We start from the raw sequence: 57,671 nt of genomic DNA, 5'->3' as shown, positions 1-57,671 counted from the left end.
GACATAATTATCTTCCGGCGGGATAGGGGAGTCGGCATATTCAGCAGCCATATCAGGCGGCAATGATGTTCCGTCGGCGGTTGCAAGGGCGGCATCTCCTTCGGTGTAGGGAACTTGTGCGGCTGTTGCTTCCATATTGTTCCTTGCCGCGGCTCTGCGCTCGCGTTCCGTTTGTTCGGCACGCTTCTCGGCCTGCATTTCACGTCGTTTGGCAACTTCCGAAACCAGCAGCTTGTCCTCTACGCGCAGCAGTTGGGCGCACTCTTTGATATAGACATCGCGCACAATCGCTTCGGGAATGACCGAGATGCTTTGTACAAGATTACCGATTAATTCGGCACGTTTGATAGGGTCTTTACCCGCGTCCTCCAGCAACAAATTGGTCTTGAACCGGATAAAGTCCGTTTCGTGCTCTTGTATGAATTGCCGGAACTCGGTCGAATTGTGTTTGCGGGCAAAAGAGTCCGGGTCGTCTCCGTCGGGCAGGAGGCACACCTTAATATTCATGCCTTCTTCCAGCAGCATGTCGATACCTCGTATAGAAGCCTTGATGCCGGCTGCATCACCATCGTAAAGCACCGTCATGTTATTGGTGAAGCGGTGAATCAGGCGGATTTGCCCCGGTGTCAGGGCGGTGCCCGAAGAAGCCACTACGTTCTCTATGCCGGATTGGTGCATGGAGATAACATCCGTATAGCCTTCCACTAAAAAACACCGGTCTTGCTTTACAATCGCCTGTTTGGCAAAGTAGATGCCATACAACTCATTACTCTTATGGTAAATTTCCGATTCGGGTGAGTTGACGTACTTTACTTTCACCCCTTTAGTGGCGCTGGCAAGCACACGGCCACCAAATGCCACCACCTTACCCGACAGCGTATGCACGGGGAAGATGACACGTCCCCAAAAACGGTCGCGCAGTCTGTGGTCGTCCGTTTCATAACAAAGTCCGGTCTTGATGAGGAATTCTTTCTTATATCCTTTCTTTATAGCCTCCTGTGCCATGGCATCGTGGCTCTCGGTACAATAGCCCAACTGGAATTTCTCGATAATGTCATCACGGAATCCGCGGTTGCGAAAATAAGCCATACCGATGCTGCGTCCGTCCACATGGTTGCGCAGGATATTCTGGAAATAGTCGCGGGCAAACTGGTTGACGATGAAAAGGCTTTCGCGTTCGCTCTGAGCGAGCTTTTCTTCGTTGGACAGTTCCCGCTCCTTGATTTCGATGCCGTATTTCTTGGCGAGGTATTTCAGCGCTTCGGGATAAGACATCTGTTCATGTTCCATGATGAAATGTACGGCATTGCCCCCTTTGCCGCAGGCGAAACATTTGCACAGTCCTTTGGCGGGAGACACGTAGAATGACGGCGTCTTATCATCGTGAAACGGGCATAGTCCCACATAGTTCACTCCGCGTTTCCGCAGCGTGACGAAGTCCGATACGACATCGTATATTTGTGCCGCGTCCAGAATTCTGTCTATGGTGGGTTGGTCTATCATAATTCGAGTACAAAGTTACATATAAAATCAGCCCCTGCAAAAAAAAGTTTTGCAGGGGCGGGAAAAGGGGAATTAAATCATCATTTAATCTTCTCTCTGATTTTAGTCAGGTATTTCTTCATCCCTTCCGCATCCTTATTGTTGATGATTTCCAACAGCTGCTTCAGTTCCAGGCGTATATTCTCTACTTGTCCGGGCGTACGGGGATTGAACAGAATTTCCTGGAGCAGATAATCGTCCTCGCTCAACAGGCCTTTGGCAATGGCCATATGCTTTTTGAACGTAGTACCCGGGGCTTCCTGATGCTTCATGACCGCTGCAAACACAAAAGTTGAAACGAAAGGAATGGACAAGGAATAGGCTACCGTTTCATCATGCTCGTCGAAAGTGTACTCAAAGATATTGAGCTTCATGGTCTGGTACAGGTCTTTGAAGAAGATTTTTCCCAAGTGGTCGCCTTCGCTGATGATGATGGCATTTTCCGTATTCAGGTTACTCAGGCTGGCAAAAGTCGGTCCGAACATGGGATGCGTCGACACGTAACGGAAACCGCTTTCTTCATAGAATTTTTTCAGTCCCGTCTTTACCGAAGCGATATCGCTGATGATACAGTCTTTGGGCAGTACGGGCAACACCTGGCGGAAAGCCTCCAGAGTATATTTTACCGTGGCGGCGTTGATTACCAGCTCCGGTTCAAACTCCTTGATTTCTTCCAGCGTAGTGAAACGGTAGGTGTTATAGACAAAGCGCAATTGATGCGGGTTGACGTCAAACACGGCCGTCTCGTGTTGAAAACTTAAAATATCCGTAAAGAAAGAGCCCATTTTCCCGGCTCCGAGTATTAATATTCGCATATACTTGATGTTATAGTGACAATGTTATATAGTTATCTTGTCACTTATTAATAATTTCCATTTGCTGGCGCACGCTTTCCTCGTGTATCGCCTCAAACACTTTCTTGATAAATTCCGAATCCATGCCGCACAGTGCGCCTTGCGAGCCGCGTTTTTCAAGAATCTCGTTATAACGTCCCGTTTGCAGGATGGTCATATCATGTTCTTTCTTGTATGTGCCGATTTCACGGGCTACGCGCATCCTTTTGGCTAATTCCTGAATGAGGTTGTTGTCGCACTCGTCAATCTGCTTGCGCAATTCGCTGAGGTTTTCGGTGCTTTGCGTGTCCTTGCGGATAACAAGCAGGTTAAGGATATAATCCAATACATCCGGCGTAACCTGCTGGGCGGCGTCGCTCCACGCGCAATCCGGGTTGCAGTGGCTTTCGATAATCAAACCGTTGAAGCCTAAGTCCATTGCCTGCTGGCAAAGCGGAGCAACCAGTTCGCGCTTTCCGCCGATATGGCTCGGGTCGCAAATGATAGGCAGGTTTGGAATGCGGCGGCGCAGTTCGATAGGGATATGCCATTGCGGCAGGTTGCGGTAGAGCTTTTTGTCGTAGCTGCTGAAACCGCGGTGGATGGCTCCAAGACGTTTCAGACCGGCATTGTTGATACGCTCCAAGGCGCCAATCCATAATTCCAAGTCCGGATTAACGGGGTTCTTTACCAATACCGGAATATCCACGCCTTTCAGGGCATCTGCTATCTCCTGTACGGCAAAAGGATTGGCGGTAGTGCGGGCGCCTACCCAAAGTATGTCTATTCCGGCTTTCAGGCACTCATATACATGTTTGGCTGTGGCTACTTCAGTGGAAACATACATGCCCGTTTCCTTTTTCACCTCTTTAAGCCAGGACAAACCTTCTACGCCGACACCCTCGAAACCGCCCGGTTTGGTACGGGGTTTCCAGATGCCCGCGCGGAATATCTTCATTCCTTTCGCAGACAATTGCCTGGCGGTATCCATAACTTGTTCTTCTGTCTCTGCGCTGCATGGACCGGCGATAACCAGAGGACGTTTTTCTTCGATACCCGGCAACAAGATTGATTCTAATTCAAGTTCCATATTCTTTATTTGTTTAATTATATTCAGTTGTATAAATATTTCCAAGCCGTTATCCCGCTTCCGTATCAAATTATCTCATTGCTTTGATACGTTTCAACGCTTCCGCCAGTTTGTCGTCCTTGCCGCAAAGCGAGATACGGATGTATCTTTTTCCATTGCTGCCGAAGATAAATCCCGGAGTGATGAATACACGCGCTTCATGCAATACCCGCTCGGTCAGTTCCTCTACATCGGCGCAACTGTCGGGTATCTTTCCCCAAAGGAACATGCCTACCTGACTTTCATCGTAAGTACATCCCAGTTCACGCATTATTTCCCCTGCCAGCCGGCGGCGTCCGCGATAGTTCTTATTGTTGCCCTCGTACCATTCTTCACCGGCTTCCAGGGCAGTGGCGGCTGCCAGCTGCATGGCGCGGAACATACCGCTGTCTATGTTGCTCTTCACTTTCAGTATCCATTGTACGAAGTCGGCATTGGAGGCGAGCATACCGATGCGCCAGCCCGGCATATTGTGGCTCTTGCTCATGGAGTTGAACTCGATGCAGCATTCCTTCGCTCCCGGAACGCCGAGAATGCTGATAGGACGTTCGTTCAGGATAAAGCTGTACGGATTGTCGTTGACGATGACGATGTCCTTACGGCGTGCGAAGTCCACCAGCTTTTGGTAAAGCTCCGGCGTGGCGTTCGCTCCTGTCGGCATATTGGGATAGTTGGTCCACATCAGTTTGACACGGCTCATATCCATTTTCTCCAGCTCATCGAAGTCGGGTATCCAGCCGTTTTCTTCTTTCAGGTTGTAGTTCACGACCTCGGCGCCCAATATCTTGCTCAATGAAGTATAGGTGGGATAGCCGGGGTTGGGAACCAATACCTGCTCACCGGGATTGACGAAAGCCAGCGTGACGTGCAGAATACCTTCTTTGGAACCGATGAGCGGCTGTATTTCCGTGTTCGGGTTCAGCTCCACGCCGTACCATTTCTTATACCATCCGGCAAAACCGCGGCGCAATTCGGGAATACCTACGTAGGGTTGATAGCCATGTCCGTCAGGATTGCGCGCCGCATCGCAAAGCGTTTGTATGGTGTCTTCCGAGGGGGGCATATCGGGACTGCCGATACCCAGGCTGATTACATCCTTGCCTTCGGCATTCATTTGCGCCACCTCTTTCAGTTTTTTAGAGAAGTAGTATTCGCTTACGCTTGCCAGTCGGTCGGCGGGCTTTATTTTAGATATTTGATTTTCCATCTTCGTATTCTCCTAATATTTTAAGTTCTTTGGTCAGCGGGGTGATAGCCACGATAGATTGTTTATACTTCAGTACATTGTCGAAAACCACGTCTACATAGAATTGATATTCCCATTCGCGCCCGATGATGGGCAGTGATTGTATTTTTGTCAGGTTGATGCGGTAGAAAGACAGGATGGACAATACCTGTGAGAGGCTTCCCTCGGTATGCGGCAACGTGAATACCATGCTTGCCTTGTTGACCTCCTTATTGCGGTGACGGCTCAGTTCATCCACCTGCCACGGGTCTGCCACAACCAGAAAGCGGGTGAAGTTGTGCTTGTTTGTCTCGATGCCTTCCTGCAACACTTTCATGCCGTAACGTTCGGCGGCGGCTTTGGAGCATATGGCGGCGTGTCCTTTCAGGTTCTCTCTCTTGATAATCTCCGCACTGAGGGCGGTATCTTCGCCTTCCACGACTTTGATGCCGGGGTGCTGTCCGAGGAACTCGCGGCACTGCATCAGAGCGATGGGGTGGGAATTTACTTCCGTGATGTCGTCCCAATCCTCTTCGGGCAAGCAAACGAAGCTGTGCGAGATGCGCAGCTTATATTCGCCCACAATCTGTGCGCCGCTTTGGCGGAGCAGCTCATTGTTGTGCAGCAAGCTGCCTGCAATCGTATTTTCTATTGCCAGCATACCTATGGTCTGACTGTCTTTCTTGACAGCTGCAAATACATCCTCAAAGGTAGCGCAGCAGATAAGCTGTATTTCTTCTCCTTCGAAGTACTTGTGTGCGGCAATGTCATGATACGAACCTAATGTTCCTTGAATGGCTATTTTTTTCATTCCTGACTGTTTTTTTCTTAGTTTATGCTACAAAAAATCCCGCTTCCATACAATGGAGCGGGATTCTATATATTACTTAGTTCTCTATTCAGTTCTTAAGCATCACTGTCACTTGATACATACAAACTCCCGCTCTACTTTCCGGCTAAAGTAAAAGTAAAAAAAGAAGTAATATGCATAAGTAAATGATTTCATCATTGCTGTTCTCTTGTTTTGAATTACGCGACAAAAGTAATACTTTTCTTTTATACGCAAATAAAAAACAATGTTTTTTTTGATATTTGTATCAATTTATAGATAATCTTTTACAATCCCAATACATTTGTCGTATTGTTGCCCGGCTGATTGCCATATTGTCCGGTGAATCCTTGTATGTCTTTCGGGTTCAGTTCCAGTCCGCGCTTCATGTCTTCCACAGAGCCTTCCTTGTCACCGTTCAGCAGCTTGGCACGCCCGCGTTCGTGGTAGGCCTGGGCGAAGTTAGGGTTCAGCTCAATGGCTTCATCAAACAGGGCGATAGCTTCGGTCAGCTTCTTTTGGACGATGTACAGTTGTCCCAAGTAGAGGAACGCCTGCTCGTTGAACGGATTCAACTCGGTTATATGAAGATAGTCGGCTTCCGCTTCGGCCTCGGCGCCGGTTGCTTCTTTTATCTTTCCGCGAAGCAATATGGCGCTTTCGTCGTCCGGGTCTTGGGCGAGTACGGCATCGATGTCTTCCATGGCTTCTTTGTATTGCCGCATCTTCGTCAGAGCTTCGGCGCGCAGCAGGCGGGCTTCGGTGAAGTCGTCTTTCAATACGATGGCTTTTGTGAGATGGGCGATGCACATAATGCCGTCGTTCTGTCCGTTGTCGGCTTTGCCCAACAGATAATGCGCCATGGCACTGCCTTCTTCAATGGCGATGGCTTTTTGGGCGGCTTCCGCCATGGCGGCGTAGTCCTCTTGCATGTAGCAGACGTTGGCAAGGGTGAGGAAGGTGGAGGTATGCTCCGGTTCTATTTGGGTCATCTTCTCCAAAAGTTTGCGGGCTTCGTCCGGTTCGTTGGACTGGATATATACTTGCGCCAAATAGCCCATTGTTTCGAAATCCTCTTGCAGCGCAAGGGCTTCGGTAAAGCATTTAATGGCATAGTCGGCGCGTCCCATGCGTTGGGCACGCATACCGTCGTACTTGAATATCTCGAAGTTCTTTTGCTTATTTTTTTGTTTTTCCTCTTCCGGATTGCTCGCTTTGCCGGAGAAAAAAGATTTAAAGAATCCCATGGTTATGATATTGTTTTAGTTATGTTTTAATAGGTTGATAGGAGCAGTGCGTGTATGCACCGTGCAAAAGTAATGATTTATTTTTTGATTTGCAGTATTCCGTTGACGGCAATAATTTTTCCTTCGTCCAATAATCGGTGTAATGCCTCGGTCAAAAGCTCTTTGTCCGTCGGAAGTTGTTCGAGCAGACCGGCGGGAGTTTGCGGGGCGGAAGAGAGTATCTCTTGTATTTTTCCGGCAAGCTCTTTGGAGGTCGGCCTGTCGGTTGCAGGCTTGTTGCGCAGACTGATGCAAGTGTCGCACTGCCCGCAATTATGTTCGTTTTTCTCTCCGAAGTAATCCAGCAGCATACGGCTGCGGCATACGGTGTCGTTGGTTACGTAGTCCAGTATGGAATTGATGCGTGCTTCATAACGGGCTTTCCGTTCTTCATAAATTTCCGGAGAAAGGTGGATGCGTTGCGCCTCCACACGTTCGCGCGTGTATATTATATAAGGTGTCTTTTTGTGGGGGATGTAATTTACGATATGCAGTTTGGCAAGGTGAACCAGCAACTCGTAGATTTGCCGGCGGGTAAGTCCCGTGCGCACGGCGAGCGAATCTTCGTTGATATAGGTGTAGTCTGTAAATACCCCTGTATAGGAACGGAGTACGGCTTGAATGAGTTTGTCCATGTCTTCACCCATTTCGCGCAGCCTGTAAAGTTCGTCCCTGCGTATGGTAAAGAGGATGCGTGAGGTGTTATCCTGTTCTCCGGTATATTCCAGATAGCCTGCCTGGGTCAGGATTTTCAGTGCGCTGTCCACCGGGACGGGGAAGTGCTTGAACTTACGGCAGAAATCCTCGATGTTGAATTCCCGTACACATTCCAGTCCGTCTCCCATTGCCATCTGGTAGTAGTATTGAAGATGCTCGTACACATCTTTAATATAGTCTTTTTCCGGAAAAGTGTCGGGTATGCGCTTGTGCAGCGTGGTTTTGTCCGATTTGGCGTACAGGATGACGGCATAGGCTTTTTGCCCGTCGCGACCGGCTCTCCCGGCTTCCTGAAAATAGGCCTCTATGGAGTCGGGCAAATCCATGTGGATAACAATGCGCACATCCGGCTTGTCTATGCCCATTCCAAAGGCGTTGGTGGCTACCATGACGCGGCTTTCACCGGATTGCCAGCGGTGCTGTCGGATGTCTTTGGAGGCATCGTCCAGTCCGGCATGGTAGAAATCGGCTGTGATATCTTCATTATTCAGCAGTTCGGTGATTTCTTTGGTACGGCGGCGATTGCGTACATACACAATGGCGCTGCCGGGCATACTGCGCAATATATGCAGCAGTTCGGCCGTTTTGTTCTCCGTCTTACGGACGATATAGGCAAGGTTGTTCCGCTCGAAACTCATGCGGAATACATTTTCCCGGCGGAAATGCAAGCGGGTCTGGATGTCCTTCACAACTTCCGGAGTTGCGGTAGCTGTCAAGGCCAGAACCGGAGCGTCCGGCAGCAGTTCACGTATTTCCGCAATTTTCAGGTAGGCGGGACGGAAGTCGTACCCCCATTGCGAAATACAATGGCTTTCGTCCACCGTAATCATGCTGACCTTCATTTTCCGCAGTTTGATACGGAAGATTTCCGTATCCAGCCGTTCGGGGGAGATGTAGAGGAACTTATAGTCGCCGAAGATGCAGTTCTCGAGGGTTGTGATAATGTCCTGCCGGTTCATGCCGGAGTAGATGGCAAGCGCTTTGATGCCCCGCTTCCTTAAATTCTGCACTTGGTCTTTCATCAGGGCTATCAGGGGGGTAATAACCAGACATAATCCGTCTTTGGCAAGTGCCGGAACTTGGAAAGTAATGGACTTACCGCCACCCGTAGGCATCAGTCCCAATGTGTCTTTGTTCTCACTGATACTGTTGATAATATCTTCCTGGATTCCCCGGAAGCGGTCGTATCCCCAATACTGTTTTAAAAGTCGGGAGTTGAGAGTTGAAAATTGAGGGTTATCGGGCTGGGCGGACATGGCGTTGGGAGTTGAAAGTGAAAAGTTGAAAGTTGAGAGTCAGGAGTTGAAAACCAAACTGCGCAGCCCAACTTTCAACTCTTGACTTTCAACTAAACTAATTCGGTTTTATGTCTTCGATTTGCAATTGCACTTCTCCCCGTTTGTGGGTGTTTTCTTCAATGGTGTAGCAAATGTCAAACGAACGTTTGGTCTTGATGTAGCGAACGTGGGAACTTTGTCCGAAAGCGATGCCGTTCATTACATTGTTCGATTTGTTATCCACTAATTCCAGTTTGATATGTTCCTGGTCGCGTCCTACGACTTTACTGGTTCCGTAGTCGTACACGTTATGGGTACAGAAGACAGGTTTGGTGTTGTCGGGACCAAACGGGTTGAACTTTTTTAAATCGTTGCAGAATTTGGGCGTAATATCCCGGAAGTCGATTTCTGCGTTGATGTCGATTACGGCGCTGGTTTGTTCCGGCAGGATATGCTGTGAAACGAATTCTTCAAAACGTTCGGTGAAGGCGGGAACGTTTTCCACCTTCATGGACAGTCCGGCGGCATAGGTGTGACCGCCGAAATTCTCCAGCAAATCCCTGCAATATTCGATGGCTTTGTATACATCAAAGCCGGAAACGGAGCGTGCCGAACCGGTCGCCATATCATCCGTACGGGTCAGTACTACGGCCGGACGATAATATACTTCCGTCAGGCGGGAAGCCACAATGCCGATTACCCCTTTGTGCCAGTCTTCGTTGTACAACACGATAGAACGGCGGTCGGCCAGTCCTTCCAGTTCGGCAACGATTTGATTGGCCTCTTCGGTCATTGTCTTGTCGAGGTCCTTACGGGTTTCGTTATATTGGTTGATTTGCCCGGCCTTTTCCAAAGCGAGCGAGAAATCCTTTTCCGTCAGCAGGTCTACCGCTTCCTTACCGTTCTGAATACGTCCCGATGCGTTGATGCGCGGGCCTATCTTGAATACTATATCGCTGACGGTAATTTCTTTTTCCGACAGTCCGCACACGTCGATGATGGCTTTCAGTCCTACGCTCGGATTGCTGTTGAGCTGTTTCAGACCATGATAGGCAAGTATGCGGTTCTCTCCCATAATCGGTACGATGTCCGAAGCGATGCTGACCGCAACCAAGTCCAACAGGGGAATCAGGTGATGAAACTCGATGCCGTTGCTGATGGCAAACGCCTGCATGAATTTAAAGCCTACCCCGCAACCCGAAAGGTGTTCGTAGGGATAAGTATTGTCTTCGCGCTTGGCGTTCAATATGGCTACGGCAGGGGGCAATATCTCATCGGGCACGTGGTGGTCGCAGATGATGAAGTCGATGCCTTTTTCTTTGGCGTATGCGATTTCGTCTACGGCCTTGATGCCGCAATCCAATACGATAATCAGTCCCACACCGGTTTCGGCGGCGTAGTCCACACCTTTGGTTGAAACTCCATACCCTTCGTTGTAGCGGTCGGGTATGTAATAGTCTATGTTCGAGTAGAACTGTTGAATAAACTTGTAGACCAAAGCCACGGCGGTGGTTCCGTCCACATCATAATCTCCATAAATCAGAATGCGCTCTTTCTTTCCCATTGCCTTGTTCAGGCGCTCTACGGCCACGTCCATATCTTTCATGAGGAACGGGTCGTACAAATCCGGTAGTTGCGGGCGGAAAAACTTTTTGGCGGCAGCTGCCGTTGTTATTCCCCGCTCCACCAGCAATTCCCCAAGTACAGGGCTAATCCCTAATTCTTGGGCCAGTCGTTGGCTTGCTTCTGCCTGATCGGATGTAATGGGTAAATAATTCCATTTGTGAGTCATTTTATATATTATTTTTTCTTTTTCTATCGCAAAGTGCCGGAGAACAAAAAGGACTTTTCACCGTCCGCTTGATATATGCTATTTCTCCAACAAGCTGTAAAGGTATGAAAAACTCTTGAAACCGATGTGAATTCTATAGAAAATATTCTTAACGATGCGTATTCTCTCCTAAAATCCTCTTATTTTTGTAAGGTCTAAATAAGTAGAAGACTTTTGTTCATTAAAAACAGGCTGAAATTATGCTTACTTTCATTTCTTGCGCCAAGACTATGGCGTCGCGTTGCTCTTTAAAGGTACCCGAAGTAACCGTTCCGCATTTTGAAACGGAAGCTGTTGCGAATGCGTTGGAAATGTCGCAGATACCTGCCGCAGAGTTGGAAAAACTCTTGAGGGTGAATGCCAGGATCGCTGCGGAAAACAGGGTTCGTTTTCACGATTTCTGCTCGGAAGACAATCACCCTATGCCGGCAATCGGCGCATATACAGGGGCTGTTTTTAAACGTATTCTGCCAAAGGAATTTACGGCTGATGATTTCCGTTATGCGCAAAATCATCTCCGTATCACTTCTTTTCTCTATGGGTTGCTCCGCCCGCTGGATGGAATCAAGCCTTATCGTCTGGAGGGTGATGTACGACTGCCCGAAAAAGGCGGGCTTTCCATGTTCAATTATTGGAAACCGCTGCTGACAGATTATTTTATGGAAGAAATCAAAAGCCGGGGCGGTGTACTGATTAATCTGGCAAGCGGTGAGATGAAAGATTTGTTCGATTGGAAGCGGGTGGAAGAAGAAGTACGGGTTGTTACCCCTGATTTTCAGGTTTGGAAGGGCGGGCAGCTGAAAACGGTTGTTATTTATGCGAAGATGTGCCGGGGCGAGATGGTGCGTTACATCATTAAGAACCGTATTGAACGTCCTGAAGATTTGAGAGGCTTTTCGTGGGAAGGCTTCGCCTTCGATGAGAAACGCAGTACGGATAGTCACTTGCTGTTTACGTTGGGATAAGCCCGGACAATTACCGATACTATAAACAGATGCGATGAAATAGGTGGGTTTTGCCGTTATACAGTAAAAAATGAGAGTATATCGGTATACGGCTTAGCTATCCCTGACTGTATGCAGAGATACTCTAAGCCGTATGTATACCGGGACAGGCTCTTTATTTTTTACGTAAATCCCGTCCTTCGTATTTACAGATTGCTTCAATCCATTCTTCTGTCAGCGGTTTGGACTCATGTTTGCTGAGGTCGTACGTTACCATGACAGAGGTACAGATGCATTTCACTTCCTGCGTTTCAGTATCTATGACGCGTTGGGCGAGATGAAAACTTTTTGTTCCGATTTTTGTTACGGCGGTTTGTACGGCAATGTGGTCGGAACCATAAATCTGCGCAAGAAAATCGGCTTCTATATGGACGACGACGATGCCGTCTTTTTGCCAGTCGACATGCGGACATACGGAAGCAAAATATTCTGTCTTACCCAAATCATAAAAAGAGAAGTAGACGGTGTTGTTGACGTGACCGAATTTGTCGACGTCGTTGAAGCGCAGTTGTATAGGTAGGGTGTGGTTAAATTTAATCTCTTCCATTGTTTTCTCTTAAACTTTGTTTGTAATCGGGGCGAATTTACTACTTTTGCGTGTTAATCACAGTATTTATATATCAAGAAATGATAGAAGACATTAAAAAAGCCTGCCAGGTAATGCGGGAAGGCGGGGTAATTCTGTATCCCACCGATACCGTTTGGGGTATTGGTTGTGACGCTACCAACGAAGATGCGGTGCGCCGTGTATATGAAATAAAGCAGCGTCAGGACAGCAAGGCGATGCTGGTGTTGGTAGATTCTTCCGTAAAGGTGGATTTCTATGTTCGGGATGTCCCGGAAGTGGCATGGGACTTGATAGATTTGGCAGACAAACCGTTGACTATTATTTATTCGGGCGCACGTAATCTGGCGGCAAATTTGCTGGCGGAGGACGGCAGCGCAGGTATCAGGGTGACGAATGAAGAGTTCTCCAAACGTCTTTGCCAGCAGTTCCGCAAGGCGATTGTTTCTACCTCTGCCAATATCAGCGGGCAACCCTCACCGAAGAATTTCAGTGAAATAAGTGAGGAGGTTAAGTCGGCCGTAGATTATATTGTAGGTTATCGGCAAGAAGAGATGAGTAATCCGAAGCCGTCCAGCATTATTAAACTGGGTAAAGGCGGGGTGATTAAAATAATCCGTGAATAAGGAAGATGGCTGGAGAAGAAAGAGGTTGGTTACAACGCTTTATCATTTGGCGTGAGAAGAATGTTAAGGAGAAACGGTTTATTCTGGTTCTTAGCTTTCTGGTCGGTATCTTTACGGCATTTGCCGCATTGATATTGAAAATGCTGATACACTGGATACAGAACTTTCTTACGGAGAACTTCGATACGACAGAGGCTAATTACCAGTATTTGATATATCCGGTGGTGGGAATCTTTTTGGCAGGGCTGTTTGTACGCTATGTCGTAAAGGATGATATCAGTCATGGAGTTACGAAAATTCTATATGCCATATCCCGCAGGCAGGGACGTATCAAACGGCATAATACGTGGTCGTCCATTATCGCCAGTTCCATAACAATCGGGTTCGGTGGTTCGGTCGGAGCGGAGGCGCCGATTGTGCTTACAGGCTCGGCCATCGGCTCTAATCTGGGAAGTCTGTTCAAAATGGAGCACCGTACGCTTATGTTACTGGTGGGATGTGGCGCCGCCGGTGCTGTGGCGGGTATTTTCAAAGCTCCGATTGCGGGGCTTGTGTTTACGTTGGAGGTGCTGATGATAGACTTGACCATGTCCTCGCTGCTTCCATTGCTGATTTCGGCAGTGACGGCGGCGACCGTTTCTTATATCGTGACGGGTACGGAAGCCATGTTTAAGTTTCATCTTGACCAAGCCTTTGAACTGGAGCGTATTCCCTATGTGATTATGCTGGGTATTTTCTGCGGACTGGTTTCTCTTTATTTTACCCGTGCCATGAATTCGGTGGAGGGTATGTTCGGTAAACTGAAAGTTCCTTATAAGAAACTGCTGGTGGGCGGTTCCATGTTGAGTATTCTGATATTCCTTTTCCCGCCGCTTTACGGTGAGGGTTATGATACGATAGAATTGCTGCTTAACGGTACAAGCAAAATAGAGTGGGATACGGTAATGAATAACTCTTTCTTCTACGGTCATAGCCAGTTGCTGCTGTTGTACCTGATGCTGATAATCCTGTTTAAGGTTTTCGCTTCGAGCGCAACGAATGGCGGTGGCGGGTGCGGTGGTATTTTTGCGCCTTCTCTTTATTTGGGATGTATTGCCGGATTCGTATTCTCCCACTTCAGCAATGAGTTTGAGACCACCGCTTTTCTGCCCGAAAAGAATTTTGCCCTGATGGGGATGGCGGGAGTGATGAGCGGTGTCATGCACGCGCCGCTGACGGGCGTATTCCTGATTGCCGAGTTGACGGGAGGGTACGACTTGTTCCTGCCGCTGATGATAGTTTCGGTCAGCTCTTATTTGACGATTATCGTTTTTGAGCCGCATAGCATTTACTCCATGCGTTTGGCAAAGAAGGGAGAACTGCTGACGCATCATAAGGATAAGGCGGTGCTGACGTTGATGAAAGTGGAAAATGTGGTAGAGAAAGATTTTATCGCAGTGCATCCGGAGATGGAACTTGCCGAATTGGTGAAGGCTATCTCCGCTTCTCACCGCAATATATTTCCGGTAACGGATAATGAGGGTAAACTAATCGGTATTGTCTTGCTGGACGATATACGCAATATCATGTTCCGCCAGGAACTGTATCATCGTTTTACGGTGGGTAAATTGATGACTTCCGCTCCGGCGCGTCTTTATAATACGGACAGCATGGAGCAGGTGATGCGTACTTTCGACGATACGAAAGCATGGAATCTGCCGGTAGTGGATGAAGAGGGCAAGTACCTCGGTTTCGTTTCCAAATCGAAGATATTCAACTCGTACCGTCAGGTATTGGTACATTTTTCGGAAGATTAAAAGAGATGATTATGAAGAAAGAAGATTTACGGATTGTATATATGGGTACTCCCGAATTTGCGGTGGAACCCTTGCGCTGCCTCGTGGAAGGCGGATATAATGTAGTAGGAGTGATTACTATGCCCGATAAGCCGGCAGGGCGAGGGCATAAGGTGCAATTCTCTCCGGTGAAACAATATGCGCTGGAGCATGACTTACCGCTTCTCCAGCCTGAAAAGTTGAAAGACGAAACGTTTGTCGGGGCTTTGCGCGCTTGGAACGCCGATTTACAGATTGTAGTCGCTTTCAGGATGTTGCCGGAAGTGGTGTGGAATATGCCGCGTTTGGGAACTTTCAATCTGCATGCTTCGTTGCTACCGCAATACCGCGGCGCCGCTCCTATCAACTGGGCGGTTATCAACGGTGACACGGAAACGGGTATCACTACTTTCTTCTTGAAACATGAAATAGATACGGGAGAGGTTATCCAACAAGTCCGTGTCCCGATTGCTGACACGGATAATGTCGGTATTGTTCATGACAAGCTGATGATGCTTGGCGGCCGTTTGGTAACGGAAACGGTGGACGCTATTCTTGCCGATGCGGTAAGATCCGTTCCACAGGAAGAAATGGTTGTAGCGGGCGAACTGCGTCCGGCTCCCAAGATATTCAAAGATACTTGCCGTATCGATTGGAGCCAGCCGGTCAAGCGCATTTATGATTTTATCCGCGGTCTGTCTCCCTATCCCGCCGCATGGACGGAACTGGTACAGCCGGACGGAACGGTAGTGGTTCTGAAAATATTTGAAACGGAGAAAGTGGAACGCCCGCACTCATTCGCCCCCGGAACTTTGCAGACCGACGGTAAGACGTATATTCGTATAGCGGGCGCAGACGGCTGGATTAGTGTGAACGCGTTGCAGCTTCCGGGTAAGAAACGGCTGAAAACGGATGAACTGTTACGGGGATTTAAATTGACAGAAGAATACAAGGTGCGCTGACTGTTAATCTGAAATCTTTTCTGTATATTTGTTTGTTGTAATTCATGTAACCTAATAGAATGTAACTGATATGAAACCTATAATATCCCCTTCCATACTGTCTGCCGATTTTGCGTATTTGGCAAATGATATTGAAATGATTAACGGCAGTGAAGCCGACTGGGTGCACATCGATATAATGGACGGCGTGTTTGTTCCCAACATCTCTTTCGGCTTTCCTGTGCTGAAATATGTGGCGAAGCTTACGGAAAAGCCTTTGGACGTGCATTTGATGATAGTGCAACCGGAAAAGTTTATTCCTGAAGTAAAGGCTTTGGGGGCGCGTATAATGAACGTGCACTATGAGGCGTGTCCGCATCTGCATCGGGTAGTGCAGCAAATCCGTGAAGCGGGAATGCTGCCTGCGGTTACTATCAACCCGGCTACTCCTGTGGCTATGTTGAGGGACATCATAGATGATGTTTATATGGTATTGATAATGGGGGTAAATCCGGGATTCGGCGGTCAGAAATTTATCGAGCATACCGTTGATAAGGTGCGCGAGTTGCGTGAATTGATAACGGTGACCGGTTCGGAGGCTCTGATAGAGGTTGACGGTGGTGTGAATTTAGAGACAGGCGCCCGTTTGGTAGAGGCAGGCGCTAATGCTTTGGTAGCCGGTAACGCCGTCTTTTCGGCTCCTGATCCGGCGGAAGCCATCCGCGCTTTGAAGAATCTGTAATATTTATTGATAACAGACAACTTACAACGGCATCCTTTCCTGCGACTGTTGATGCCGTTGGTCGGTGGAATAGTATATGGGGATAAATATCCTTATATACTGCCTGCCAGTCTATGGATAGCTGTAATCCTGCTGTTGATAGGCGCATATCTTCTCAGCCGTAAGTATTATGCCCTTTGTAAGCTATATGGGGTTGTCGTATTTTTGGCTTGTTTCGTATTGGGCGGGGCTTTGGTAAGTTTACAGTTAAAGCAGGCTGACCATGCATTTCCGAATACGGAAAAATCTTCCGCTTATCAGGTTGTTCTTACGGCAAAGCCGGAAATCAAGAAAAACAGTATTCTGTTTCATGCCGTTTTGAGAGGAGAAGTGTTGAAGGACACACTCTTATATGACTTTTCAGAAAAGACCTTCCTATTTTATTTCCCTAAAGATTCTGCGGCATATTCTCTGAAAAGAGGGGACAGGCTGTTGGTTTATGCCCGTTTGTCTCCACCGGTGAATAATGGAAATCCGGATGAATTCGATTATGCCCGTTATCTTCTCAGAAAGGGAATCTGCGGAAGCGCTTATGTACATGCCGGATATTGGCGCAGAATTGGTTGTGACGGTTCCTCTACTTTTCGTCAGCAGGCTTCGGACTGCCGTGATAAGATGGTTGCAGGGTATCGGAATATGGGTTTCCACGGGGATGAGCTGGCGATACTTTCTGCGCTTACGGTAGGCTGCAAGGAAGAGCTGAGCGAGCATGTAATCGAGACATATTCAGTAGCCGGAGCCAGCCATGTACTGGCGCTTTCCGGATTGCATATCGGTTTCATTTCGGCTTTATTATTGTTTGTTTTATCGCCTTTGTGGAACAGGTGGCGGTTTTTGAAACCCTTTTTGCTGCTGTCGGTAATCTTGTCTTTATGGGGATTTGCTTTTCTTACCGGATTGTCCTCTTCTGTGGTACGCGCTGTTATCATGTGCTCGTTTTGGCTGCTTTCCGCTCTATTCCCCGCTTGCCAAAGGCTGACGCTGAATACGTTGGGAGCTACGGCTTTCTTGATGTTATTGTTCAATCCCGTATGGTTGTTTGATGTTGGTTTTCAACTGTCTTTTGCGGCTGTTACGGCGATTTTGCTCCTGCAACCCGGGTTATACGGCTTGTTGCCGGTTAAAAATACGGCGCTGCGAAAAGTTTGGGCCTTAATAACCGTTTCCATAGCCGCCCAAATAGGGACGGCGCCTCTGGTCATGCTTTATTTCTCACGTTTTTCCACGCATTTTCTCCTGACAAACTTATGGGTGATTCCGCTGGTGTCGTTGATTGTGTATGCGACTGTTGTATTGCTTGCCTTAACTCCTTTTCCCAGCTTGCAACATTTCTTTGCAGAGATGACAGAGATGTTGATTCGACTGCAAAATACGGTGCTCCGTTGGATTGAGCAACTTCCTTTGGCCTCTATCGACCATATCCGGATGGATATCCGGGAGGTCTTTCTGTTCTATTTCTCTTTGTTGTTATTGTGCCGTGCCGTAACAAGGCGTACGGCAACGAATGTTTATATCGCTTTGTCCGCTCTGCTGCTTTGCGTTTCCTATCATTCGTATTCGTTTATGGCGGATGCTTCCCGTCGCAGCCTTGTCTTCTATAATGTCCGGGGGTGTCCTGCGGTACATTGTTTGACCGATAACTCTTATTCATGGCTGGTTTGTACTGACAGCCTGTCCGATATTACCCGTTTGGAACGTGCGCTTACTCCCCATTGGAACCGTTTGCGTCTGAAATCTCCTGCCGTAATAACGGGAGATTATTCTGCGCCGGATATTTCTGTCCGGAATCAAATCGTGTTTTATGCAGGAAAACGTATTTGCCTGCTGTGCGATAACCGTTGGCGGAATAGAGTTGCCGATATTCCCATCTCTATTGACTATTTATATGTTTCTCAGGGATATAAAGGCGGTATAAAAGAGCTGGTTTCTTTATTTGAAGTGGGTACGGTAGTGATAGACTCATCCGTTTCCGATTATTATCAGGAGAGGATTATCAATGATTGTATTCGACTGGGAATTTCTTATCTTTCCCTTTCTGAAAAAGGTTCTGTGCGCATATCATTATAAATCATAAACTTTTTCGTACTTTTGCCCTTTCATTTGTTGGGGATAAACGGAATTCCCTGTTTATTCAGAACGTAAATCGTAAAAACTATATGTTGACTAAAGTAATAGAGCAATCTAAGATAGACCACTTTGCCAAGTGGATGGAACGTGCGGATAAAATTGTTATTGTTGCTCATGTGGCTCCCGATGGGGATGCAATAGGTTCTTCCTTAGGATTATGGCATTTTCTCAATACGCAAGACAAGGACGCGACTGTTATCGTTCCGAATGCTTTTCCGGATTTTTTGCGGTGGATGCCCGGCAGTAAGGACATACTTTTGTATGACCGCTATAAAGAGTTCGCCGATAAATTGATAGCGGAGGCGGATGTGATATGTTGCCTTGATTTCAACGCCATCAGCCGTATCGATGCAATGGCGGATGCCGTATCTGCTTCTCCTGCACGGAAAATACTGGTAGACCATCATCTGAACCCGGAAGATTTTTGCAGAATCATAATTTCCCACCCCGAGATATCTTCTACTTCGGAGCTTGTTTTTCGTCTGATCTGCCGCATGGGATATTTCAGTGACATCACAAAGGAGGGAGCGGAATGTATCTATACAGGTATGATGACCGATACGGGCGGCTTTACGTATAATTCCAATAATCGTGAAATATACTTTATCATCAGCGAGTTGCTCTCAAAAGGCATTGACAAGGACGATATTTACCGGAAAGTGTATAACACCTATTCCGAGAGCCGTTTGCGTCTTATGGGGCATGTGCTGTCGCAGATGAAAGTCTATCCGGAACATCATGCCGCTTTGATTACGCTGACCAAGAAAGAACAAAGCAATTTCAACTATATCCGCGGCGATAGCGAGGGTTTTGTAAACATACCGTTGAGTATCAAAAATGTAGTGTTCTCCTGTTTCCTGCGTGAGGATACGGAAAAGCCGATGATAAAGGTCTCCTTGCGTTCGGTGGGAAGTTTTCCTTGCAACCGGCTCGCTGCTGAGTTTTTTAACGGCGGCGGACACTTAAATGCTTCCGGCGGAGAATTTTACGGAACGTTGGAAGAAGCTGAAAAAGTGCTGGAGCTGGCGTTGGAAAAGTTTAAGCCGCTGCTTAATGCCAAAGGATAAAAAAAGTTTGGCTGTAAAGGTTAAAAGATACGAACTTTCCACTTGCAGCTTTTAACTTTCAAGGAAATCAGATATTTTTGTACGAAATTACTAAATAACAGAAATGAAGAAACTTACTTTATTCTTTTTGTCTTTATTGGCACTCAGTTTGGGCTTTCAAGCCTGCGATGATAGCAAGACCTATGCAGAGATGCTGGAAGAGGAAAAAGACGGTATAAATGACTTTATCAAAAAGAATGACTTTAAGATAATCTCACAATCGGAGTTTTATGCACAGGACTCTACGACAAAGTCTAAGGAAAAAGGAGACGGCGTGGATGAGTTTGTGCAGCTTGCCAGTGGAGTATATATGCAGATTGTAGATAAAGGCTCCGAGAACGAGGCTGATACGGTGAAGAATAATGATGAGATACTGGTACGTTTTATGGAGTACAGTATCCTTGATAAAGATACCGCGTTATCTAATTTGAGCGCTGTGGAAACTGTGGACGCATTCCGTTATACGGTGACCTCGTCTTCCATAGCGGGAACTTTCTTGCAGGGATACATGATGACCTACTATTCTTCGCCGGCTGTTCCGGCAGGATGGCTTGTCCCGTTGACTTATGTGCGTGATATGGCTCACGTAAGACTGATTATTCCTTCCAAGATGGGACATCAGACGGCTATGCAATACGTATATCCTTATTATTACGATATCCGGAAATATCAAATCTGGAAATAACTAACCAATATTTAAATTATTAACCTATGACTCTAATCAAATCTATCTCTGGAATCCGCGGAACGATCGGCGGTGGTGTAGGCGAGGGGTTGAATCCGCTCGACATCGTGAAGTTTACTTCGGCATACGCTACCCTTATCCGCAAAACGTGTACTGTAAAAAGTAACAAGATTGTAGTAGGCCGTGATGCGCGCATCTCGGGCGAAATGGTAAAGAATGTGGTAGTAGGTACCCTTATGGGTATGGGCTGGGACGTAGTGGACATTGATTTGGCTTCTACCCCGACCACTGAGTTGGCTGTAACCATGGAAGGCGCCAGCGGCGGTATTATCCTGACCGCCTCTCACAATCCCAAACAGTGGAATGCTTTGAAGCTTCTGAATGAAAAAGGAGAATTCCTGAATAAAGAAGAAGGAAACGAGGTACTTCGTATCGCTGAGGCCGAAGCTTTCGATTTTGCGGAGGTGGATAAGCTTGGCTCTTATCGTAAAGACCTGACTTATAATCAAAAACATATTGATAGCGTACTTGCGCTTGATTTAGTGGATGTGGAAGCCATTAAGAAAGCCGGTTTCCGTGTAGCCATTGATTGTGTAAACTCTGTGGGCGGTATCATCCTTCCGCAACTGTTGGAGCAACTTGGAGTACAGCATGTGGAAAAACTCTATTGCGAACCTACCGGTAACTTCCAGCATAACCCTGAACCTTTGGAAAAGAATCTGGGTGACATCATGAACCTGATGAAAGGCGGTAAGGCCGATGTCGCTTTTGTGGTGGACCCGGATGTAGACCGTTTGGCTATGATTTGTGAAGACGGCAAAATGTATGGTGAAGAATACACGCTGGTTACCGTAGCCGATTATGTATTGAAGCATACTCCGGGCAATACGGTTTCTAACTTGAGTTCTACCCGTGCATTGCGTGATGTAACCCGTAAATACGACCAACAATATTACGCTTCCGCCGTAGGTGAAGTGAACGTAACTACCAAGATGAAAGAGGTAGGCGCTGTTATCGGCGGCGAAGGCAATGGTGGAGTCATTTATCCCGCCAGCCACTACGGACGCGATGCCTTGGTGGGTATTGCCCTGTTCCTTAGCCATCTGGCACACGAGGGTAAGAAAGTAAGCGAACTGCGTGCCACTTATCCGGCTTATTTCATGGCTAAGAACCGTGTAGACTTAACTCCGGATACGGATGTCGATGCCATCCTTGCCAAAGTAAAGGAAATCTATAAAAACGAAGAAATCAATGATATCGACGGTGTAAAGATTGACTTCCCTGACAAATGGGTACATTTACGCAAGAGTAACACAGAACCGATTATTCGTGTTTATAGCGAAGCGGCTACGCCGGAAGCAGCCGAAGAAATCGGTCGGCAGATTATGAAAGTAATCGAGGACTTGGCGAAATAAGATAAGAAAGCTAATAAGAAAGAGGGTGTGTCGAAACCCTCATAAATAGAAAATCACCCTCGCTACGACTATCTGTGGCGAGGGTGATTTTCTATTTATGAGGGGAGTTTTGACACACCCTTTTAAATAAGTGTTGAAATTTAATTTATATCAGTAACGATGATATAGCGTAACCTAAGGCTGAAAGCCTTTTTATCTTATAGCCCGGGGTAACACCCCGGGAGTACTGTAAGGGCAAAAGATTTGCATATTCGTCTTTTGCCCTTACAGGGCGCAGAATACCGGGAACATTTATTCCCGGGGTGTTACCCCGGGCTTATAGATAAGAGCCTTTCAGGCTGAAAGCTAAAAATCCTTCAAGTTTAAAGCTAAAATCCTTTAGGCTTAAAACTAAAATCCTTTCAGGCTTAGATTATTCTTGCTATAAATTAAATTTCAACACTTACTTATTATATCAGCTTTACTCGTTCTATCTCCTGCTCGAAATTGGGCGTGAATATCCCTTTTCCTATATTCTCTTTGATTTCCTCTATATTCCAGAAACGTCCGCCATCCAACTCGTCGCTGGGATGTATCTCGTCGTCGTATACGGTTTTGTGTACAAACACGAGCTCTTTCTCGCGTGCGGATTCAAAAACATAATTGGTGATGACTTCCGGTGTGAAGTCGGTTATCCCTAACTCCTCGCGTACTTCCCGTTTCAAGGCCATTTCCACACTTTCGCCCAAATCAACGTGTCCGCCTACCGACGTATCCCACTTGCCGGGTTGTATATCTTTCCATTCGGGACGTTTCTGCAGATATAATTCTCCTTTGGAGTTGAATACATGCAGATGAATTACGGGGTGCAGAAGCTTGCTTCCGTTGTGGCATTCGCCGCGGGTGGCTGCACCTATAATGTTCCCTTGTTCATCGACAAGGGGAAACATTTCCTGATTGTTGTCGCTGTTCATTTTATTCAGAGCTTTTTATGGGTGTTATCAATAAAAATGTCGTGCCGGATATCCTTTAAAGAATATCAAGGTATCAGCAGCGACGAATCACCGTAACTCAAGAACCGGAAATCATGGGCAAGGGCATAGTCGTAAATCTTCCGCCAATCTCCATGTAGAAATGCCGAGACAAGCAGTAACAGTGTGCTTTGCGGCTGGTGGAAGTTGGTCACCATGGCTTTTACGATTCTGTACTCGTATCCCGGAGCAATGATGATTTGCGTGCTGGTATGCAACGTTTCCATGTGATGCCGGTCAAGATAGGCTATGATTGCTCGCAAGGCGTCTACGGCAGGTGTGGCAGCCGTTTCGGGAGTCATCTCATAGGGTTGCCATTGCTTTACATGCAAATCCTCTTCTGTGGCGTCGGGATTGTTCAGAAGAGTAACACCTATGTGATAGAGACTTTCCAGCGTACGTACGGAAGTTGTTCCTACCGCAATGGCTTTTCCTTCGTGCGCTACGAGCTTCTCCAGCGTACTGCGATTGACGGATATGTATTCCGTGTGCATTTCGTGCCCTTCTATCTCTTCGCTTTTGACGGGCTTGAAAGTCCCGGCTCCTACGTGCAGCGTCAGTTCTTCCGGTTCCACTCCTTTCCCGCGCAAAGCGTCCAAAACCCGTGGAGTAAAGTGCAGTCCGGCGGTTGGAGCGGCTACCGAGCCTTTTATTTTGGAATAAACGGTCTGGTAGGTTTCCTTATCACTTTCCTGTGTCTCCCTGTTCAGATAAGGCGGGATAGGCAACTCTCCAAACACCTCGAGAATATCGGCGAATGTTATTTCCGGATTGTTCCAACGAAAATCCACCCAATGACTGGTACCATGGCACGCTCCCCGTTCGGCAGTCAAGGTAAGCGGTTTTCCTTTCACAACCATTTCCCGTTTTAACGTACCTTCTTTCCACTTTTTCAGATTTCCTATCATGCAGAGCCATGCGGCGTGTTCCGTCTGCTGAAAATTAAGAGCGTAGTCGTTGGGTCGGATAGGTTCGAGACAGAACACTTCGATAAGCGCTCCCGTCTCTTTATGGAAGTGCAGACGCGCCTGGATAACCTTGGTGTTATTAAAAATCATCAGGCTGTTGGCCGGAAGGTAATCGGGCAGGGAGGTGAATACGTCTTCGGAAACCTCACCGTGGCGATACAGCAATAACTTGGATTGGTCGCGTACAGGCAATGGAAACTTGGCGATGCGCTCATCAGGCAAGGGGTAATTGAATTCGCTGATTCTAATATGTCTGGGATCTTCTTTCATATCTTTGTTTTATTAGGGACTGCAAAGGTACGGATATTTGGGAAGATTTGAATTATATGCAGGCAATTAATGATTGTCTTGCCGAAGCGCCCGGAGAGTTACTTTACTTACCACGCAATCTTGGAACGGAAGTTATGTTTATAGAAATCAAAGTTTGATTCTTATAAACTAAAGCTTTATTCTTAGAAATGAAACTTCTGTTTTAAGATTGCATCGCATGAATAAAAACTTTGCGATACAAACAAAGTATGTTTGTATATAATCATCAAATAATTCCTAACTTTGCGAGAGATAAAAGAGGATGCCGGAATCGCATGTCTGCCATGGTTTTGACGCATCTTCCGGGTAATGATAAAAAAACAGAATGGAAAGTATGAAAATAGGAGATAAAGTACGCTTCCTCAGTGAAGTAGGCGGTGGTGTCGTGACGGGATTCCGTGGAAAAGACATAGTATTGGTAGAAGATGCCGACGGTTTTGACATTCCGATGCCGGTGCGCGAATGTGTGGTGATTGAAACGGATGATTATAATATTCCCACTTCGGCTTCTAAAGCAGCCAAGAAGAGGGCGGAGGAGCAATCGGCGGCTCGTACGATTGTTGCAACCTCAAAGCCGGCATCTTCCGCTTCGGGCTCCGGACAGCGGGTGGAGCGTCCGGTCGAACCCCGGATATCCGTTTATCGTCAGCCGGAAATGAAGGGCGGTGATGTACTGAATGTATACCTTGCCTTTGTTCCGGAGGATATCAAGGCGGTAAGCACCACTCCGTTTGAGGCCTATTTGGTGAACGATAGCAATTACTGTATGTATTATACATATTTAAGCGCGGAAGGCAAGTCGTGGACTGTCCGTTCGCATGGTCTGATAGAACCGAATACAAAGCTTTTGTTAGAGGAATTTGAAAAATCGGAGCTGAATGACAGGGAGCGTGCAGCCGTTCAGTTGGTCGCTTTCAAGGACAATCGCTCTTTTGCCATGAAGCCTGCTGTCAATGTGGAAATTCGTATCGATACGGTGAAGTTCTATAAACTGCATACATTCCGGCATACCGACTTTTTTGACACTCCCGCGCTTATGTACGATGTGGTGAAGAATGACGCTCCTGCCAAACAGGTTTACGTGTCGGCCGAGGATTTGCAGGACGCCCTGATGCAGAAGAAAACGGCGGATGTCCCGTCCAAGCCTCAGACTATCGTCAAGCGGGGCGGCAAAAATGAAATCATCGAAGTGGATTTACATATCGGCGAATTGCTGGATGATACGCGTGGCATGAGTAACAGCGAGATATTGAACTACCAGTTGGATAAGTTTCGCGAGGTAATGGAGCAATACAAGAATAAGCGTGAGCAGCGTATCGTCTTCATTCATGGCAAGGGAGACGGTGTGCTTCGCAAAGCCTTATTGGATGAGATGAAACGGAAATATACGGCTTGTAAGACACAAGACGCTTCTTTCCAGGAATATGGGTTCGGAGCTACGATGGTTACAATAAAATAAAACACGGAGTATGCGGAGTGGTCTGAAAAGCTGCATCGGTTTCTTTCTTCTTCTATGGACGGGGATTGTATTGCCGGGCGCCTGTACTTGTAAAGGCGGCGGTGACATGATATCTGAAATGCGGGAATTCGATTCTTTTTTCAGTACTCATGTCGATTCTGTGGCAACGGCTCCGCGCAGGATGAGGACACAGGTCTTGCAAAGAATGAAGGCTGCGAAAGACAGTCTGGTACGGTACAACTATCTTTCCGTCGCTTTGAAAACCTGCCTGGCCACTTCCGATATCGATTCTGCGCAACTTTTGATTCGGGAGATTGAGGATTTTACCGGCAGACAGCCTTTCTCGCACCGGTTGGCCGATTTGCAGTCCGAATGTCTCAATATGAAGGGTAATATCTATTCGAGAAAAGGGTATATAGATTCCGCGGAAGTTTGTTTCAAGAAAGCTTATGAATGGAGATTGCAGGGAACGAAACCGGAGACCATTCCGGACATTCTGATAAACCTTGCCGATGCCAACAATCATTTGGGAAGGCTGGATATGGGTGTTTTCTGGTACAGGAAGGCACTGTTGATTTGTGATTCGCTGAATATGCCTTCGGACAGAAAGTTTCCCATCTACTATGGATTGGCGCAGGGATATATGACACTGCGCGACTATGAGCAATGTGACTACTATTCGGAACTTGCGGCTAAGAACTATGATGAGATGCTTCCGGATGAAAAGCATTTTTATCTGAATAATCGCGGAAACTCGTATTATTACCGGGGGGATTACGCTACGGCAATCGGTTACTTCAGGAAGGTGGTGGAGCTTGTGAAAGATTATCCTGATATGCGCTGGGGGCTTAATCTGAGTTACTTGAACCTGAGCGACTGTTTTCTTCAACGGAACGAAGCGGATTCGGCTGCCAAATATCTGGATTTGTGCGAGCCTTTCTTTAAAGAGATAGGTTCCACTACCGCGCTTTATTATATCGATACGCAGAAAATAGAGCTGGCTTTGCAGCGTAAAGACTTTGCGGAGGCACGGCGGTTGCTGACGGTGAGTAAAGCTTCGCCGGAGATAGACGCGGACATGATACATATCCGTAATAAATATTTGCAGCAATTTCACGAAGAAACCGGTAATTATCAGCGAGCATACGATTATCTGAAGAAAAATGACCGCTTGGACGACTCTATTCGCAATGAGCGTATAAGGATGCGTACGGCGGATTTGACTTTGCGTTATCAGCAGGACTCTACCTTGATGGCGCATAAGGTCTTGTTTCAGAAACAGGAAAACGAGGTGCTGGCATTGAGGCAAACTCGTCTCGTGACATTGGCGATTGCCGTTATAGCGTTCTTGATTGCCGTTTTTCTTTATCTTTATAATAGGAAGAAGCATGATTTACTGCTCGCTCAAAATCGCAGGACAGTCTCTACGCTCCGTCTTGAGAATATCCGTAACCGCTTGTCTCCTCATTTTATATTCAATGTTCTCAATCAGGAGGTTGTGAACCGTAGGGAAGAGGAGAAGCAGGAGTTGGCGTCATTAGTGAAACTGATGCGGCGAAATCTGGAACTGGCGGAACAGTTATGTGTCACTTTGTCCGAGGAGCTGGATTTTGTCGGAACTTATATCGACTTGGAACGCCGTTCGCTCGGAGCGACTTTCCGCCCGGATATTAAAATAGCGGAAGATGTGCATCCTGAACAGGTATGGCTGCCCTCTATGATGATACAGATTCCGGTGGAAAATTCCGTAAAACATGCGTTGAGAGGCAAGGAGGGAGAACGGAATTTATGGATTACCGTAGACCGGCAGGAGAGAGGCATTCGCATTAAGATAACGGATAACGGTGGCGGTTATCGTCCGGACAGCCGGCATAGAGGCACAGGTACAGGCATGAAAGTCATCATGCAAACGATTCAGATTCTGAATATGAAAAATAAGGAAGCGATTGACGTCGCCGTGCATAACGTGACTTTGCCGGATGGCGAGGTAGGATGTGAAGTAACTTTTCTGTTACCGGATAAGTACGATTATAAAATCTAAGAATAGCCGCTTAGTTATGTTTTTAGGGGTGATAGAACGGGTTATGGATGAATAGTCTGTAAATGTCCGTTTCTGGTTTTGTATGGAAACAAGAAAATTTTTATATTTGCCAAAACAAAACATGGAATATGGACAAGTACAAAGTCGTTATAGTAGATGATGATGAAGTATCTCTTGAAAATCTGAGCTTTGAATTACGGAAAGATGCTCGCTTTTCTTTGGAAGGCACTGCACGAAACGGCAGGAAAGGGAAAAAGCTGATTACGAAAGTACAACCCGATTTGCTGTTTTTGGATGTGGAGATGCCGGATATGACGGGGCTGGATTTGTTGCAGGAGATGCGCGATAACGTAGCGTGGAATATGAGGGTTGTGTTTTATACGGCGTATGACAAGTATATGATACAGGCTATTCGGGAAGCTGCGTTCGATTATCTGTTAAAGCCTTTTGAAGAACAAGACCTGAAAGATATTCTGACGCGTTTCGTCAAACAGGTTGAAGCCGGCCAGCGGGTGTCGCTACCGGTAGGGAGTCCTGTGCACACCGGGCAGACTTTCATCGTTTTTACTCCGACTAATGATATGCGTGCCCTGCGTCCGGCGGAGATAGGCTTTTTCCGTTACTGCTCCGAACGCAAGCAGTGGGAGGTAATATTGAATAACCAGCCGCCTCTGACTTTACGCCGGGGAATGACTGCCGAACAAATTACTTTGTATTCTCCGTGTTTCGTACAAATACATCAATCGTATATCATCAATATAGATTATCTGATGCTTATACGGGATAATAAGTGTGTTTTATATCCGCCTTTTGACAAAGTTACCGAATTGCTTGTTTCAAAAAAATATAAGAAAGAATTACAAGATCGTTTCTGCTTGTGAAAGTAGGCCAATAACTGGTTTAGGAAGTTGATGTCGTCATTACTCTAACGATATTGACAAGCAAAAAAAGGGTACTGAACTAATCAGTACCCTTTTTATCTATTTTAAAATACATTTTCCGTATTTATCGGAAGTGAATGTTACTTCACTTCGATACCTTTGTTTTGCAACGTAACATTCAAAACTTTGGCATAGTCGGAATATTGCTTTTCGTTCAAAGTTCTTTTCATTAATTTCAAGTTACCGTAAACCGCGTTACGCAGCAACTTTTCCTGATTCTTCTTTGAGCTTGTAGCACGCGACATCTGCTCGTCGAAGTATTCACAGATATTTGTGACTTCTTCCTGCTGATTGGCGGACAAATTCAAATACTTACTCAATTTGTTTACGTTGATGTTACCTTCCCATCTTGCAGTTGTCGGTTGATTCCCTGCTGCAAATGTGCTGGCAGCCAGACATACTGCTGCCACTAATGTTAATCCTAAACGTTTCATAATACCTACTTTTTAATTGTTATACCTAAAAACTAATCTAATAATAAATCTAATACCTACTGAAAACAATTGTAAGCGCTTAGCTTTTTCTTTTTACCTATGCAAATATAGGAATATGTTTTATAACACAAAAATGAATAGAAGGAAAAGTGCGGGTTGCACCTTCATTTCTTGATTTACATCAATTAATGACTATGAAAATGAACAAAATCGGCTTTATTTTGTAATGCGGATGTAATATGGAAGACGAATCTGTGTTAATATGATAGTAAAATAGAGATGTTGGTGTACAAAAAGATATGCTTGTCTGCTCCGGGGACGGCTTTCAATCTTCTATGAACATTAAATCACTCATAATGCTGTCTGATACAAAGATTCCCTTACGGGTAAGACAGAGGTGGCTGTCGCGTATTTCTAATTTTCCACTATCGAGGTGCGGACGCGCCATATTCATACAGTATTGCCATAGTTCCTTGCCGAATTCCCGTTCCAAATCATTCAGGGACAGTCCCCGCTTGGTGCGAATGGAGGTCATGATACATTCGTTATAGCGGGTGGTACGGTCTAAATATTCATTTTCGAACCGGCGGTGATTGTTTTCGATGGAATGTATGTAGTCTTCCAACGAGGATATGTTCCACTCACGGGTATCTGTGTTGAATGAATGTGCCGAAGGACCGCAACCCAAGTAGGGAATTCCCTTCCAGTAAGATGTATTGTGGCGGGAATACATGCCCGGACGGCAGAAATTGGATATTTCGTAGTGCTCGTAGCCGGCACTGCCAAGCGTGTCCATAAGGGTGGAGAAGAAGCGAAGGCTGCTTTCTTCGTCTACTTCGCGGATGCGGTGCGTTTGCAGAAGTTCGTAGATGCGGGTGCCTTCTTCGTATGTCAGGTGGTAAGCGGAGATATGCTCTACGTTAAGGCTGACGGCTTGTTGCAAATCACGTTTCCAGCGTTCGTCCGTTTCGCCGGGAAGGCCGTAGATAAGGTCGATGCTTATATTGTTGAAACCCGCACGGCGGCAATGATGTACGGCATTGACGGCTTGCGCCGCGTTATGGCGGCGGTTCAGCAGTTTCAGGGTAGCGTCGTCAAAAGTTTGTATTCCCATGCTGATACGGTTGAAAGGCAATCGTTGCAGCATGACGGCGTATTCTTCGGTCAGGTCGTCGGGATTGGCTTCAAGAGTAATTTCCCGGCAATGCTCCATTCCATAGTATTTCCGGATGGTTTCAAATATTTCCCGGAAATCTTCTTCCGCAAGTTGTGAAGGGGTGCCGCCACCAAAGTAAATCGTTTCGACGGGCTCTTCTCTCAGATATTCTTTCCGTATTTGCAACTCTTTACACAACGCATGGATGTAGCGGTCTTTCAGTTCGCTACGGGTGGTGGAGTAGAAATCGCAATAAATGCAACGTGTCTTGCAAAAGGGAATATGGATGTAGATACCTGCCATGTGCCTGTAAGTTGGTTGGGGCGCAAATATACAATTTTTTTCTGCTTTGAATTGAGTGATTCTTAATCTTTGCCTGTATTTAATACTAAAATGGATATTGAAATGCGGAAGGACTGTGTTTTTTCCTTATATTTGTAGCGTTGTCACGGCAACGGAATCCAATTTACATTGTATGAAAAGCATAACACTCAGATATATAGTAGCACTTTTTGTTCTGTTGGTTTCTTATGCTCCTTACGCGCAGACATCTATATTCCGTGGCCTGTCCGTCACCGAGGGACTTTCCGATTTGGTGGTCAATGCTTTATACAAAGATTCGATAGGATATGTATGGATTGGTACGGGAACTTCATTAGAGCGTTTTGACGGCGTCCACCTGAAACGTTATCCTGTCTCAGGCAATAATGAAAAGTTGAAGCGTGTCAATGCCATTGCCGAAACGGAAGGTAACCAGATATGGATGGGGAATGGCATGGGATTGTGGCGCGTGAATCATGAGAAGCGCGAGCTGGATGCCATCGCTGCGGAAACAATCAAATGCGGTGTCCGTTCTTTGTTGGCCGACGGCAAGGGGGGACTTTACATCGGCAGTGAGGCGGGGCTGTTTATTTACCGGCAAGGACGGTTGGAACATATTCTGATAGACCCCAACGTATTATCCGCTGCCAATATCATCAACGGGCTGAGTTTCGGAGAAAACGGAATCTTATGGATGGCTACATCGAGCGGACTTTACTCGCTGGAATTGGAAAACCGGAAAATAGTTCCTTATTATTTCATAGTGGAAGACAAGCATATTTGCTCGTATACCAATATCGCCCGTATCGGTCCGGTTATCTATTTGGGTACGATGGGGCAGGGAATCGCTTGTTTTGATACCCGTACGCATAAGTTCGACTCTTATCTGGATGTAGGTTGCAATGTAATATCTTCCTTGTCTTGTGACGGGAAGGATTTGTTGTATGTAGGTACGGACGGCAACGGGGTGCACTTTATTTCTACGAAACAGGGCAGGATAGTCCGTTCTTTCCAGCATGAAGTCGGAAAAGGCGGTAGTTTGCGTTCCAATTCGGTGTACTCCCTGCTGGTGGATAGGGACGGGTTGATTTGGGTGGGTTTCTATCAATTGGGATTGGATTATACGCTTTATCAGAGCGAATTGTTCCGTACGTACAGTTATCCGCCTTATTTTGATACAAAGGATATGCCTGTAAGGACCATAACTTTCCGGGGAAGTGAAAAACTGATAGGTTCTCGTGACGGTTTATATTTTATTGACGAGCAGCGGGGAAGGTATGCCGGTTTCAGCGCTCCGCAGTTGCGTTCCAGTATGATTATTTGTAGTTATGCCTTTCAGGGGAAGTATTATGTCGGAACTTATGGCGGCGGGATGTATGTGCTGGATCCTGTAACATTGACCATTAGCGATTTTGAGCCTCGCGTGGCGCAACCTTTTGTCAAGGGGCAGATATTCTGTATTAAGTCTGATGCGGAAGGATGCTTATGGATAGGGACCTCTGTCGGCTTATTCCGCTATAAGGACGGCAGGATGCTGAACCATTATACGAGTGCCAACTCTAAGCTGCCTGAGGGGAATGTATATGAGATTTACTTTGATTCTACACGTAAGGGGTGGGTTTGTACGGAGAATGGCATGTGCATCTGGGACCCTTCTTCCGAAAGTTTAAAAGTGGATATCTTTCCGGAGGGATTTATTCATAAGGAGAAAATCCGTACCGTATTTGAAGATTCCGCGCATCAGCTTTATTTCCTGCCGGACAAAGGCCCTATGTATATATCCGATTTGTCGATGAATCATTTCCGCCATTTGCAGCCTAATACCTTGCTCGAGGGTAAGGATTGCATGTCTATGATAGAAGATGATGAGGGCTGGCTATGGATCGGTACCAGCAACGGCCTGTACCGGTATGACAAGAAGGACACGTTTATCCTGTATCATTTCATAGACGGGATTCCCAGTCCTATCTTTATATTCTGCCTGCCTGTAAAAGACGGGCAGGGCCGTATCTGGATGGGAAACTCGAAAGGGTTGATTTATATGAATACCCATGCCGAAGGAGAGTTTCTGCAACATAATCGCCCTTTGAGGATTACAGATGTCTTTGTAAACGGCAAACATCCGGTAGCGCCCGCATGGAATAAGGATAAGATGCGGGTGGATTTGGAAAATTCGCAAAACAATCTGACGGTTCGCTTTTCCGCTTTGAATTTTACCGATCCCAGTTATATGTCTTATGAGTGCAAGCTGGAAGGTAAGGAAGAAGGCTGGCAGATGCTGATGGGGCGGTCGGATATCACTTACTATGATTTGTCGTCAGGCAATTATTGCTTTAAGGTGCGGCGTGTCGGTGTGGCCGATTCGGAAATCAGTATGGCGGTACATATTGCCTATCCGGTTATGGCCTGGATTGTGGGGGCGGTTATTCTGATTGTCTTGTCGCTTTTGTGCGTTTTTTATTTTTACAGGCGGAGAGGGAAGTCAAAGAAAACGGTTGAGCCTTTGCCTGTTGCCGAAGTAGAGCCCAAGACCGCTGTCACGGAAGAAAAGTACAAGACCAGTAAAATCAGTCTTGAAGAATGTGAGCGTCTCACCGGGAAATTGGAGAATATCATGCATCGTGAGAAGGCTTATACAAATCCGGATTTGAAAGTGGCGGATTTGGCGGCTATGATAGGGACGTCCGCCCATACTCTGTCCTATCTTTTTAATCAGCATCTGAACCGTAATTACTATGACTATATCAACGATTACCGTATCGCTGAATTCAAACATTTGATTGCTAAAGATGAATACTCCAAATATACTCTTGGCGCGCTTGCCGAACTTTGCGGTTTCAGTTCTCGCGCCTCTTTCTTCCGTTACTTTAAAAAGGCCACGGGCATTACTCCCAATGAATACATTCGCAGTATCGGAAAAACGAATGAATAACCGTGGAATTTATTCTTGAAATGACTGCCGGAGTCTCAAATTATTAGTTGATACTGGGAGTCTCAAATTCTTAAATCTTTGTTTTATTGTGTTTTACGCTTGTTTTAGTCTAATAGGATTAAGCGAGATTTATTAGGCATGGTAGAATGATGTTATCTGTGTATGTATCTATATCTTTGCTTTCGTAAAACAAACGTAAACCCAAAAATCTGAGATATGGAAAACAGTACGATGACAACTTCTCAATTAATAGCCGATTCTTATGTAAGCTATCATAACCAGGTTTACCTGTATATATTACATAAGGTAAACTGCCGGGAAGAGGCTGAAGATTTATCACAGGATGTATTCCTGCGGTTAATGGAATACAAGCAGATGCTCCGTCCCGATACAGTGAAATTTTTTATTTATACCATTTCCCGCAATCTGGTAAATGATTATTTGCGTCGTTTTTATAAGAAGCAGGAAATTTCCTCTTATATGTACGATCATGCCGAAACTTGTACCAACGATACCGAGAGCCGTATAATATCTGATGATTTAGCCGCTTTGGAACAACGTAAACTCAGTGTCCTTCCCACTCAACGCAGGAAAATTTATACGATGAGCCGTTTTGAGGATAAGTCGATAGCGGACATATCTTCGGAATTGAACCTCTCACACCGTACAGTGGAAAACCACCTGCGTATCGGACGGCATGAGGTCCGTGAATATATCAGACAATGTATATAATAAATATAGCGTACTAACGAGAATGTTAATTTTAAATTATAAACGTATGAAAAATGATTTCTTGAAGTTCTCATCGAGAAAACTTTTCTTTTCAGCCATGCTGGTTACCGCATTGTCGGCAGGAGCTTCATTGCCTGCCTTTGCCGGGACTGCAGGTGTGCAATCCGTTATGCAGGCGGGCACGGTGAAAGGACTGGTCGTTGATGCGACAGGCGAGTCCGTAATTGGCGCCAGTGTACTTGAAAAGGGTACAACCAATGGAGTGATAACGGATATCGACGGTAATTTCACTTTAAATGTTTCTTCTCCGAATGCTGTTGTAGTCATCTCTTATATCGGTTACAAAACAGTGGAAATTCCGGCTTCAGACACAAAAGCTTTTCAGAAGATTGTAATGCGTGAAGATTCGGAAGTGTTGGCGGAAGTGGTGGTCGTAGGTTATGGCTCTCAGAAAAAAGAAACACTGACAGGAGCCGTTACAGTGGTGGATGATAAGATGTTGAAAGACAAAGGCGCCCTTTCCAGTCCCGCACAGGCTTTGCAGGGGCAGGTACCCGGTGTGGTGATTACCCGTAACTCGGCAGCGCCGGGTGATGAAAGCTGGAATATGAAGTTGCGCGGTTCATTCTCCAAGAACAATTCCGATCCGCTGGTGATTATCGACGGGGTGGAATCGGAATCATTCAGCCAGTTGAATCCGGCGGATATCGAGTCTATCAACTTCTTGAAAGATGCTTCCGCCGCTATTTACGGTAGTAAGGCTGCCGGTGGTGTAATTCTGATTCAGACCAAAAAGGCAAAGGCCGGTAAGGCGAAAGTGGAATATGGCGGTTCGGTAACTGCAAAGTTTGTCGGACTTCAGCCGGAGCTGATGACCTTGGACCAATGGTGTAATGCCGTTACGCAAGCCCGACTGAACGACGGTTATAAACCGGAAGACGATACTTGGCTGCAATATACCGCTTTAGCTCAGGCAAACAAGGGGCATTATATTGATTTGGATAATACGGTGAATCCCTTTAATAATGCTTTTACCGATGTTGCGGACTTTGTATTCTTTGATACCGATTGGCAGAATATCCTGTGGGGTACGGCAATGTCTACCTCTCACGAGCTGAGCGTATCCGGTGGCGGTGAAAAGACGACTTATCGTTTGTCCGGCCGCTATATGTACGATGATAGTAATTTGAAATGGGGTAACAATAATAACCAGCGTTATAATCTCCGCTTGAATAATACTTTCCATGTGACGGATAAGTTTGATATAGAGTCCGTGCTTTCATTCTTCCGTCAGGATCAGGTAGCGCCTACACAGGTCGGTTCCGCGCTGACGGCTTCTACACAGCAGCCGGGTTTCCCTTCGTCTACAACAGATGGAAAGCCTTATGCCTGGGGTACATGGGGAGCGCCCAACTGGTATTGCGAACTGGGAGGCGACAATAAACTGAAAGTTACGGGTATTAATATCAGCGAGATGTTTAAGTATACTTTCAACGAACATTTTAATGCGGTAGCTACTTTGGGTTATAACACGAACAATGCTACACGGGATATACAACGGACATCTATTGATTGGTATAACTATGCCGGCACTAAAAAAGTAATGACTAATCCTCAGCAGGAAGAAAGCAACTATATCAAGAGCAACAGCCAGACAGACCTTTACACCCTTAATGCTTATGCTAACTGGAGTCGGACTTTCGCGGACAAGCACGATATTGCGGTGATGTTGGGTACGCAATATAGTTTTAAGGAGTATGACTATACCACAACCAAAGCTAAGAATATTCTGCCGTCATTGGATATAATCAATGGTATCGGAGAAGTGACTTTGGTTAATGATAACAATAAAGGACCGGAGAAATGGCAGGAAGCGTTACTTTCTTATTTTGCCCGCGTCAACTACGATTATCTTTCCAAGTACTTGCTGGAAGGTAACTTCCGTTATGACGGTTCTTCCAAGTTCCAACCCGAAAACCGCTGGGCGTTCTTCTGGGGCGTATCGGCCGGCTGGCGTTTAAGCGAGGAGGCTCTCATTAAGAATCTTAATATCTTTGATGATTTGAAACTGCGCGTATCTTATGGTACGGTTGGTAATCAAGGCGGCATTGACCGTTACGATGGTATTCAGCTTTACAACTTCAATCAGAATAAAGGCGCTTTGATAGGAGGTGAAAAGATTTCCTATATCGATACAAACGGTAAGTTGCTCAGTATGGACCGTGAGTGGGAGACCATTCAGAATTACAATGTCGGTCTTGACTTAGGCTTGTTCGGTAACCGGTTGAAAGGAACGGCGGAGCTTTTCTGGAAAGTCTGCGAAAACATGCTGATTGATGTGTCTTACCCCGCAACGTTGGGCGACAAGGCTCCTACCGCCAATGTGGGTAGTTTTAAAGCCAACGGTTTTGAAGGAAACCTCAATTGGTCGGATAAAATCGGTAAAGTGGGTTACAGTATCGGTGGAACATTTACCTATACAACCAATAAACTGACCGACAATGGCGGAAGCGCAACGATTACGGACGGTGTACGTTCCGACCGTGAGGGTTATCCGTTGAACTCCGTATTCGGCTTGAAGTATGCAGGCAAAATCCGGAATGAAGAGCAATTGGAGAAATACCTTTACCGTTATACCGGCAATAATACCATCGATATGCCTACCAACCTGCGTTTGGGTGATAATATGTATGAAGATGTGAACGGTGACGGTAAGTTGACTGAGGAGGACTACGTTTATTTGGGAACAGATGACCCGAAAATCTCTTTCTCTTTCAATGGCGGACTGAACTGGAACGGCTTTGATTTCTCTGTCGTATTCCAGGGTGTGGGAGAGCGTACTATATGGCGTACCGGTAGTTCCAATAAAAGCAATGACGCATGGCGTATTCCTGTAATGAAGCCGCATCTGAACTCTCCGAATTTCTCGGTGGGAGATGTATGGTCGCCGGAAAATCCGGGCGCTTACTATCCGACTTATACGAATGTCGATCAGATTAATACTTATAACTACCGTTGTTCGTCCTGGTCGGTGGAGAATGGTAACTATCTGCGTCTGAAGAATATTTCTTTAGGGTATACTTTCCCGGCCAAATGGCTGGAGAAAACTAAGTTCCTGACTTATGCGCGTGTTTATGTAACGGGGTCGGATTTATGGGAAACCAGTAAGATACGTGACGGTTGGGACCCGGAAGCCTCGCGTGAGGTAACAGCTTACGGTCGCTACCCGTTTACGCGCAATGTTACGTTCGGTTTAAACTTAACTTTCTAAAAACAGATTATTATGAAACTACATAAGATTAAAGCTATTTTGGCAGTGGCGGCAATGGGAATCCTGTCCCAATCCTGCCTCGACTTAGAACCGAAAGACCAGTTGGCCGAATCCAATTTATGGAGTTCTCCTTCCGAGTTCCAGTTGTTTGCCAATCAGTTCTACGGTTGGACACGTGATTTCGGCTCGTTGGACAATAACTCGACCAAGCCGTTACACTCGGATTATAATTCCGACCTTTTCACAAGTCGCGACGACCGTAATCGTTTCAGCAACGGTTCTAACTCGGTGCAAGAGTCCGATGGCAATTACGGCTCCTGTTATGCGCATATCCGGCGTACTAACTTGTTGTTACAGAATGCGGAGAAATATTCCACTCCCGCGGATATTGCGCAGTATGTAGGCGAGGCTTATTTCTTTCGTGCCTATTCCTATTTTGATTTGTTGCAGTTCTATGGTGACGCCATCATCATTACCCAACCTTTGGATGTGACTTCACCGGAATTGAGAGTAGCTCAGAACGACCGTAGCGAAGTGGCTGATTTTATCATAGAAGACCTTGAAACTGCCGCTCCTATGTTACCCCGTTTTGCTGAGCTGACTACGGATGATGCGGGACGTATCAGTCGTGAGGGGTGTTGGGCGTTTCTCTCGCGTGTGGCTCTTTATGAAGGTACTTGGCAAAAGTTCCGTGGAAATGAAGAACGGGGACGTGAGTTGTTGGATATTGCGGCAAAAGCGGCTAAGCAGGTTATTGACAGTAAGACGTTCAGTCTGTTTAAGCCGGATGCCCTGAAAGAAAAGGCGCAGAAGTATATGTTTATTCTTGAGGATGCCAAATCCAATCCGGCCGGTATACAAAAAAGCGCTAACAAAGAATATATCTTTGCGCGTCGCTACGATGAGTCTTTGGCTCCTATCGGCAAGAACATCACGAAGACTAATCTGATTAATATGGTATGGGTGAGCCGTAAGTTCGCCAATATGTACCTTTGCCAAAACGGACTTCCTATTTACATGAATGGTGTGAAGAATGCACAATTCCAGGAATATGCGACGCTGACTTCCGAATGGGAGAACCGTGACAACCGTATGCGCTATACGCTTGCCAAACCGGGAGATTATTTCTGGAACAACAGTAATCCGGGATGCCGCCTGACATGGAATGATGCCTCCGACCAAAGCAATGCGGCTATCAAAAACTTTACTCCCAGCAGCGGAACCGGTTATCATAATCAGAAGTGGGCTTCCGAACGCTTGGTGAAAGATAATTTCGAGGGCTTTGATTATCCGGTTATCCGTTACGCCGAGGTTTTGCTGAACTATGCTGAGGCTGTTTATGAACGTGACGGGAAAATAGAGGATACGGATTTGAATCTTTCCCTGAATCTTGTCCGTACCCGTGTAAATCCCAATATGCCGGGGCTGACCAACAAGCTTGTGAATGACAACGGATTGAGCATGCGTGAAGAAATCCGTCGCGAACGCACTGTCGAGTTGTTCCATGAGGGTTTCCGCTTGGATGATTTGAAGCGTTGGAAGACTGCGGAAACGGAAATGCCGCAAGATATACTCGGTGTAAAGTGGGCGGGAACAGAATTTGAAGCCAAATGGTCTGCATGTCCTTATCCTCGTAACAGCGAAGGGGTAATTGTAATGGAAACAGGCCGTCAGTGGCAGGACAAACATTATTTATTCCCTTTGCCGAAAGACCAGTTGCAATTGAATCCGAATTTGAAACAAAATCCGGGTTGGGATAAATAAGCGGTAAACTTATAAAAATAGAAAAGCGTTATGAAAAAGATATATATGAATCAGTTCCTGCTTGCCGGTACATTGACGGGATGTCTCTTTTTGGCTTCCTGCGATAAAGAGCAGGAGTTTACAACGGGTATGCCTGAACAACAGCTTATCAATTCCATTGAGTTGAAAGTGACTTCTAAATTGCCTTTGGCCGTAGGCATGGATAGTACTATTGTATATAAGGTTGCACCGGAAGATGCCGCCGATAAAGAAGTGATGTGGACTTCCTCTAATGAGAAAGTGGCCGCTGTCTCTCAAAACGGTACAATCACGGCGCTTACCGAGGGTGAAGCTGTTATTACGGTAAAACCTGTTATAGGCTTTGGAGTTACCGATGTCACAGAGAAGACGATTACGGTGAGTGTCATTCCCGAAATTATAGAAGTTACCGATATTCGGTTGACGAATAAAGATGATGAGGGCAATCCGCTTACCTCTCTTTATCCGGGTGATGAACAGAAACTGACTTATACGCTGTTGCCTGAAAATCATACCTATTCTTATCTTACATGGGGCAGTAGCGATGAAACGATTGCTACTGTCGCGGAAGACGGGACGGTAACTGCCGTTACACCGGGAAATGTGGTTATTTACGCTTATACTCATGATGGCAGTGGCTACCGGGGTGAGTTCCCGCTTGTGATTAATGAGATAGTAAACGCCGAAGATATATCCATCGAAGATTTGCCTGCTTTACATATGTATCAGACGGCTAAATTGAGTTGTACATTCGTGCCGGAGATAGCCGTTGCCAATTCGGTGGACTGGGAATCGAGTGATGAAAACGTGGTTACGGTGAAGAATGGTAAGGTTACAGCCGTAGGTTTTGGTGAGGCTACGGTTACGGGTACTTGCCGTGCTACGGGCAATAAGGCTGCTACAACGGTGAAAGTTACTACCGGTTGGTGGGTATGGGATGCCGCTTGCGGTTTCAAAGGCTGGGGCACGAATACTACAGGATCACACTTCGAGGTGACCGAAGACCGCATGGTAGTGACTACTGCTGATGATGGTAAAGGTAGCAGGCGTGCCGATTTATTATTGGCAAAAGACAATGGTAAGGTAGTGATGGATCTTATGAACTATCCGGTCATTGCACTTTGCACAAATCTGCCTGATATTGCTAAAAATGGCTATACGATTGATTTGATTTCAACCTCCGGAGAGAGTGGTAAAACAAGCTTGAAAAAGGGAGAAAGACTTTCTGATGATACGAAACTGTTAATTTATGATGTAAAATCGCTGAATAGCAGTTTCCCGGAAGGTGAAGTGACATTCAAAACTTTCCAAATCAAGGTAGCCGATATGACATCTGCCGAACTTCCCACCGGCCAGTACGAAGTATATTGGATACGTACCTTTGCATCTGCGGAAGAAGCTGTTCGGTTTGCCGAAGATCAAATTGCGGCAAATAAATAAGAATGATAAGTTATAATCATATAGAATAAAATAACAGAAGATATGAAGATGGACTTTATTTATACATTGGCGGTTACCGCTGCATTGAGTTTCTGCTCATGCACAGAGATAGAGGACGGCGCTCCCATTAACTTTGATGAATGGGAGGCACCGGAAAAGATAGAATTTACACTGAATCATCCGTGTATGTTGCACTCGGAAGCCGATTTTACGTATGTAAAAGAAAAGCTTGCCGCTTCTGCGCAACCTTGGGCGGACGCTTACGCGTCATTGGAAAGCAGTAAATTTGCAAATCCTGCTTATCAGGCCGATCCTGTGGAATGGTTGAAACGTTTGGATAAGACCAATTGGGAAAATAAACATCCTGATTACGTAAATTATACCAATCTGGCAAATGATGCCGCCGCGGCTTATCAATTGGCATTACGCTGGAAACTTTCCGATAAGAAAGAATATGGTGACGCCGCCAAATCCATTTTGAATGCTTGGGCAAAGAATTGTAAGGGCATTTATCGTGAGAACGGTAGTTTGATAGACCCGAACGAACTGTTGATAGCTATTCAGGCTTATCAGCTCGCCAATGCCGCCGAAATCCTAAGAGGATATGATAAGTGGGGTGAGACGGAAGAGTTTAAGGCTTTCGTTCAATGGATAGAAAGCACATTCTATGCTATGGCAGACGATTTTCTTGTCCGTCACAATAATACAGCCGACCATTATTGGCTCAACTGGGATCTGGCGCAAATGACCGCCATCCTTTCTATCGGTATTTTGAGCGATAATCAGGAAATGATAAATAAGGTAATCCAATATTTCAAGAATGGTATAGGTCCGGGCAATGTGAATACCGCCGTACTGCATTTGTATGATGATCCGGACGGTTCGGGCGAGAAGCTGGGACAATGTCAGGAGTCCGGTCGCGACCAGGGACACGCCATGTTATGCTGTGCATTGATGGGGTATTTCTGTAAGATGGCGTATAATATCGGTGAAGACTTATTTGCTTATGGTAACGGCCGTGTAGTGGCGATGGCTGAATATGTAGCCAAATACAATGTCTTCAAACCGGAGTTTGCAGATCAGGTACCGGGTGGCAATAACGAATGGTTCAGCTATACACGCGTAGGATTCCCGTATACGGCTTATTTTTATTGTGACGAACAAATGGACGAACCTTCGGCAGTAGAATTGCGTAGTAACGGTGCGGAAACAGGTCGTGGCGGTAAACGCCCTATATGGGATTTGTGGTACGGACATTGTAAGAAAGTGGGGATGTCTGCCAAATATTGCGGTGAATTCGCTTCTCGTCTTCGCCCCGATGCCGGACCGGAACAATACGGCGGCAGTGGCGGTGCGCTCGACCAACTTGGTTATAGTACGCTTATGTTTTATTACGAATAGAGAAGAACCTAAGAGGTATTAATATAGCAAAAAGTAAATACGGCTTTGAGCGGTATGTTCCGCTCATCCGTATCTTACTTCAAAACAATGAAACTCTGATGTTAACGAGATTATTTAAATCGAATAGTATGATAAAAGGAAAATTTTTACTGACAGCTGTTTTAGCTCTTTTCCTGGCTTCTTGCGGAGATGATGAAGCGCCGCAGGGAGCTGATGGGGCGGAAGTAAAGTTTACTGCCGGATTTGTACCGATGCAGACTGCCGGAGCTGATACTCGCTTGACAACCAATGACAATTGGGCAGGTCTTGCCGATCGTACCGTAGCGATAGAGATAGACGGTATAGTGAAGCCTTATACTGTGGATGAAATGGGCAACCTGACCTCTTCAGACCCGTTCTACTGGGGTGATAAAACAGAGCTGACCGTAAATGCTTGGTATCCTTATAATGAAGGTGTCAAGCCGGAAATTCCTGTAGTAAAAGCAGACCAAAGCGGTAGTGGATATTGGGAAAGCGATCACTTGGAAGTGGTGACACAGGATGTTCCTTTTTCTGCTTCTGATATTTCTTTCCGTCATCGTAACACCCAAATAGTATGTGATTTGAATTCCACCTTACCCGGTGTAAGTTACAACAATATTATAATCAAGTATCTAAACTTGCAAAATGTAGAAAAAGGTACTGTAGTACGCGCTACAGCCAAAGGTAAGGCTTTGATTGTTCCACAGACTATTACTGCGGGAACGGAATTTATGGAAGTAACCTTACCAGATGAACGTACCTATACGTATATACTTGAAGAAGATTTGACTCTGGGACAAGGTATCGCAAAAGGTATGGAACTTGAGGTGTCGGAAGATGGAATCAATGTGACTTTCAAAGATTTATCTTCTTGGGATATGAGTGAGGACAGTTTGGAAGGTAATACCATAGAGAATAAGCCGGAAATGGGTACTGATAATTCTTGGAATGGTGGAGCATCTGAAGAAATGGATGGCAATACTATAGAAAACAAACCTGTTACAGGTGGAAGCGGTGCTTGGGACAGCTCCAAATCAGAAGATTGGGAAGAAAAACAACCAATTGATGAAAACTAAATGAAATAATAATCAAAGAATATGAATATGAATATGAAAAACATTTTCAAACTATCAGTAATGATGTTGGCGGCAGCTTTCGTGGCAGGTTGTAGTCAAAATGATGAATTGGATGTAACATCGATAAAGAACGAGGGACAGCTTACTATCTATGCAACAGCTTCGGATTTTGTATCATCCGATGCAAATACTCGTATAATCAATGAGGATGCAGATACTAAATTTGAAGCCGGAGATGAGATTGGTATTTTCGCCATCCGTTCTACAGATGATAAGTTGTTGGTCCAGAACATGTCTTTGAAATATGCGGAAGCGGACTGGACGGGTAATGATAATAAAATATATTATTATAAGAATACGGCTTATGTGGCTTATTCTCCTTATGATGAAAAACTGAATATTACCGATGTAACCGGTATCGAAGATTTGCAGGTTAAAATCAAAAACTATTTTACCGAGAAATTGGAAGCTGCCGGAAATGATCAGTCTGTTGCCTACCCTTCTCTTGACTTGATGCTGGCGTCTGCTGAACCGTCTGACGGGGGAGATGCAAATAACAAATCTCTTTCTTTCAACTTTAAGCACCAATTTGCATTAGTGGAAATTGAAGTACCTGTGAAGGCTTATTTAGATGAAGCTAAGAATTTTACTTATGCAGAACCTTTTACGAAGGATTTTACTTTGGACAGTAAACCGCTTACAATGTATCCTCTTTCTATTAAGACAGAAGGAGAAGCTGGTACTGGGGATGCTAAAGCTTACAGCCTGTTCCGTTTCCTTGTAAAGCCAGATACGGATTATGCTTTGGCAGGGGAGTTAATATATAGCACACCGATTCAGTTGGAAGCAAAGAAAGTGAAATTGGAAGCCGGTAAATATATGAAGTATAAAATTAATGCAACGGGGGCTGTAGGTTCTTATACTCAGCGTGCTATTGCGGTAGGCGACTATTACTATGCGGATGGAAGTATCTATCCAGGGCCGACAGCAGAACAAATCGTTGTTAATGAAGGTGATATGACGGTTACATTTGCGAATACTTACCAAAAACCTTTAGTTGAAGGGTGCTTGGGTATTGTATTTGCAGTGGATGATGTTTTAGTAACAAATAGTGATAATGATAGAATTTGGAATAAAGGATATGTATTTGCTTTAGAAGCTCCAGAAAGTATTGAATGGTATCCTGTAACTTTTACAAGTGAGTATAATAATTATACAGCCACGAATGCTGAAGGATGTACTGACTTTTTTGATACATTGAATGGCTATGAATTAACTCATCGTAATGGCACCAATGGTAATTCCAAGGCGCTTGGAGCTGCTTTAGAATTTGGTTTCGTAAATGCAGACTATGCAGTGTCAGATATAGCAACAAGTGGTTGGTTTATGCCAAGTCCAGGAGAACTATTATTATTAATTAATAATTTCTGTATAGGAACAGATTATGGAATACCTTATGAGAAAATTGCTGATGAGTATAAAACAATATTTGATTTAAAGAAAGCTCAAAAAGCGCGGAAGTGTGCTGCAGAGCATTTGGTTCGTAGTATTGCTGCCGTTGATAAGAATTTATCTTTTAGTGCGGAAAAAAGCCCAACAGCCCATTTTTGGCTGACATCTGCCGAGTATAGTTCTACTGAAATATGGGCGCTTGAATGGAAATACCAATATGAAAATATGGATAAATCCTTAAATTCCAATGATCAGACTCTTAAATTTTTAAAGAGGAATAAAAGCGGTGATAATAATAAGACGTTTATTACTCGTCCGATTTTAGCTTTTTAGTACACATTCTTGTATTAATGTACATTCAAGAGTCTTAAGACAATGGCTTATATTCCATTGTCACTCATTGAACTTCAAGCGGCTACCATATAATTGGTAGCCGCTTTTTTTTGGGGTATGTTAGTAAGATACTTTGTATTTGATTGACGGATATGGTGGAATACTGTGATTTTAAATAATCACAGATGTTTTTGGCGGGGAAGAGGCTTCCTGTATTTTCCGACAGACATTGTATCAGTTTCTCAAGAAAAAACGTATTTCTCAGGTTATAGCGGCTGATGACGTCACGGAATACAATGGTGGAATATATACTTTTCATATATTCGTTCACTGTTTCTTGACGATGTTTTTTCGCATGAAAGATGTAATCTTTCCATATATTTTTCTTTTCCTATGATATTTTTGGGAAACTTCATATGCTGAAAGTTTTAATTATACTTCAAACTTTTCTATTCTATCCCAAATGTTTTAGTTATACTTTAAATTCTTATGCCGCTTTTTACCATAAACTTATGAATAACTTTAGGTATTTCCACACTTTCATTCGTATCTTTATTAAAAATACCAAGGATATATATATGAAGTATAAGACCATTATTTTCGCTTTATGCGTGTGGGTGGCGGGTACACTGTCTGCGCAATCCGTTTATCCCGGACAATTTGCGGGTAAGATGAAATTGAATACGGTGGCTCCGGTCAAGGTAGAGAGTTTTGATCTGCAGGATGTTCGTTTGCTGCCAAGTCGTTTTCGTGATAATATGTTGCGTGATTCGGTGTGGATGACTTCGATAGATGTGAATCGTTTGATACATAGCTTCCGAACGAATGCCGGTATATGGGCAGGCCGTGAGGGCGGATATGTGACTGTGAAAAAGTATGGCGGTTGGGAGTCTTTGGATTGTGAATTACGCGGACATACCACAGGACATTTGCTCTCGGCATACGGACTGATGTATGCCGCTACGGGTAGCGAAATCTTTAAACTGAAAGGCGATAGCATTGTGACGGAGCTGGGTAAAGTGCAGGATGCGTTGGGCAATGGTTATCTGAGCGCGTTTCCCGAGGAGCTGATAAACCGCAATATTAAGGGACAGTCTGTCTGGGCGCCGTGGTACACATTGCACAAACTGTTTTCCGGCCTGATAGACCAATATCTCTATGCGGATAATGCGCAGGCATTGGCTGTTGTGACGAAAATGGGTGATTGGGCATACGATAAACTAAAGCCGTTGAGCGAAGAAACGCGTCGGAGGATGATACGCAACGAGTTTGGCGGTATCAATGAATCATTCTATAATTTGTATGCCGTTACCGGTGACGAACGTTACCGTTGGTTGGCGCACTTTTTCTATCATAATGATGTGATAGACCCTTTGAAAGAGCAAAATGATGATTTGGGCACGAAACATACGAACACGTTTATACCGAAGGTACTGGCAGAAGCCCGTAATTATGAGCTGACAGGAGATAAAGACAGTAAAGCATTGAGTGACTTCTTCTGGCACACCATGATAGACCATCACACGTTTGCTCCCGGATGCAGCAGTCAGAAAGAGCATTATTTCGATACAAAACGTTTCTCGCACTTCCTGAATGGCTATACGGGTGAGACTTGTTGCACCTATAATATGTTGAAGCTGAGCCGACACTTGTTCTGCTGGCAGCCGGATGCGCGCATAGCCGATTATTACGAAAGAGCCTTGTATAACCATATTTTGGGACAGCAAGATCCGCAGACCGGCATGGTTTGTTACTTTCTGCCTTTGCTGTCGGGGGCGCATAAAGTATATAGCACAAAGGAAAACTCTTTTTGGTGCTGTGTAGGAAGCGGGTTCGAGAACCATGCCAAGTATGGGGAGGGCATTTACTACCGCAGTGCAGCGGGCATTTATATAAATCTGTTTATCCCTTCCGTTGTCCGGTGGAAAGAAAAAGGGATAACTTTGAAACAGGAAACGGCTTTCCCCGCAGGGGAAGCAACCGTACTGACAGTTGAGGCTGACCGTCCGGTGCGGACCACCGTCTATTTACGTTATCCGTCATGGAGTGAAAAGGTGACGGTGCGTGTTAACGGGAAGAAGGTACAAGTAAAGCGGAAGCCCGGTTCTTATATTGCTTTGAACCGTCTGTGGCAAAACGGTGATCGCATCGAGGCTGCTTATCCGATGCGGGTGCATTTGGAAACTACTCCGGACAATCCTCAAAAGGGCGCGTTGCTCTATGGGCCGCTGGTATTGGCAGGAGAACGCGGTACGGAAGGAATGCAGGCTCCGGCGCCTTTCTCCAATCCGGAGCTTTATAATGATTATTATACTTATGATTACCATATTCCGGCAGGTTTGAAAACAACGATGGCGATAGACCGTAAGCATCCGGCACGTGTGTTGCAACGGGTTGGAAAGGAATTGAAATTCACTACGGAACAAGGTGATGTACTTCGACCGCTGTACGATATGCATCATCAGAGATATGTGGTATATTGGGATTTAAAGGATAAGTAACAGGTTATGGTATGAAACATCTTTCTCTTTGGATTTTCCTTTCCATTCTTTTTGGGGGAAGAATGACAGGTGTAGCTGCCGAATGGCAGTGGTCGGTACAGATTCCTTCGATGATTTCGCAGGAAACCGAAGCGCATCCGCAGGCCTTTCTGTGGATACCCGACGATTGCGGGCAAGTGAAAGCCGTGGTGGTAGGGCAGCATAATATGTGTGAAGAAACCCTGTTCGAAAACCCGCTATTCCGCAAGCGGATGCAGGAAGCGGGCGTCGCCTTGGTGTGGATTACGCCTATACTTGATTTTCCTTGGGATGTGAGTACGGGATGTAATGACGCGTTGCTGGCTGCGCTGGACGATCTGGCGGAAACGAGCGGTTACGATGAATTGAAAGCCGCGCCTGTTGTTCCTTTAGGACATTCGGCAATGGCAACCTTCCCCTGGAACTTTGCGGCATGGAATCCGGAACGTACGTTAGCGATTATTTCTTACCACGGCGATGCTCCGCGTACTAACCTGACAGGCTACGGCGGTGCCAATCTGGAGTGGGGACGTACGCGCAACATCGACGGCATTCCCGGTTTAATGGTTGAAGGAGAGTATGAATGGTGGGAAGCGCGCGTTAATCCGGCTTTGGCTTTTCGTATGATGTATCCCGAAAGTTGTATATCTTTTCTTTGTGATGCCGGACGAGGACATTTTGATGTGGCCGACCGTACAGCCGATTATATCGGTCTTTTCTTGAAGAAAGCGGTAGAACATAGGATTCCCGCGGATGTGGATGGGAATAAACCGGCTGTCTTGAAGAAATTGAATCCCCGTGAAGGCTGGCTTGTCGAATGTTGGCGTACGGGTACACAAGAACCGCAGGGAGAAGTGCGTACAGCACGCCTCACGAAACAACCCCGCCGCGCAAAGCCTGCTCCTTACCGGCAATATACAGGCGATCGCCACGATGCTTTCTGGTACTTTGACCGTGAGATGGCGGAACTGACCGAAGATTTTTATCGTCAGGAACATGACTTACTTCCGCAATATGTCAGTTTTATGCAGGAAGAATGGCTTGTTCCATATAATCCGCAATCACATGTCACGCTTTCCGCTCGTTTTTTACCCGAAGCTGACGGCGTAACGTTTCATCTGAAAGCGGTATATACCGATAGTCTGCGCGCTTCTTTGGCAGACAAACATTCGATTGCCGTGCCTCGGATTGAGCGTATTTGCGGTCCGGTGAAGCGGGTCAATGATACGACTTTCGTCCTTGACTTCTACCGTATGGGGACAACCAATAAAAAGCGAACTTCGAGCATTACGCTGGTAGCAAGCGCCGGGGGAGACCGGCAATATAAGGAATGCGTACAGGAGCTCAGTTTTAATATTCCTTATCCTCTTACCGAGGGACGGAGACAATGTATTCTTTTTCCCGGCATCGAGAATGTGAAAGCCGGAACGGAATCCGTTACGCTCGATGCGACATCCGATTGCGGGCTGCCTGTATATTATTACATAAAAGAAGGGCCTGCGACAATCAAGGGAGATAAGTTGATATTTACTAAGATACCGCCCCGCAGCAAGTATCCGCTGAGGGTGACGGTAGTAGCTTGGCAATACGGTATTATTGGAAACGTACAGACGGCAGAGCCCGTAGAACGTACGTTCTTTATTGAAAAATGAGCTTTTATTGAATGTGCGTTAAGTGTCGTGTGCTTCTTGTTCGTATTGTAATTGGAAAGTAAACGGATGCTCATGATATAGCGATAATATGAAATATTAAGTAAATACGTATAAGTAGCTTATACTATCTGTCATTCAGAGACTCTTGATACAAATAAAGTTCAACACTTACTTAAAGATACACTTGCAGTAATGAATAAAATAATAGGATTTCTATTAGGTACATTCGTATATGCCGCTTTTATGTTTGCGGGTAATGCCCGGGAATTGAGACTAACCTCTCCGGGCGGTATACAGGAAATAAGTTTCTATCAAAAGCAGACTGCTCCCGCCGTCAACGGTTTGTTTTATCAGGTCTCTTTCAAGGGACAATCCGTTATAGAAGAATCGTGTGCCGGGTTGGAACTGGATAACCGCATCTGGGAAATGGCATTGGGACAGCGCAAGCTTATACAGCCCGCCTGTTGGATGGACAACCTTGAAGTAGACTCTGTAACTTATACACCGACAGCGGATAATATCTGGAAACCTCTTTACGGTGAACGTAGCGAAGTGCGCGACCATTATAACGCGGCGACACTCCATCTTTCCAAGAAAGACGGTTCTTTGTATCGTCTTGATATAGAAGTGCGCGCTTATGACGAAGGGGTTGCCTTCCGTTATTTCTTTCCCGAACACCCCCGTGCTACATTTCACAAAGTAGTGGGTGATTTGACGGAATATACCTTGCCTGCCGGTACGAAAGCATGGTCGGAACAATGGGCGCAGGCTTTCTTTGAATATCTGGATATCAATGAGCTGAAGCGTCCCGTAGAACGTGCCCTGACGTTGGAATTGCCCGGCGGCCTGTGGACCGCATTGCTGGATGCCGATGCGGACGATTGGTGCCTTACCAAATATCAGGCTTCGGCAGTGAAAAAGAATACGCTGACTTCCGTGATGTATAGCCCGGTAGATGTAGTGACTTACTACGCTACTCCGTGGAAAGTGATAATGACCGCTGAGAAACCGGGAGATTTGTTGGAACATAACGATATTATCCAAAATCTGAACCCGCCCTGTGAAATAGCGGATGCCGCCGAGTGGGTGAGACCGGGTACTATCATGCGCGAAACAACCATCAGCACCGAAGGGGCTGTCGCAACGATTGACTTCTGCGCCGAACATAACATTCCTTACATGCTTTTCGACTGGCTGTGGTATTTGCCGTGTACTTCGCACGACGGAGACGCTACCAAAGTGGTAGATAAATTGGATATGCCGCGTGTGGTGGCTTACGGAAAGGAAAAAGGGGTTGGTGTTTGGGTGTACGTCAACCAGCATGCCTTGATGAAGCAGGCGCGTGAACTCTTTCCGATACTTCGGGAATGGGGTATTGTAGGCGTGAAGTCCGGTTTTGTACAGTATGCCAGCCACCGCTGGGCTACGTGGTTGCACGACCTGGTTCGTCTGGCTGCCGAAAATCATCTGATGATGAATATACACGATGAGTACCGCCCGTCCGGCTTCAGTCGCACGTATCCCAATCTTCTTACTCAGGAAGGTATTTGCGGAAATGAGGAGTTTCCGGATGCTACACACAATGTAACGTTGCCTTTTACCCGTATGATAAACGGTGCGGCGGATTATACAATCTGTTATTTCGACAAGCGTTTGAAAACAACACACGCGCATCAGTTGGCGGCATCATTGGTGTTTTACAGTCCGTTGCAAACAATCTTCTGGTATGATAAACCCTCTTTCTATCATGGCGAACCGGAAGTAGAGTGGTTTGAAAACTTGCAAACGGTCTTTGATGATACGAAAGTATTGGACGGAACACCGGGTAAGAATATCACAATGGCCCGTCGAAAGGGGCAGGAATGGTTCTTGGCGGCTATGACGAATAACGACGGTTCAAAAGAGAATGTATCGCTCTCTTTCCTCGATAAGGGCAAGACTTACCTTGCGTATATCTATACGGATGGCGGGAAAGAAGTCAAGACCCGTACGCAGGTGAAGTGCTCGTATCTGCTGACGGATGCTTCTAAAGTGATGAAGTTCGATTTAAAACCAAGTGGCGGAGCTGCCGTCCGTTTTGTGCCCGTAAGTAAGGATGAAGCCAAGAAATACAAGAAATATAAGGGGGAAGTATTATAAAACTTCACTTTGTGTTGAGTAATCGGTATGGTTTGTTCGTATTGGTAAATGAATGTTTTAAGTAAAATAGGGTATAAATACGATAAGGTGATTGAAGTATTGTTTCCGGGATGTTTATTAATTGTAAGATGAAAAGATTAACGCTGATTATTGGCATGTTATGTACCGTCTGTTTGCAGGCGGAAGCGCAATACGTATCCGAGGTATGGGTGTCGGATCAGGGTAACGGTACTTATAGAAATCCGGTATTGCATGCCGATTACTCCGACCCTGATGTTTGTGCGGCCGGTGATGATTTTTATATGACCGCTTCCAGCTTCGGATGTACGCCGGGGCTGCCTATTCTCCATTCTAAGGATTTGGTGAATTGGCGTATTATCAATTATGCCTTGAAGGAGCTGGAGCCGAAAGAGTTTTATAATTCCACCCGCCACGGTAAGGGAGTGTGGGCTCCGTCCATACGTTACCATAAAGGGGAATTTTACATCTATTGGGGCGACCCGGATTTCGGCATCTTCATGGTAAAGACAAAAGACCCTGCCGGCGAATGGGAGAAACCCGTACTTGTGAAAGCCGGTAAAGGAATGATAGACCCTGCGCCGCTGTGGGATGAGGACGGACAGATTTATCTGGTACATGCCTGGGCCGGCAGTCGCTCGAAGATGAACAGTATTGTGGTGGTATGCGGGATGAATGCGGAAGGTACACAGGTTATCGGTAATCCGGTACTCGTTTATGACGGGAACGACGGAGTGAACCATACGGTAGAAGGACCGAAGCTCTATAAACGCAACGGTTATTATTATATTTTCGCTCCTGCAGGCGGTGTGGCTACGGGTTGGCAGTTGGTGTTGCGCTCGCGTAACATATACGGGCCGTACGAGTCGAAAATCGTGATGGCGCAGGGCAAGACGAATATTAACGGCCCCCACCAGGGAGCGTGGGTAGATACCGGTAAAGGGGAATCGTGGTTTGTTCATTTTCAAGATAAAGCGATGTACGGACGTGTGATTCACCTGAACCCGATGGCTTGGGTGAATGACTGGCCGGTAATCGGTGCGGATAAAGACGGTGACGGTTGCGGTGAACCGGTTACCGTTTACAGGAAACCGGATGTAGGCGGGACTTATCCCGTGGAAACTCCTGCGGAAAGCGACGAGTTTAATACCCGCCGACTGGGATTGCAATGGGAGTGGCACGCTAATTATCAGGATACTTTCGGCTTTACCTCGGATTTAGGCTTTGTCCGTATCTACGGGCATGTGCTTTCGGAGAATTTCGTGAATTTCTGGGAAGTGCCTAATCTGTTGTTGCAGAAGTTTCCGGCGGAAAGATTCACGGCTACCGCCAAACTGAAAGTATCCGCCAAAATGGACGGACAGCAATCGGGACTTATCGTAATGGGCTGGGATTACAGCTATATCGGTGTGGAAAAGGTAGGTGAACTGTTTGTATTGAAACAAGCCGTTTGTAAAGATGCCGAGCAGAATGCGCCGGAAACGATTGTCCGTCTGGCGGAAATTCCGGCAAGCCGAATTTATGAAGCCGGCCTGTATCCCAATTATGAAAGGGAAATCTACCTGAGGGTAAAAGTGGAGAAAGGCGGTGTCTGCCGCTTCTCTTATAGTTTGGACGGCAAGCTGTATACAGTTGCCGGGAGTCCTTTTACTGCCCGTCAGGGAAAATGGATAGGGGCTAAGGTCGGACTGTTCAGTACGGCTCCTTACGGTAAAGAACGCGGTTGGGTGGATGCCGACTGGTTCCATGTTGAGAAATAAAAGAATAAAATCGGATATGAAGACAAAAACTCTGTTGGCAGCTCTGGGCGTCTGCCTGTTATCTGCCTGTACTACTACGGAAAATAAGTTTCATGTTGGCGAGGCACTGGATTATTGTAATCGTCAGGTGGAGCGTACATTAAGTCGGTTGCATGACACGAATGGTGTGGTGGATTACACTATGATGCCCCGCAATATACTGAACGGTCAAAACGATTGGAACTGCCGTAAGGCAACGAAAGAAGAGTGGTGCGCCGGTTTTTGGCCCGGTGTGCTGTGGTATGATTACGAATATAGCGGTGACAAGCGGATAAAAGAGGAAGCGGAGAAATTTACCTCTTCATTGGAGTTCCTTTCCAGAACCCCCGCATTCGACCATGACTTGGGTTTCCTTATTTTTTGCAGTTACGGCAACGGCTATCGCCTGACGCAAAATCCGGTTTACAAGCAAGTGATTTTGGATACGGCGGATACATTGGCCACACTGTTCAAACCGCAGGTAGGCACAATGCTGTCATGGCCCCGCAATGTAGAGCTGTTTGGCGGACACAACACAATCATGGATAATATGATAAATCTGGAAATGCTGTTTTGGGCGGCAAAGAATGGCGGAAATCCTTATCTGGCGGATATTGCCATTTCTCATGCCGATAAAACGATGAAGTATCATTTCCGGCCTGATTATACTTCTTATCATGTAGCCGTTTACGATACGCTGACCGGCGATTTCATCAAGGGAGTTACCCATCAGGGATATGCCGATAACAGCATGTGGGCGCGCGGCCAGGCTTGGGCTGTCTATGGATATACGGTAGTGTATCGTGAAACCAAAGACTGCCGTTATCTGGATTTTGTGCAGAAGGTGACCGATGTGTATTTGAAGAATCTGCCCGAAGACTATGTTCCCTACTGGGATTTCAATGACCCCGCCATACCCGATGCTCCCCGTGACGCTTCTGCCGCCTGTGTAGTGGCTTCCGCATTGCTGGAACTTTCCACCTACTTGCCCGGTGATAAGGGAGAACGGTATAGAGATGCGGCGATAAAAATGCTAACGAGCCTGAGTACGGATAACTATCAGTGCGGTGAAGCAAGTCCGGCATTCTTGCTCCATTCCACAGGACACCGGCCGGCCAATTCGGAAATAGATGCTTCCATCATTTATGCGGATTACTATTATATAGAGGCATTGTTACGTTTGAAGAGATTGCAGGAAGGGAAGCCTGTCATAGGCTGACGTGTAATCCGTGCCTAAAAAATCATCAAGTGTATTTTGACACACTTTCTTTATTGCTTTTAAGAGACGAACGAAACTTGTTCTCGAGGGTATAAAATGGATAGTGAAACAGGGGTTGTTTTGATTATCTTATTTGATATATCTTTCTTTATTTGTATTTTCGTGCGCCTTAATGAATAATTATATATGGAAAGTACAGAATACACTTTGGATGGATTATTGTGTCAGTCTATCTTGCTCTTTCATCAGTCGCGGTTTTACGATACGTGCCGTGAGTCTGAAACAGAGGCGTTTCAGCTGCTGGAACAAGCGCGGCTGGTAATGCGGGACACCCAAAGCTGTGTTGATATGGCCAAATGGGGATGTACTTTCGAATGTCTCGCCCAGAAATATTATATAAATGGTGATACGGATGGGGTTTTGGAAGAGATAGATACCGCCTTGGCTTCTTTCTGGAAGAGAATAGAAGCGTCCCGTGTGGAAACGTTCGCCGTTTATTTGTGGTTGGGGTATTATTTTTTATTGCGTTTCAGGAACGGGGCTTCAAACTCTCGCGGGCGTTGTAAGCGGGTGATGTCCGATATATTATCGTATCTGACGGAGACTTTCCGTAAGGTCAGGAAGAAGCCGGCCTTAATGAATACTCTGCCTGATTTCTCGGCGGATGTATGGGGAGAAACTGTTTATTGGGTAGAGGTGGTTCATGGTTCCTGCCTTTGTGAAAAGCAGGCGGCCGCTTTATTGAAATTGCTGTACGACTTCAAGCAAATGGAACTTACCCGGGATAAAGTCGAGCAGGATATGCTGCTTCAACGGATTCTGGAGTTTTACAGTTTCTGATGCGTATATCTTAATTATGACCGCTTTACCTTTCTCCGTCCAGATATCCTTTTTTGAACATATTGACAAAGAGAAAGAATAAGGAAAGTAGTAACGGACCGAAAATGACACCCATAAATCCAAAAAGAGAGAGACCGATGACTACTCCGAAAATGGTGATAAGCGGATGGATATCCGCCATCTTCTTCTGAATGATAAAACGTATCAGGTTATCGAGCTGGGAGATAACGAGGGCGCCGAAGATTGCCAATCCGATCGCTTGGAACCAATTACCGATCAGTGCCATGTATATGGCTATGGGAACCCATATCAGTGCCGTACCTACCATGGGAACGACGCTGGCAAAACCTGTCAGAAATCCCGAGAATAAAATATTGGGGGCACCGAATATCCAATAACCGATCATGGCCACTCCACCTTGTATAATGGCGAGCAAAGGTATGCCGATGGCATTGGAACGGACAATCATATTGATTTCATGCACTACATCCTGCGTGTTGGCCTCATTGAAGGGAAGAAGCTCGTTGACATATCGCTCCATTTTCTTTCCACCCATCAACATGAAGTAGAGAACAAAAACCAATACGAACATATTGACGGCAAAGCTGCTGATACCGCCCATTAGCGTTTGCCCGATGCGTGGCAGGGATGAAATGATGAATGAAAGGCTGTCTCCGCCTAATACGTTATATCCGGTTTTGGCCTTAATAACGGCGGCGGCTTCTTCAAACGGGGCGATGATGGCTTGCGGATCGAGATTGATGTTTTGCAGGTTTATTACAGCCAGCCATACTACCAACGCCAAAGGAACGAGGAAGCATAAAATAGCTTCTGCCGTAATGATGGTGGCGGCTATGCTGCGTTTCATCTTTCGTTTTTCGGACAGATAAATCATCTGGCGTCTGACCAGTATATAAATAGTCAACGCTCCTAATAAACCTCCCAAGAAAGGCGTGATTTGTCTGAAGAGGATAATCCCCAGTCCGATGATAATGGTAATCAGCGAATATTTCCAGTATTGCTCTTTTGTACTCATAAAGTGTATTGTTTCTTTGGAAAAGAAACATCATAAGAGCCGGAAAAGTTTTGCAAAGTATACGGGAGACTGCATTTTATCCTTCATCCAGCCGGCCTTTTCCCTGGCGTACGATTTCCGCCTCGCCATTAGTGCAGTTTACTATTGTAGAACCCTCTATGCCGCCTATACCGCCGTCGATGACCAAGTCTACGATATTACCGAATTTCTCGTCAATCAGTTCGGGGTCGGTACAATATTCAATGTCTTCATTTTCATCGTAAGGGAGTGTGGTAGTCATGATGGGAGCGTCCAGCAGGCGTGCCAGTTCCTGGATAATCGGGTTGTCGGGCATGCGGATTCCTACTTCCTTGCGGTTACGAAATATCTTCGGCAGGCGGACGGTGCCGTTTAAGATAAAAGTGAAAGCGCCCGGCAGGTTGCGTTTCATTAATTTGAACGTGTTGTTATCGAATTTGGCATATTCGCTGATACTGCTCAAATCGTAGCAGATAATGGACAGATTGTTCTTCTTCGGGTCAATGTTCTTGAGCTGGCAGATACGTTCTATTGCACGTTCTTTTAATCCGTGGCAGCCGATGGCATACATGGTATCGGTAGGATAGATAATGATTCCGCCGTCGTTCAGAATATCGATTACCTGTTGCAAATCCGCCGGATTGTTGTTTCTTTTATAAAGTTTCAGAAGCATAGGGCTATGGGATTATAAGTTGGATGTAAAAGTACTCGTTAATATTCTCAAAAGCAAGAGAATCATCTTTTTAGCATCTCTTTCTCTAATTTTTTAATCTTCTTCCATGCCTCTTTGAACTTGGGGCAGAGAGCAACGGCCTTTTCATAATTCTTCATGGCGGCTTCCTTCATATCCAGTTTAAGGCATTCGTCACCCATGATGATGTATTCACGGGCATACTTCACCAGCGACTTTTCTTTCTCTACGGCAGCCTGTTTCAGCGCGCGGTTCTCTTCACGCAATTGATTGATGATATTCAATTTCTTGCGGATAAGACGCTGCACAACGGGCTTTTCAATGTCGTAGCGGGAATGGATGGCTTTAAAGAACTCGTTGAGGAAAGTCTCAAAATCCCCTTTGTCGAACGCTTTGGCAGCAGCTGCATATTGCACGTCCGCCTGCGCTTGTTTCAGGGCGCGGTCGATGGCCTGACGGTTGTTGAAACGTTCGGCAAATCCTGTAATTTCGGGGCGTACGAATACGTCGGCGCGACTGATAGGCTTCCTCAGTTGTATTCCTTCCAGAGACGTACATCGGCTGAGTGCTACGTACGCTTGTCCTCCGGCAAACACTCCTCCGGTGAAGTCGATAACTACCCGGCTGAACGTCAGCCCCTGACTTTTATGAACAGTGATGGCCCATGCCAATCGTACGGGATACTGGGTGAAAGTTCCTAATTCCTCTTCCTCAATCTGTTTCTTTTCTTCATTGTATTTATAGCGGATATTCCGCCATGATTCCCGTTTCACGTCACATTCCTTACCATCGTCCGTAATGACGTAGAGCGTCTCTTCAATGGGGTCAAAACCGCTGACAATCCCGATGGTGCCGTTTACCCACCGGCGGTCGAAATCATTCTTGATGAAAATGATTTGCGCGCCCGGTTTGAGTACCAGTTCCTGTGAAGTGGGAAGACTGCTTTCAG

Annotated in this window: 42 protein-coding genes (2 of these 42 only partly in view); 26 read left to right on the top strand and 16 right to left on the bottom strand. The window is 45.9% G+C overall.

What is annotated here, in order from left to right:
• The 8 genes from dnaG to recJ all read right to left on the bottom strand — a co-directional run.
• Positions 1-1,503 carry the 5' portion of a DNA primase gene (dnaG, locus tag BUB52_RS04110; RefSeq protein ID WP_009122730.1) on the bottom strand. The gene continues 588 nt to the left of window position 1, outside the view, so the window shows 1,503 of its 2,091 coding nt (coding positions 1-1,503); the start codon lies at positions 1,501-1,503; its stop codon lies off the left edge, out of view.
• Between the two features lie 80 nt (positions 1,504-1,583).
• Positions 1,584-2,357, bottom strand: a complete 774-nt coding sequence (locus tag BUB52_RS04105; RefSeq protein WP_009122729.1) for a prephenate dehydrogenase — start codon at positions 2,355-2,357, stop codon at positions 1,584-1,586.
• 40 nt (positions 2,358-2,397) lie between these two features.
• Positions 2,398-3,465, bottom strand: a complete 1,068-nt coding sequence (locus BUB52_RS04100; protein ID WP_039951025.1) for a bifunctional 3-deoxy-7-phosphoheptulonate synthase/chorismate mutase type II — start codon at positions 3,463-3,465, stop codon at positions 2,398-2,400.
• Positions 3,466-3,535: 70 nt separating this feature from the next.
• Positions 3,536-4,711, bottom strand: coding sequence for a pyridoxal phosphate-dependent aminotransferase (locus BUB52_RS04095; protein WP_009122727.1), 1,176 nt, complete (start codon positions 4,709-4,711; stop codon positions 3,536-3,538).
• A complete protein-coding gene (locus BUB52_RS04090) occupies positions 4,692-5,540 on the bottom strand; it encodes a prephenate dehydratase (protein WP_009122726.1) in 849 nt (282 codons plus the stop codon). The genes BUB52_RS04095 and BUB52_RS04090 overlap by 20 nt, the downstream gene beginning before the upstream one ends.
• A 305-nt stretch (positions 5,541-5,845) precedes the next feature.
• Positions 5,846-6,805 carry a tetratricopeptide repeat protein gene (locus tag BUB52_RS04085; RefSeq protein WP_009122725.1) on the bottom strand — a complete coding sequence of 320 codons (960 nt, stop codon included), beginning with the start codon at positions 6,803-6,805 and terminating at the stop codon, positions 5,846-5,848.
• Between the two features lie 77 nt (positions 6,806-6,882).
• On the bottom strand, positions 6,883-8,817 hold the full coding sequence (locus BUB52_RS04080; RefSeq protein ID WP_009122724.1) for a RecQ family ATP-dependent DNA helicase: 1,935 nt from the start codon (positions 8,815-8,817) through the stop codon (positions 6,883-6,885).
• Between the two features lie 97 nt (positions 8,818-8,914).
• Positions 8,915-10,630: a single-stranded-DNA-specific exonuclease RecJ gene (recJ, locus tag BUB52_RS04075; protein ID WP_009122723.1), complete on the bottom strand. Its 1,716-nt coding sequence runs from the start codon at positions 10,628-10,630 to the stop codon at positions 8,915-8,917.
• A gap of 239 nt (positions 10,631-10,869) precedes the next feature.
• Between recJ and yaaA the strand changes: the two genes are divergently transcribed.
• Entirely contained in the window at positions 10,870-11,634 is a 765-nt protein-coding gene (yaaA, locus tag BUB52_RS04070; RefSeq protein ID WP_009122722.1) for a peroxide stress protein YaaA, read from the top strand.
• A 154-nt stretch (positions 11,635-11,788) separates the two neighbouring features.
• Here the strand turns inward: yaaA and BUB52_RS04065 are convergent, their stop codons facing one another.
• Complete coding sequence (locus tag BUB52_RS04065; protein ID WP_009122721.1) at positions 11,789-12,220, bottom strand: acyl-CoA thioesterase; 432 nt, start codon at positions 12,218-12,220, stop codon at positions 11,789-11,791.
• Positions 12,221-12,300: 80 nt separating this feature from the next.
• Between BUB52_RS04065 and BUB52_RS04060 the strand changes: the two genes are divergently transcribed.
• From BUB52_RS04060 to glmM, 8 genes are all read left to right on the top strand, one after another.
• Positions 12,301-12,864 (top strand): L-threonylcarbamoyladenylate synthase, encoded by a 564-nt coding sequence (locus tag BUB52_RS04060; protein WP_009122720.1) that lies wholly within the window; start codon positions 12,301-12,303, stop codon positions 12,862-12,864.
• Positions 12,865-12,869: 5 nt separating this feature from the next.
• Positions 12,870-14,660, top strand: a complete 1,791-nt coding sequence (locus BUB52_RS04055) for a chloride channel protein (protein ID WP_009122719.1) — start codon at positions 12,870-12,872, stop codon at positions 14,658-14,660.
• A 5-nt stretch (positions 14,661-14,665) separates the two neighbouring features.
• Entirely contained in the window at positions 14,666-15,640 is a 975-nt protein-coding gene (gene fmt, locus BUB52_RS04050) for a methionyl-tRNA formyltransferase (RefSeq protein ID WP_009122718.1), read from the top strand.
• A gap of 70 nt (positions 15,641-15,710) precedes the next feature.
• Positions 15,711-16,361, top strand: coding sequence for a ribulose-phosphate 3-epimerase (gene rpe, locus BUB52_RS04045; protein WP_009122717.1), 651 nt, complete (start codon positions 15,711-15,713; stop codon positions 16,359-16,361).
• 51 nt (positions 16,362-16,412) lie between these two features.
• Positions 16,413-18,467, top strand: coding sequence for a ComEC/Rec2 family competence protein (locus BUB52_RS04040; RefSeq protein ID WP_009122716.1), 2,055 nt, complete (start codon positions 16,413-16,415; stop codon positions 18,465-18,467).
• A gap of 89 nt (positions 18,468-18,556) precedes the next feature.
• Entirely contained in the window at positions 18,557-19,594 is a 1,038-nt protein-coding gene (locus BUB52_RS04035) for a DHH family phosphoesterase (RefSeq protein ID WP_009122715.1), read from the top strand.
• Between the two features lie 103 nt (positions 19,595-19,697).
• Positions 19,698-20,318, top strand: a complete 621-nt coding sequence (locus BUB52_RS04030) for a BamK family beta-barrel-assembly machinery protein (RefSeq protein ID WP_009122714.1) — start codon at positions 19,698-19,700, stop codon at positions 20,316-20,318.
• Between the two features lie 26 nt (positions 20,319-20,344).
• Positions 20,345-21,733 (top strand): phosphoglucosamine mutase, encoded by a 1,389-nt coding sequence (glmM, locus tag BUB52_RS04025; protein ID WP_009122713.1) that lies wholly within the window; start codon positions 20,345-20,347, stop codon positions 21,731-21,733.
• 449 nt (positions 21,734-22,182) lie between these two features.
• Here glmM and BUB52_RS04020 read toward each other — a convergent pair whose 3' ends face one another.
• Both BUB52_RS04020 and BUB52_RS04015 read right to left on the bottom strand, forming a co-directional pair.
• A complete protein-coding gene (locus BUB52_RS04020) occupies positions 22,183-22,686 on the bottom strand; it encodes an NUDIX hydrolase (RefSeq protein ID WP_009122712.1) in 504 nt (167 codons plus the stop codon).
• Positions 22,687-22,751: 65 nt separating this feature from the next.
• A complete protein-coding gene (locus tag BUB52_RS04015) occupies positions 22,752-23,981 on the bottom strand; it encodes an S-adenosylmethionine:tRNA ribosyltransferase-isomerase (protein ID WP_009122711.1) in 1,230 nt (409 codons plus the stop codon).
• A 373-nt stretch (positions 23,982-24,354) separates the two neighbouring features.
• Between BUB52_RS04015 and BUB52_RS04010 the strand changes: the two genes are divergently transcribed.
• The 3 genes from BUB52_RS04010 (at position 24,355) to BUB52_RS04000 (ending at position 28,401) form a co-directional block, all read left to right on the top strand.
• A complete protein-coding gene (locus tag BUB52_RS04010) occupies positions 24,355-25,479 on the top strand; it encodes a DUF2027 domain-containing protein (protein ID WP_039951022.1) in 1,125 nt (374 codons plus the stop codon).
• Positions 25,480-25,489: 10 nt separating this feature from the next.
• Positions 25,490-27,520, top strand: a complete 2,031-nt coding sequence (locus tag BUB52_RS04005; RefSeq protein WP_009122708.1) for a tetratricopeptide repeat-containing sensor histidine kinase — start codon at positions 25,490-25,492, stop codon at positions 27,518-27,520.
• A gap of 128 nt (positions 27,521-27,648) precedes the next feature.
• Positions 27,649-28,401 carry a LytR/AlgR family response regulator transcription factor gene (locus BUB52_RS04000; protein WP_022219813.1) on the top strand — a complete coding sequence of 251 codons (753 nt, stop codon included), beginning with the start codon at positions 27,649-27,651 and terminating at the stop codon, positions 28,399-28,401.
• A gap of 140 nt (positions 28,402-28,541) precedes the next feature.
• Here BUB52_RS04000 and BUB52_RS03995 read toward each other — a convergent pair whose 3' ends face one another.
• Entirely contained in the window at positions 28,542-28,895 is a 354-nt protein-coding gene (locus tag BUB52_RS03995) for a hypothetical protein (protein ID WP_009122706.1), read from the bottom strand.
• A gap of 325 nt (positions 28,896-29,220) precedes the next feature.
• Complete coding sequence (gene hemW, locus BUB52_RS03990; RefSeq protein ID WP_039950964.1) at positions 29,221-30,354, bottom strand: radical SAM family heme chaperone HemW; 1,134 nt, start codon at positions 30,352-30,354, stop codon at positions 29,221-29,223.
• Positions 30,355-30,526: 172 nt separating this feature from the next.
• Here hemW and BUB52_RS03985 point away from each other — a divergent pair, with 172 nt between their 5' ends.
• The 14 genes from BUB52_RS03985 to BUB52_RS03915 all read left to right on the top strand — a co-directional run bounded on the left by BUB52_RS03985 (position 30,527) and on the right by BUB52_RS03915 (position 54,977).
• On the top strand, positions 30,527-33,304 hold the full coding sequence (locus tag BUB52_RS03985; RefSeq protein ID WP_009122703.1) for a two-component regulator propeller domain-containing protein: 2,778 nt from the start codon (positions 30,527-30,529) through the stop codon (positions 33,302-33,304).
• Between the two features lie 216 nt (positions 33,305-33,520).
• Positions 33,521-34,036, top strand: coding sequence for a sigma-70 family RNA polymerase sigma factor (locus BUB52_RS03980; protein WP_009122702.1), 516 nt, complete (start codon positions 33,521-33,523; stop codon positions 34,034-34,036).
• Positions 34,037-34,082: 46 nt separating this feature from the next.
• A complete protein-coding gene (locus BUB52_RS03975) occupies positions 34,083-37,307 on the top strand; it encodes a SusC/RagA family TonB-linked outer membrane protein (RefSeq protein ID WP_073212611.1) in 3,225 nt (1,074 codons plus the stop codon).
• Between the two features lie 12 nt (positions 37,308-37,319).
• Positions 37,320-39,071 carry a RagB/SusD family nutrient uptake outer membrane protein gene (locus BUB52_RS03970; RefSeq protein ID WP_009122700.1) on the top strand — a complete coding sequence of 584 codons (1,752 nt, stop codon included), beginning with the start codon at positions 37,320-37,322 and terminating at the stop codon, positions 39,069-39,071.
• 30 nt (positions 39,072-39,101) lie between these two features.
• Positions 39,102-40,529, top strand: coding sequence for an Ig-like domain-containing protein (locus BUB52_RS03965; protein WP_009122699.1), 1,428 nt, complete (start codon positions 39,102-39,104; stop codon positions 40,527-40,529).
• Between the two features lie 42 nt (positions 40,530-40,571).
• Positions 40,572-41,930: an alginate lyase family protein gene (locus BUB52_RS03960; protein ID WP_009122698.1), complete on the top strand. Its 1,359-nt coding sequence runs from the start codon at positions 40,572-40,574 to the stop codon at positions 41,928-41,930.
• 128 nt (positions 41,931-42,058) lie between these two features.
• Complete coding sequence (locus tag BUB52_RS03955) at positions 42,059-43,027, top strand: fimbrillin family protein (RefSeq protein ID WP_009122697.1); 969 nt, start codon at positions 42,059-42,061, stop codon at positions 43,025-43,027.
• Positions 43,028-43,048: 21 nt separating this feature from the next.
• Positions 43,049-44,812 (top strand): fimbrillin family protein, encoded by a 1,764-nt coding sequence (locus BUB52_RS03950; protein ID WP_009122696.1) that lies wholly within the window; start codon positions 43,049-43,051, stop codon positions 44,810-44,812.
• 578 nt (positions 44,813-45,390) lie between these two features.
• Positions 45,391-47,313 carry a glycoside hydrolase family 127 protein gene (locus BUB52_RS03940; RefSeq protein WP_039951020.1) on the top strand — a complete coding sequence of 641 codons (1,923 nt, stop codon included), beginning with the start codon at positions 45,391-45,393 and terminating at the stop codon, positions 47,311-47,313.
• 11 nt (positions 47,314-47,324) lie between these two features.
• Positions 47,325-48,983 carry a hypothetical protein gene (locus BUB52_RS03935; protein WP_009122693.1) on the top strand — a complete coding sequence of 553 codons (1,659 nt, stop codon included), beginning with the start codon at positions 47,325-47,327 and terminating at the stop codon, positions 48,981-48,983.
• Positions 48,984-49,175: 192 nt separating this feature from the next.
• Positions 49,176-51,122 (top strand): glycoside hydrolase family 97 protein, encoded by a 1,947-nt coding sequence (locus BUB52_RS03930; protein WP_009122692.1) that lies wholly within the window; start codon positions 49,176-49,178, stop codon positions 51,120-51,122.
• Between the two features lie 128 nt (positions 51,123-51,250).
• On the top strand, positions 51,251-52,900 hold the full coding sequence (locus BUB52_RS03925; RefSeq protein WP_039950960.1) for a glycoside hydrolase family 43 protein: 1,650 nt from the start codon (positions 51,251-51,253) through the stop codon (positions 52,898-52,900).
• Positions 52,901-52,916: 16 nt separating this feature from the next.
• A complete protein-coding gene (locus BUB52_RS03920; protein WP_039950959.1) occupies positions 52,917-54,137 on the top strand; it encodes a glycoside hydrolase family 88 protein in 1,221 nt (406 codons plus the stop codon).
• Between the two features lie 186 nt (positions 54,138-54,323).
• Complete coding sequence (locus tag BUB52_RS03915) at positions 54,324-54,977, top strand: hypothetical protein (protein WP_009122688.1); 654 nt, start codon at positions 54,324-54,326, stop codon at positions 54,975-54,977.
• 25 nt (positions 54,978-55,002) lie between these two features.
• On the opposite strand, the gene BUB52_RS03910 is transcribed toward BUB52_RS03915, so the two are convergent.
• The 3 genes from BUB52_RS03910 to BUB52_RS03900 form a co-directional block, all read right to left on the bottom strand.
• Positions 55,003-56,013: an AI-2E family transporter gene (locus tag BUB52_RS03910; protein ID WP_009122687.1), complete on the bottom strand. Its 1,011-nt coding sequence runs from the start codon at positions 56,011-56,013 to the stop codon at positions 55,003-55,005.
• Positions 56,014-56,089: 76 nt separating this feature from the next.
• Positions 56,090-56,704, bottom strand: a complete 615-nt coding sequence (locus BUB52_RS03905; RefSeq protein WP_009122686.1) for an L-threonylcarbamoyladenylate synthase — start codon at positions 56,702-56,704, stop codon at positions 56,090-56,092.
• Positions 56,705-56,766: 62 nt separating this feature from the next.
• On the bottom strand, positions 56,767-57,671 hold the 3' portion of the coding sequence (locus BUB52_RS03900) for an ATP-dependent DNA helicase (protein WP_009122685.1). Its footprint extends 838 nt past the window's final position; 905 of the gene's 1,743 nt are visible here — the last part of the coding sequence; the start codon falls outside the window, past its right edge; it ends in the stop codon at positions 56,767-56,769.

This window comes from Bacteroides clarus YIT 12056 (genome assembly GCF_900129655.1).
GTDB classification, from domain to species: Bacteria; Bacteroidota; Bacteroidia; order Bacteroidales; family Bacteroidaceae; genus Bacteroides; species Bacteroides clarus.
This window is presented reverse-complemented; position numbering and strand designations above follow the sequence as displayed.

What these genes read in the sequence shown, in the direction of transcription:
- BUB52_RS04105 (WP_009122729.1), bottom strand. Translation starts at nt 2,357, where the DNA reads ATGCGAATATTAATACTCGGAGCCGGGAAAATGGGCTCTTTCTTTACG.
- BUB52_RS04100 (WP_039951025.1), bottom strand. Translation starts at nt 3,465, where the DNA reads ATGGAACTTGAATTAGAATCAATCTTGTTGCCGGGTATCGAAGAAAAA.
- BUB52_RS04095 (WP_009122727.1), bottom strand. Translation starts at nt 4,711, where the DNA reads ATGGAAAATCAAATATCTAAAATAAAGCCCGCCGACCGACTGGCAAGC.
- BUB52_RS04090 (WP_009122726.1), bottom strand. Translation starts at nt 5,540, where the DNA reads ATGAAAAAAATAGCCATTCAAGGAACATTAGGTTCGTATCATGACATT.
- BUB52_RS04085 (WP_009122725.1), bottom strand. Translation starts at nt 6,805, where the DNA reads ATGGGATTCTTTAAATCTTTTTTCTCCGGCAAAGCGAGCAATCCGGAA.
- BUB52_RS04080 (WP_009122724.1), bottom strand. Translation starts at nt 8,817, where the DNA reads ATGTCCGCCCAGCCCGATAACCCTCAATTTTCAACTCTCAACTCCCGA.
- recJ (WP_009122723.1), bottom strand. Translation starts at nt 10,630, where the DNA reads ATGACTCACAAATGGAATTATTTACCCATTACATCCGATCAGGCAGAA.
- yaaA (WP_009122722.1), top strand. Translation starts at nt 10,870, where the DNA reads ATGCTTACTTTCATTTCTTGCGCCAAGACTATGGCGTCGCGTTGCTCT.
- BUB52_RS04065 (WP_009122721.1), bottom strand. Translation starts at nt 12,220, where the DNA reads ATGGAAGAGATTAAATTTAACCACACCCTACCTATACAACTGCGCTTC.
- BUB52_RS04060 (WP_009122720.1), top strand. Translation starts at nt 12,301, where the DNA reads ATGATAGAAGACATTAAAAAAGCCTGCCAGGTAATGCGGGAAGGCGGG.
- BUB52_RS04055 (WP_009122719.1), top strand. Translation starts at nt 12,870, where the DNA reads ATGGCTGGAGAAGAAAGAGGTTGGTTACAACGCTTTATCATTTGGCGT.
- fmt (WP_009122718.1), top strand. Translation starts at nt 14,666, where the DNA reads ATGATTATGAAGAAAGAAGATTTACGGATTGTATATATGGGTACTCCC.
- rpe (WP_009122717.1), top strand. Translation starts at nt 15,711, where the DNA reads ATGAAACCTATAATATCCCCTTCCATACTGTCTGCCGATTTTGCGTAT.
- BUB52_RS04040 (WP_009122716.1), top strand. Translation starts at nt 16,413, where the DNA reads ATGCCGTTGGTCGGTGGAATAGTATATGGGGATAAATATCCTTATATA.
- BUB52_RS04035 (WP_009122715.1), top strand. Translation starts at nt 18,557, where the DNA reads ATGTTGACTAAAGTAATAGAGCAATCTAAGATAGACCACTTTGCCAAG.
- BUB52_RS04030 (WP_009122714.1), top strand. Translation starts at nt 19,698, where the DNA reads ATGAAGAAACTTACTTTATTCTTTTTGTCTTTATTGGCACTCAGTTTG.
- glmM (WP_009122713.1), top strand. Translation starts at nt 20,345, where the DNA reads ATGACTCTAATCAAATCTATCTCTGGAATCCGCGGAACGATCGGCGGT.
- BUB52_RS04020 (WP_009122712.1), bottom strand. Translation starts at nt 22,686, where the DNA reads ATGAACAGCGACAACAATCAGGAAATGTTTCCCCTTGTCGATGAACAA.
- BUB52_RS04015 (WP_009122711.1), bottom strand. Translation starts at nt 23,981, where the DNA reads ATGAAAGAAGATCCCAGACATATTAGAATCAGCGAATTCAATTACCCC.
- BUB52_RS04010 (WP_039951022.1), top strand. Translation starts at nt 24,355, where the DNA reads ATGAAAATAGGAGATAAAGTACGCTTCCTCAGTGAAGTAGGCGGTGGT.
- BUB52_RS04005 (WP_009122708.1), top strand. Translation starts at nt 25,490, where the DNA reads ATGCGGAGTGGTCTGAAAAGCTGCATCGGTTTCTTTCTTCTTCTATGG.
- BUB52_RS04000 (WP_022219813.1), top strand. Translation starts at nt 27,649, where the DNA reads ATGGACAAGTACAAAGTCGTTATAGTAGATGATGATGAAGTATCTCTT.
- BUB52_RS03995 (WP_009122706.1), bottom strand. Translation starts at nt 28,895, where the DNA reads ATGAAACGTTTAGGATTAACATTAGTGGCAGCAGTATGTCTGGCTGCC.
- hemW (WP_039950964.1), bottom strand. Translation starts at nt 30,354, where the DNA reads ATGGCAGGTATCTACATCCATATTCCCTTTTGCAAGACACGTTGCATT.
- BUB52_RS03985 (WP_009122703.1), top strand. Translation starts at nt 30,527, where the DNA reads ATGAAAAGCATAACACTCAGATATATAGTAGCACTTTTTGTTCTGTTG.
- BUB52_RS03980 (WP_009122702.1), top strand. Translation starts at nt 33,521, where the DNA reads ATGGAAAACAGTACGATGACAACTTCTCAATTAATAGCCGATTCTTAT.
- BUB52_RS03975 (WP_073212611.1), top strand. Translation starts at nt 34,083, where the DNA reads ATGAAAAATGATTTCTTGAAGTTCTCATCGAGAAAACTTTTCTTTTCA.
- BUB52_RS03970 (WP_009122700.1), top strand. Translation starts at nt 37,320, where the DNA reads ATGAAACTACATAAGATTAAAGCTATTTTGGCAGTGGCGGCAATGGGA.
- BUB52_RS03965 (WP_009122699.1), top strand. Translation starts at nt 39,102, where the DNA reads ATGAAAAAGATATATATGAATCAGTTCCTGCTTGCCGGTACATTGACG.
- BUB52_RS03960 (WP_009122698.1), top strand. Translation starts at nt 40,572, where the DNA reads ATGAAGATGGACTTTATTTATACATTGGCGGTTACCGCTGCATTGAGT.
- BUB52_RS03955 (WP_009122697.1), top strand. Translation starts at nt 42,059, where the DNA reads ATGATAAAAGGAAAATTTTTACTGACAGCTGTTTTAGCTCTTTTCCTG.
- BUB52_RS03950 (WP_009122696.1), top strand. Translation starts at nt 43,049, where the DNA reads ATGAATATGAATATGAAAAACATTTTCAAACTATCAGTAATGATGTTG.
- BUB52_RS03940 (WP_039951020.1), top strand. Translation starts at nt 45,391, where the DNA reads ATGAAGTATAAGACCATTATTTTCGCTTTATGCGTGTGGGTGGCGGGT.
- BUB52_RS03935 (WP_009122693.1), top strand. Translation starts at nt 47,325, where the DNA reads ATGAAACATCTTTCTCTTTGGATTTTCCTTTCCATTCTTTTTGGGGGA.
- BUB52_RS03930 (WP_009122692.1), top strand. Translation starts at nt 49,176, where the DNA reads ATGAATAAAATAATAGGATTTCTATTAGGTACATTCGTATATGCCGCT.
- BUB52_RS03925 (WP_039950960.1), top strand. Translation starts at nt 51,251, where the DNA reads ATGAAAAGATTAACGCTGATTATTGGCATGTTATGTACCGTCTGTTTG.
- BUB52_RS03920 (WP_039950959.1), top strand. Translation starts at nt 52,917, where the DNA reads ATGAAGACAAAAACTCTGTTGGCAGCTCTGGGCGTCTGCCTGTTATCT.
- BUB52_RS03915 (WP_009122688.1), top strand. Translation starts at nt 54,324, where the DNA reads ATGGAAAGTACAGAATACACTTTGGATGGATTATTGTGTCAGTCTATC.
- BUB52_RS03910 (WP_009122687.1), bottom strand. Translation starts at nt 56,013, where the DNA reads ATGAGTACAAAAGAGCAATACTGGAAATATTCGCTGATTACCATTATC.
- BUB52_RS03905 (WP_009122686.1), bottom strand. Translation starts at nt 56,704, where the DNA reads ATGCTTCTGAAACTTTATAAAAGAAACAACAATCCGGCGGATTTGCAA.